The sequence below is a fragment of the Brachymonas moutaii (nom. illeg.) genome, from assembly GCF_049977365.1.
Taxonomy (GTDB): domain Bacteria; phylum Pseudomonadota; class Gammaproteobacteria; order Burkholderiales; family Burkholderiaceae_C; genus Brachymonas.
Map to the genome: position 1 here is coordinate 113,468 of NZ_JBNGEN010000004.1, position 55,901 is coordinate 169,368.

48 protein-coding genes, 1 pseudogene, 1 riboswitch and 1 other annotated feature are annotated in these 55,901 nt (G+C 66.2%); of the genes and pseudogenes, 25 read left to right on the top strand and 24 right to left on the bottom strand.

Annotated features, from left to right (window positions below):
• Positions 1-293: 293 nt before the first annotated feature.
• Positions 294-1,103 (top strand): annotated as a pseudogene (gene bla, locus ACP2WS_RS06600) (class A beta-lactamase); the annotation flags it as partial.
• A gap of 184 nt (positions 1,104-1,287) precedes the next feature.
• Positions 1,288-2,513, top strand: a protein-coding gene (locus ACP2WS_RS06605; protein WP_426460074.1) for an IS3 family transposase whose coding sequence is annotated in 2 segments (ribosomal slippage) — positions 1,288-1,576 and positions 1,576-2,513 — 1,227 coding nt in all. Because the reading frame shifts where the segments join, the coding sequence is not laid out codon by codon here.
• Positions 1,566-1,682: a sequence feature (AL1L pseudoknot), on the top strand. It overlaps the preceding gene by 117 nt.
• Before the next feature lie 865 nt (positions 2,514-3,378).
• Here the strand turns inward: ACP2WS_RS06605 and ACP2WS_RS06610 are convergent.
• Positions 3,379-3,933: an NADPH-dependent FMN reductase gene (locus ACP2WS_RS06610; RefSeq protein WP_426460076.1), complete on the bottom strand. Its 555-nt coding sequence runs from the start codon at positions 3,931-3,933 to the stop codon at positions 3,379-3,381.
• 508 nt (positions 3,934-4,441) lie between these two features.
• On the opposite strand from ACP2WS_RS06610, the gene uvrA reads away from it, so the two are divergent.
• Positions 4,442-10,498 carry an excinuclease ABC subunit UvrA gene (gene uvrA / locus ACP2WS_RS06615; RefSeq protein ID WP_426460078.1) on the top strand — a complete coding sequence of 2,019 codons (6,057 nt, stop codon included), beginning with the start codon at positions 4,442-4,444 and terminating at the stop codon, positions 10,496-10,498.
• A gap of 181 nt (positions 10,499-10,679) precedes the next feature.
• Here the strand turns inward: uvrA and ACP2WS_RS06620 are convergent, their stop codons facing one another.
• The gene (locus ACP2WS_RS06620) at positions 10,680-11,609 is read right to left on the bottom strand and encodes a polyprenyl synthetase family protein (protein WP_426460169.1); all 930 of its coding nucleotides are present in this window, start codon (positions 11,607-11,609) and stop codon (positions 10,680-10,682) included.
• Between the two features lie 303 nt (positions 11,610-11,912).
• Here ACP2WS_RS06620 and rplU point away from each other — a divergent pair, with 303 nt between their 5' ends.
• The 4 genes from rplU (at position 11,913) to proB (ending at position 15,093) form a co-directional block, all read left to right on the top strand.
• Positions 11,913-12,224, top strand: a complete 312-nt coding sequence (rplU, locus tag ACP2WS_RS06625; protein WP_374492956.1) for a 50S ribosomal protein L21 — start codon at positions 11,913-11,915, stop codon at positions 12,222-12,224.
• A gap of 19 nt (positions 12,225-12,243) precedes the next feature.
• Positions 12,244-12,504 carry a 50S ribosomal protein L27 gene (rpmA, locus tag ACP2WS_RS06630; protein ID WP_374492954.1) on the top strand — a complete coding sequence of 87 codons (261 nt, stop codon included), beginning with the start codon at positions 12,244-12,246 and terminating at the stop codon, positions 12,502-12,504.
• A gap of 174 nt (positions 12,505-12,678) precedes the next feature.
• The gene (gene cgtA / locus ACP2WS_RS06635) at positions 12,679-13,839 is read left to right on the top strand and encodes an Obg family GTPase CgtA (protein WP_374492952.1); all 1,161 of its coding nucleotides are present in this window, start codon (positions 12,679-12,681) and stop codon (positions 13,837-13,839) included.
• Between the two features lie 84 nt (positions 13,840-13,923).
• Positions 13,924-15,093 carry a glutamate 5-kinase gene (proB, locus tag ACP2WS_RS06640; RefSeq protein ID WP_426460081.1) on the top strand — a complete coding sequence of 390 codons (1,170 nt, stop codon included), beginning with the start codon at positions 13,924-13,926 and terminating at the stop codon, positions 15,091-15,093.
• 136 nt (positions 15,094-15,229) lie between these two features.
• Here proB and ACP2WS_RS06645 read toward each other — a convergent pair whose 3' ends face one another.
• Both ACP2WS_RS06645 and ACP2WS_RS06650 read right to left on the bottom strand, forming a co-directional pair.
• On the bottom strand, positions 15,230-15,775 hold the full coding sequence (locus ACP2WS_RS06645) for a CNP1-like family protein (protein WP_374492949.1): 546 nt from the start codon (positions 15,773-15,775) through the stop codon (positions 15,230-15,232).
• Positions 15,772-16,494 (bottom strand): RNA pyrophosphohydrolase, encoded by a 723-nt coding sequence (locus tag ACP2WS_RS06650; protein ID WP_374492947.1) that lies wholly within the window; start codon positions 16,492-16,494, stop codon positions 15,772-15,774. The genes ACP2WS_RS06645 and ACP2WS_RS06650 overlap by 4 nt, the downstream gene beginning before the upstream one ends.
• Before the next feature lie 256 nt (positions 16,495-16,750).
• On the opposite strand from ACP2WS_RS06650, the gene ACP2WS_RS06655 reads away from it, so the two are divergent.
• Positions 16,751-18,508, top strand: coding sequence for a proline--tRNA ligase (locus tag ACP2WS_RS06655; protein WP_426460084.1), 1,758 nt, complete (start codon positions 16,751-16,753; stop codon positions 18,506-18,508).
• 127 nt (positions 18,509-18,635) lie between these two features.
• Positions 18,636-19,316: a lytic transglycosylase domain-containing protein gene (locus tag ACP2WS_RS06660; RefSeq protein WP_426460086.1), complete on the top strand. Its 681-nt coding sequence runs from the start codon at positions 18,636-18,638 to the stop codon at positions 19,314-19,316.
• 119 nt (positions 19,317-19,435) lie between these two features.
• Here ACP2WS_RS06660 and ACP2WS_RS06665 read toward each other — a convergent pair whose 3' ends face one another.
• A complete protein-coding gene (locus tag ACP2WS_RS06665) occupies positions 19,436-21,130 on the bottom strand; it encodes an electron transfer flavoprotein-ubiquinone oxidoreductase (protein ID WP_426460088.1) in 1,695 nt (564 codons plus the stop codon).
• A gap of 311 nt (positions 21,131-21,441) precedes the next feature.
• On the opposite strand from ACP2WS_RS06665, the gene ACP2WS_RS06670 reads away from it, so the two are divergent.
• Positions 21,442-21,954: an acyl-CoA thioesterase gene (locus ACP2WS_RS06670; protein WP_426460089.1), complete on the top strand. Its 513-nt coding sequence runs from the start codon at positions 21,442-21,444 to the stop codon at positions 21,952-21,954.
• Between the two features lie 82 nt (positions 21,955-22,036).
• Here the strand turns inward: ACP2WS_RS06670 and ACP2WS_RS06675 are convergent, their stop codons facing one another.
• Positions 22,037-22,636, bottom strand: coding sequence for a LuxR C-terminal-related transcriptional regulator (locus tag ACP2WS_RS06675; RefSeq protein WP_426460091.1), 600 nt, complete (start codon positions 22,634-22,636; stop codon positions 22,037-22,039).
• Between the two features lie 129 nt (positions 22,637-22,765).
• Between ACP2WS_RS06675 and ACP2WS_RS06680 the strand changes: the two genes are divergently transcribed.
• From ACP2WS_RS06680 to ACP2WS_RS06690, 3 genes are all read left to right on the top strand, one after another.
• On the top strand, positions 22,766-23,467 hold the full coding sequence (locus ACP2WS_RS06680) for a CoA transferase subunit A (protein ID WP_426460093.1): 702 nt from the start codon (positions 22,766-22,768) through the stop codon (positions 23,465-23,467).
• Between the two features lie 11 nt (positions 23,468-23,478).
• Positions 23,479-24,126: a CoA transferase subunit B gene (locus ACP2WS_RS06685; RefSeq protein ID WP_426460095.1), complete on the top strand. Its 648-nt coding sequence runs from the start codon at positions 23,479-23,481 to the stop codon at positions 24,124-24,126.
• A gap of 227 nt (positions 24,127-24,353) precedes the next feature.
• A complete protein-coding gene (locus ACP2WS_RS06690; protein WP_426460097.1) occupies positions 24,354-24,512 on the top strand; it encodes a hypothetical protein in 159 nt (52 codons plus the stop codon).
• 97 nt (positions 24,513-24,609) lie between these two features.
• On the opposite strand, the gene panC is transcribed toward ACP2WS_RS06690, so the two are convergent.
• The 3 genes from panC to ACP2WS_RS06705 form a co-directional block, all read right to left on the bottom strand.
• A complete protein-coding gene (panC, locus tag ACP2WS_RS06695) occupies positions 24,610-25,461 on the bottom strand; it encodes a pantoate--beta-alanine ligase (protein ID WP_426460099.1) in 852 nt (283 codons plus the stop codon).
• A 165-nt stretch (positions 25,462-25,626) separates the two neighbouring features.
• Positions 25,627-26,418: a 3-methyl-2-oxobutanoate hydroxymethyltransferase gene (gene panB / locus ACP2WS_RS06700; RefSeq protein ID WP_426460101.1), complete on the bottom strand. Its 792-nt coding sequence runs from the start codon at positions 26,416-26,418 to the stop codon at positions 25,627-25,629.
• Between the two features lie 121 nt (positions 26,419-26,539).
• Complete coding sequence (locus tag ACP2WS_RS06705) at positions 26,540-27,223, bottom strand: TetR family transcriptional regulator (protein ID WP_426460103.1); 684 nt, start codon at positions 27,221-27,223, stop codon at positions 26,540-26,542.
• A gap of 420 nt (positions 27,224-27,643) precedes the next feature.
• On the opposite strand from ACP2WS_RS06705, the gene ACP2WS_RS06710 reads away from it, so the two are divergent.
• The 5 genes from ACP2WS_RS06710 to ACP2WS_RS06730 all read left to right on the top strand — a co-directional run bounded on the left by ACP2WS_RS06710 (position 27,644) and on the right by ACP2WS_RS06730 (position 35,701).
• On the top strand, positions 27,644-28,927 hold the full coding sequence (locus ACP2WS_RS06710; protein ID WP_426460105.1) for an efflux RND transporter periplasmic adaptor subunit: 1,284 nt from the start codon (positions 27,644-27,646) through the stop codon (positions 28,925-28,927).
• Between the two features lie 12 nt (positions 28,928-28,939).
• Positions 28,940-32,236, top strand: a complete 3,297-nt coding sequence (locus tag ACP2WS_RS06715) for an efflux RND transporter permease subunit (RefSeq protein ID WP_426460106.1) — start codon at positions 28,940-28,942, stop codon at positions 32,234-32,236.
• Complete coding sequence (locus ACP2WS_RS06720) at positions 32,229-33,680, top strand: efflux transporter outer membrane subunit (RefSeq protein WP_426460107.1); 1,452 nt, start codon at positions 32,229-32,231, stop codon at positions 33,678-33,680. The genes ACP2WS_RS06715 and ACP2WS_RS06720 overlap by 8 nt, the downstream gene beginning before the upstream one ends.
• A 255-nt stretch (positions 33,681-33,935) precedes the next feature.
• On the top strand, positions 33,936-34,700 hold the full coding sequence (gene fabI / locus ACP2WS_RS06725) for an enoyl-ACP reductase FabI (RefSeq protein WP_426460108.1): 765 nt from the start codon (positions 33,936-33,938) through the stop codon (positions 34,698-34,700).
• Positions 34,701-34,911: 211 nt separating this feature from the next.
• Positions 34,912-35,112, top strand: a riboswitch (yybP-ykoY riboswitch).
• A gap of 10 nt (positions 35,113-35,122) precedes the next feature.
• Positions 35,123-35,701, top strand: a complete 579-nt coding sequence (locus ACP2WS_RS06730; RefSeq protein ID WP_374492919.1) for a TMEM165/GDT1 family protein — start codon at positions 35,123-35,125, stop codon at positions 35,699-35,701.
• A gap of 85 nt (positions 35,702-35,786) precedes the next feature.
• Here ACP2WS_RS06730 and ACP2WS_RS06735 read toward each other — a convergent pair whose 3' ends face one another.
• From ACP2WS_RS06735 to ACP2WS_RS06775, 9 genes are all read right to left on the bottom strand, one after another.
• Positions 35,787-36,494 (bottom strand): glutamine amidotransferase, encoded by a 708-nt coding sequence (locus tag ACP2WS_RS06735; protein ID WP_426460110.1) that lies wholly within the window; start codon positions 36,492-36,494, stop codon positions 35,787-35,789.
• A gap of 44 nt (positions 36,495-36,538) precedes the next feature.
• Positions 36,539-37,027: a hypothetical protein gene (locus tag ACP2WS_RS06740; protein WP_426460111.1), complete on the bottom strand. Its 489-nt coding sequence runs from the start codon at positions 37,025-37,027 to the stop codon at positions 36,539-36,541.
• Between the two features lie 67 nt (positions 37,028-37,094).
• On the bottom strand, positions 37,095-38,126 hold the full coding sequence (locus ACP2WS_RS06745; protein WP_374492912.1) for a sulfate/molybdate ABC transporter ATP-binding protein: 1,032 nt from the start codon (positions 38,124-38,126) through the stop codon (positions 37,095-37,097).
• Between the two features lie 36 nt (positions 38,127-38,162).
• On the bottom strand, positions 38,163-39,026 hold the full coding sequence (gene cysW / locus ACP2WS_RS06750; RefSeq protein WP_426460112.1) for a sulfate ABC transporter permease subunit CysW: 864 nt from the start codon (positions 39,024-39,026) through the stop codon (positions 38,163-38,165).
• A 49-nt stretch (positions 39,027-39,075) separates the two neighbouring features.
• Positions 39,076-39,912: a sulfate ABC transporter permease subunit CysT gene (gene cysT, locus ACP2WS_RS06755; protein WP_426460113.1), complete on the bottom strand. Its 837-nt coding sequence runs from the start codon at positions 39,910-39,912 to the stop codon at positions 39,076-39,078.
• Between the two features lie 201 nt (positions 39,913-40,113).
• Positions 40,114-41,178, bottom strand: coding sequence for a sulfate ABC transporter substrate-binding protein (locus ACP2WS_RS06760; RefSeq protein WP_426460114.1), 1,065 nt, complete (start codon positions 41,176-41,178; stop codon positions 40,114-40,116).
• A 238-nt stretch (positions 41,179-41,416) separates the two neighbouring features.
• Positions 41,417-42,223, bottom strand: a complete 807-nt coding sequence (gene xth / locus ACP2WS_RS06765) for an exodeoxyribonuclease III (protein ID WP_426460115.1) — start codon at positions 42,221-42,223, stop codon at positions 41,417-41,419.
• A gap of 30 nt (positions 42,224-42,253) precedes the next feature.
• Positions 42,254-42,865 (bottom strand): DUF4337 domain-containing protein, encoded by a 612-nt coding sequence (locus ACP2WS_RS06770; protein ID WP_426460117.1) that lies wholly within the window; start codon positions 42,863-42,865, stop codon positions 42,254-42,256.
• Positions 42,866-42,978: 113 nt separating this feature from the next.
• A complete protein-coding gene (locus ACP2WS_RS06775) occupies positions 42,979-43,485 on the bottom strand; it encodes a dihydrofolate reductase (protein WP_426460118.1) in 507 nt (168 codons plus the stop codon).
• A 367-nt stretch (positions 43,486-43,852) separates the two neighbouring features.
• Between ACP2WS_RS06775 and ACP2WS_RS06780 the strand changes: the two genes are divergently transcribed.
• On the top strand, positions 43,853-44,332 hold the full coding sequence (locus ACP2WS_RS06780; protein ID WP_426460119.1) for a c-type cytochrome: 480 nt from the start codon (positions 43,853-43,855) through the stop codon (positions 44,330-44,332).
• Positions 44,333-44,507: 175 nt separating this feature from the next.
• Here ACP2WS_RS06780 and ACP2WS_RS06785 read toward each other — a convergent pair whose 3' ends face one another.
• Together ACP2WS_RS06785 and ACP2WS_RS06790 are read right to left on the bottom strand one after the other, a co-directional pair.
• Entirely contained in the window at positions 44,508-45,329 is an 822-nt protein-coding gene (locus tag ACP2WS_RS06785; RefSeq protein ID WP_426460120.1) for a thymidylate synthase, read from the bottom strand.
• A 163-nt stretch (positions 45,330-45,492) separates the two neighbouring features.
• A complete protein-coding gene (locus ACP2WS_RS06790; RefSeq protein WP_426460121.1) occupies positions 45,493-46,926 on the bottom strand; it encodes an FAD-binding oxidoreductase in 1,434 nt (477 codons plus the stop codon).
• 160 nt (positions 46,927-47,086) lie between these two features.
• Here ACP2WS_RS06790 and ACP2WS_RS06795 point away from each other — a divergent pair, with 160 nt between their 5' ends.
• The gene (locus tag ACP2WS_RS06795) at positions 47,087-48,862 is read left to right on the top strand and encodes a SulP family inorganic anion transporter (RefSeq protein WP_426460122.1); all 1,776 of its coding nucleotides are present in this window, start codon (positions 47,087-47,089) and stop codon (positions 48,860-48,862) included.
• Here ACP2WS_RS06795 and ACP2WS_RS06800 read toward each other — a convergent pair.
• The gene (locus ACP2WS_RS06800; RefSeq protein ID WP_426460124.1) at positions 48,856-49,392 is read right to left on the bottom strand and encodes a DUF2069 domain-containing protein; all 537 of its coding nucleotides are present in this window, start codon (positions 49,390-49,392) and stop codon (positions 48,856-48,858) included. The two genes, ACP2WS_RS06795 and ACP2WS_RS06800, sit on opposite strands and share 7 nt — an antisense overlap.
• Positions 49,393-49,506: 114 nt before the next feature.
• Here ACP2WS_RS06800 and ACP2WS_RS06805 point away from each other — a divergent pair, with 114 nt between their 5' ends.
• Complete coding sequence (locus ACP2WS_RS06805) at positions 49,507-50,829, top strand: YihY family inner membrane protein (protein WP_426460125.1); 1,323 nt, start codon at positions 49,507-49,509, stop codon at positions 50,827-50,829.
• Positions 50,826-51,344, top strand: coding sequence for a DUF2059 domain-containing protein (locus ACP2WS_RS06810; protein ID WP_426460126.1), 519 nt, complete (start codon positions 50,826-50,828; stop codon positions 51,342-51,344). Before ACP2WS_RS06805 ends, ACP2WS_RS06810 begins: the two co-directional genes overlap by 4 nt.
• A gap of 70 nt (positions 51,345-51,414) precedes the next feature.
• On the opposite strand, the gene ACP2WS_RS06815 is transcribed toward ACP2WS_RS06810, so the two are convergent.
• Positions 51,415-52,248 (bottom strand): alpha/beta fold hydrolase, encoded by an 834-nt coding sequence (locus ACP2WS_RS06815; protein ID WP_426460128.1) that lies wholly within the window; start codon positions 52,246-52,248, stop codon positions 51,415-51,417.
• Between the two features lie 148 nt (positions 52,249-52,396).
• On the opposite strand from ACP2WS_RS06815, the gene ACP2WS_RS06820 reads away from it, so the two are divergent.
• A complete protein-coding gene (locus ACP2WS_RS06820) occupies positions 52,397-52,864 on the top strand; it encodes a CBS domain-containing protein (RefSeq protein WP_374492885.1) in 468 nt (155 codons plus the stop codon).
• Positions 52,865-52,931: 67 nt separating this feature from the next.
• Here ACP2WS_RS06820 and mnmM read toward each other — a convergent pair whose 3' ends face one another.
• Both mnmM and radC read right to left on the bottom strand, forming a co-directional pair.
• Positions 52,932-53,516: a tRNA 5-(aminomethyl)-2-thiouridylate-methyltransferase MnmM gene (gene mnmM / locus ACP2WS_RS06825; RefSeq protein WP_426460130.1), complete on the bottom strand. Its 585-nt coding sequence runs from the start codon at positions 53,514-53,516 to the stop codon at positions 52,932-52,934.
• Positions 53,517-53,611: 95 nt separating this feature from the next.
• A complete protein-coding gene (gene radC, locus ACP2WS_RS06830; RefSeq protein ID WP_426460132.1) occupies positions 53,612-54,298 on the bottom strand; it encodes a RadC family protein in 687 nt (228 codons plus the stop codon).
• A gap of 117 nt (positions 54,299-54,415) precedes the next feature.
• Here radC and ACP2WS_RS06835 point away from each other — a divergent pair, with 117 nt between their 5' ends.
• Positions 54,416-54,898 carry an FKBP-type peptidyl-prolyl cis-trans isomerase gene (locus tag ACP2WS_RS06835; RefSeq protein WP_374492878.1) on the top strand — a complete coding sequence of 161 codons (483 nt, stop codon included), beginning with the start codon at positions 54,416-54,418 and terminating at the stop codon, positions 54,896-54,898.
• A complete protein-coding gene (gene ispH, locus ACP2WS_RS06840; protein WP_426460134.1) occupies positions 54,895-55,878 on the top strand; it encodes a 4-hydroxy-3-methylbut-2-enyl diphosphate reductase in 984 nt (327 codons plus the stop codon). Before ACP2WS_RS06835 ends, ispH begins: the two co-directional genes overlap by 4 nt.
• Positions 55,879-55,901: the final 23 nt, after the last annotated feature.

Below are 55,901 nucleotides of genomic sequence, written 5' to 3' on the forward strand. Positions count from 1 at the left end.
GAGCGCCACCCCTGCGAAGTCGTCGTTTTTGCCCCCGCCGACGCCTCTCTGTTCTCCGTTTTCTCTGGTGGCCACGCGAGCGTTCTCGAGGCCATTTCCTTTGCTGGCGCGGGTTTAGAGGCGGTCGGTTGTGGTTGGCAACTCCTGTAGCGGTGGCGACTCAGGGTGACAATATGCTTTGCTACGCATTATTCTGTCGCGAGAAAAAGCCCTACTAACATTCCCTGATGAACTTTTCCTACCTGCTCCGGACTGTGGCCATCGCCGTCGCCACCTTCACAACCTTTTCGCCATCTGCTAACGCCCTAGAGGTTGGCACTCTGTCAAAAGCTGTTCAGGCTGAAGAAGCGCGGTTGGGCGCGCGTATCGGCATGGCGGTATTCGATGCAAAGGACAGGACCCGTTGGGCCCACAGGGGCGATGAGCGGTTTCCTCTGAACAGCACGCATAAGTCGTTTTCGTGTGCCGCGCTTCTGAAGCAAGTTGATCGGCGCGTGCTGGCGCTGGAGAACGTCATTTCCATTGAACGCGCCTCTCTCGTCACCTACTCGCCGGTGATGGAAAAGACGGGTGGACAAGTGACTTTGCGCGAAGCTTGCGCAGCCTCCGTCAGTTGGAGTGACAACACGGCCGCCAACATCGTTACAGATGCGATCGGTGGGCCCCAGGCCTTCACGGTCTTTATGCGCGACATCGGTGACCCGCATACCCGGCTCGACCGCAAAGAACCGGAGATGAATGAAGCCACCCCAAACGACTTGCGCGATACGACCACACCGAACGCCATCGTTGAAAGCCTGCGCCGCATCATTCTTGGCGACGTGCTGCGGGAGGACTCGCGCGCGTTGCTGACAGACTGGATGATTAACGATAAGGTCGCTGACGCGCTGTTACGTGCGACCCTCCCGCGCACTTGGTCTATAGCTGACAAGTCTGGTGCTGGCGGCCATGGCTCACGATCAATCGTCGCTGTCATCTGGCCTAAAGACCGCGACCCCGTCGTTGTAGGCATATACATCACGCAGACATCTGCACCGATGGCAGACAGCAATGCCGCAATCGCGAGGTTGGGCAGTGTGTTAGCGGACGCTCTTGGCCGCTGACTGAGTGCGTCGTTCGCCCCGATGTCCTCTTCGGGTGCCGGTAGTTCAACCCTGGAAAGTACCGGGAAGTACCTGTGTCTGGGCATTCCAACTGCTGGGCCAGGGGCGGCGCATCACCTTCTCCAGCACGGCATCGTGAAGCGCCCCGGGTTTCGCGGAGGCTCCAACACTGGAGAATGGAGCCATGAAGAAGTCCGCAAAGTTTTCGCCTGAGGTCCGTGAGCGCGCCGTGCGCATGGTGCTGGAGCACCGCTCAGAGCACCCGTCGCAATGGGCGACCATCGAATCGATTGCCGAGAAGATTGGCTGCGTGCCGCAAACCCTGCACACCTGGGTGCGCCAGCACGAGGTGGATGCCGGTCAACGTGACGGCGTAACCACCGCAGATGCTCAACGCATCAAAGATCTGGAGCGAGAGAACCGTGAACTGCGCCGGGCCAACGAGATCCTGAAGCTGGCCAGCGCGTTTTTCGCCCAGGCGGAGCTCGACCGCCGCATCAAGTCCTGAAGGCCTTCGTCGACCAGCACCGCCAGCAGTTTGGGGTCGAGTCGATCTGCCGCGTCTTGCAGATTGCCCCATCCGCGTACTGGCTTCATGCCGCACGTCAGCGGCAGCCAGGCTTGCGCTCGCTGCGAGCCCAGCGCGATGCGGTGCTGGTGCCGCAGATTCAACGTGTGTGGTACGCCAACCTGCAGGTCTACGGCGCAGACAAGGTCTGGCTGCAACTCAATCGCGAGGGCGTTACTGTGGCGCGCTGCACCGTCGAGCGGCTGATGCGCCAGCAAGGCCTGCAGGGTGTGCGCCGAGGCAAGGCACAGCGCACCACCATGGCTGATCCGAAGGTGTCTTGCCCGCTTGATCGGGTCAATCGCCAATTCCGGGCTGATCGGCCCAATCAGCTGTGGGTCTCGGACTTCACCTACGTATCGACCTGGCAGGGCTGGGTCTATGTGGCCTTCGTCATTGATGTGTTCAGCCGTCGCATCGTGGGTTGGCGCCAGAGCAGCTCCATGCACACAGACTTCGTGCTCGACGCACTGGAGCAGGCCCTGTACGACCGTAAGCCGTCCGAGGAAGATGGTCTGATTCATCATTCCGACAGGGGTTCGCAATACCTCTGCATTCGCTACAGCGAGCGACTGGCCGAGGCCGGGATCGAACCGTCAGTCGGCTCGAAGGGCGACAGCTATGACAACGCCCTGGCCGAAACCATCAACGGCTTGTACAAGGCCGAGGTGATCCACCGCCGTGGCCCATGGAAGACCAAGCAGGCCGTCGAGCTGGCCACGCTGGAATGGGTCTTTTGGTTCAACCACCATCGGTTGATGGGGCCACTTGGTAATGTCCCGCCCGCAGAGTTCGAGGCAAACTACCATCAACAACGCGCTGGTCAGACCGCGACTGTCTGACTTAAACCAACTGGCCTCTGCGAAACCCGGGGCGCTTCACTCTGCTATCGAGGCGGACACATTGGATGCATTGGTGTCGAATCTGAAAAGTCAGGCATCCCCCTTGATCTCCTCAAATTTGTGCGAAGCGCTTTCAGCGATGCACGACGAGGTAGTAGACAACTCTCTGGACGTTGGATTTGATTGGTCTGCTTTACATGCTGTTCCCCAGAGCGTTAGTTCACGAGTCATCAGAATTCAGAAGGACTATTTCTCTCGGATTGAAGAGGTCCGAAGGGAATTGAGAACGCAGGAGCAGCATCTCGAAGAGTCCTTTATTGGTACAGTCGAGCGGCTAGATGGTGCGATGGATGAAAGCGGTCGTAGATCCGGTGATGTCATCTTGGCGCTTTTGCTCCCCGATGAAGGGGAGACGGTAAGGGCTAAGGTATCTTTGTCTGCCGATGACTACGGTAAAGCAGATACTGCACACATGACGAACGGGGCCTACGTTAGAGTGACTGGCCGCCTTCGTCCTGGACGTCAGCCACGCCAACTTACGGACGTTTCCTACTTCGAACTCATTGCACGAGATCTTCGGGCTGGGCTGTTGCCGGTTTCAAAGACACCTTGTTAAGGTGGAAGATGAAAACCACCATGAGCGGCTTGGGTCAAAAGCCCCGGTCGTGAGCGTCATGGAAAAGGTGCCGGTCAGGCATCAGGTGTGGGTCAACGAAGGCGAACAACAGCCCAGTGGTCGTGTTTTTCCATCGCACTGCCTTTGTTGGTGCGGGATGGACTTGATTGTGGATTCGACTTCCACCAACAAAAGAGAACCCCGCCATTCCGGCGGGGTTCTCTTTTTATGCGCTTCTGATGCCGGGGTTCAGGCGGTTTGTTTCTTGACCCAGGCGGTGTAGGCGTCCATCCAGGTTTGGATGAAGGCGCGGGTGCGGTCGGTGGTGAAGCCGCCTTCGGGGGAGAAGGTGGAGTCGTCCACGTGGAGGAAGACTTCGGGCTGGGCCAGGGTGGGCATGTTGAGGAAGGCGAGCACGTTGCGCAGGTGTTGCTGAGCCAGGGCGGTGCCGATGGCTCCGGGGGAGGCGCCGAGGACGCCGGCGGGCTTGCCGCCCCACACGCTCTGGCCGTAGGGGCGTGAGCCGTGGTCGAGGGCATTCTTGAGGACGCCGGGGATGGAGCGGTTGTACTCGGGGGTGACGAAGATGACGCCCTGTGCGGCGGCGATTTCGGCCTTCATGCGCAGGACGCTGGCGGCCTGCTGGGCGTCGTCGTCCTGGCTGTAGAGGGGGAGGTCACCGATTTCGACGATCTTGAGGGTGAAGTCGGCGGGGGCCAGCGTGGCGAGGGCCTGGGCAAGCTTGCGGTTGATGGAATCCTTGCGCAGGCTGCCGACGATGACGGCGATCTGGGTTTGACTCATGGAAAAGGTTCCTTTTTTTCCGGTTCCCGTGGGGGAGGTGGCGATAACGGCGGTGGCCGGGAACCCGCGCATGACGACCTGCATGTCCTGCGCAGGCGCTGCCATGGTCGGGAACCATGACGGGGCCTGCATCCGTTGCAGCCCATTGTAGGCAGCAGGGTGGCTTGGGGCATGGGGTGTGGCCATGGGGGGCCGGGATGTGGGGGATTGGGGCTGACGGCTTGCAGGCGGGGTGGGGATGTGCCAGCTGCCGGATGAGGGGCGGGCGGGTGAGTGGCGGGGTATGCTGCGCGTGGGGTGTGGATTGCAAAGCGGCAGGCATGGCCCCATCTGCCAGGGCCCGGTGGAAGGTTTCGATGGTGCCTGGGATGCATCGAGGGGCCTGCGCCGGGACAGGAGTGGATGCGGGCTGTCTGCCGGATATGCTGTCGCATGGATGGATGCAGGGGGTGCGGCGCTGCCTTTTTTGGGGGGGCCGCACCTGTGTTGTTTTATTCGGGCCGTGGTCATGAGTGATGTGGTGAATGTGTCGTTGGGTGTTTCTGCGGAGGGGCCGGAGGAGCCTGTGCATGGGGCAGCAGTGCCCGGGGGTGCGCCGTCCGGGGAGGCGGGGTATCTGGGGCGGCTGATCCGCATTCGCGGGGCGCGGCAGCACAACCTGCGCCATCTCGATGTGGATATCCGCACGGGTGAGCTGACGGTGGTGACGGGGCCGAGCGGTTCGGGCAAGTCGAGTCTGGTGTTCGACACGCTGTTTGCCGAGGGGCAGCGTCGCTATGTGGAGACGTTCAGTGCCTATGCCCGGCAGTTTCTGGACCGCATGGACAAGCCTGCTGTGGACCGGGTGGACGGGGTGCCGCCAGCGATTGCGATTGACCAGACCAACCCGGTGCGCACCAGCCGGTCGACGGTGGGCACGATGACGGAGCTCAACGACCATCTCAAGCTGTTTTTTGCCCGTTTTGCCCACCTGTTCGACCGCGAGACGGCGCTGCCGGTGCGGGCTGACGATGCGGATTCGATCTATGCCGATCTGCAGCGGCGGGCAGCCGCGGCGGGCGATCCCAGGCTGGTGGTGACGTTTGCCGTGGAGCTGCCGGAGCAGACTTCGCCAGAGGAAGTGCAGCAGTGGCTGAGCGCCAGCGGGTTCGTGCGGGTGCAGGCCGAGCGCACGGAGGCGGGCCGCAAGGTGCTCGACGTGGTGGCAGACCGTTTCCGGATGGGGGCCACCGAACGGGCCCGCGTGGTGGAGGCGATCGAGGTGGCCCTGCGCCACGGAGGAGGGCGCCTGACGGTGTATGCCCTGGGTGTTGCTGGCGGGGAGGTGTCCGAAGCCGGTGGTGAGGACCAGCGCTGGCCGTATTCGGATGGTCTGCAGTGCCCGGAGAGCGGGGTGGCCTACCACGCACCGATTCCGTCCATGTTCTCCTTCAATTCGGCGGTGGGCGCCTGCGAGGCCTGCCGGGGCTTTGGACGGGTGATCGGGGTGGACTGGGGGCTGGTGGTGCCCGACGAGCGGCTCACCCTGCGCAAGGGGGCCATACGGCCCATCCAGACGCCGGCCTGGGCGGAGGTGCAGCGGGATCTGCTGCGCTATGCGGGGGCGGCGGGGATTCCGAGGGACACGCCCTGGAACCGCCTCACGCCGGAGCAGCGGCACTGGGTGATCGGGGGGGCGCCGGATTTTAGGGAAGGAAACTGGGAGCACCAGTGGTATGGCATTCAGCGGTTCTTCGACTATCTGGAGAGCAAGGCCTACAAGATGCACATTCGGGTGCTGCTGTCCAAGTACCGCAGCTACACCGAGTGTCCGACCTGCCACGGTGCCCGGCTGCGCACGGAGAGCCTGCTGTGGCGCATCGGGAGCAAGGACGATGCCGACGCTGTGCTGGCACCGGGCGAGCGCTTCATGCCGCAGGGGGTGGCATGGACGCGGGCGCAGCTCGAAGCCCTGCCCGGGCTGTGCCTGCATGACCTGATGCTGCTGCCAATCACGCGGCTGCGGGCTTTTTTTGCCCGGCTGGCGGAAACACCTTGCAGCGCGCCTGAAGAGCAAGTGGATAGCGTGTGTGCCGGAACGGAGGAAGCAGCCGACGCAGGGGCCGATGCCCAGGCGCGCCGGCTGCTGTTCGAGGAGATGCAGACCCGCCTGCGGTATCTGGACGAGGTCGGCATCGGCTACCTCACGCTCGACCGCCAGAGCCGCACCCTGTCCGGCGGTGAGGTGCAGCGCATCAATCTGACCACGGCGCTGGGCACGTCGCTGGTCAATACGCTCTTTGTGCTCGACGAGCCGAGCATCGGCCTGCACCCGCGCGACATGCACCGTATCACCGAGGCGATGCTGCGCCTGCGCGATGCGGGCAACACGCTGGTGGTGGTGGAACACGATCCGGCCGTCATGTGGGCGGCCGACCGGCTGATCGACATGGGCCCGGGGCCGGGCGAGCAGGGCGGGCGCATCGTGTTCGATGGCCCCTTCGAGGCACTCCGTCATGCCGATACCCTGACAGGGCAGTACCTGGGCGGACGCCTACAGGTGATCGACCCCGCGCGCTGGCATCCGCGTGCGGTGCTGCCCGGCACGCCGCGCCTGATTCTGGAAGGGGTGAGCGCCCACAACCTCAAGCACCTCTCGCTGGAGCTGCCGCTCGAACGGCTGGTGTGCATCACCGGGGTGTCGGGATCGGGCAAGTCCACGCTGGTGCAGGATGTGCTCGCGCCGGCGCTGCTGCGCCAGTTCGGCAAGGCCACCGAGGCTCCCGGCGCGTTTGAGCGTCTGCTGGGAGCCGACCACCTGGCCGATGTGGTGTTCGTCGACCAGTCGCCCATAGGCAAGACGGCACGCTCCACGCCCGTCAGCTACGTGGGAGCGTGGGACTCCATCCGGCAGCTCTTTGCCACAGCGCCCCTGTCGCGCGAGCGGGGCTACACCGGCAGCAAATTCAGCTTCAACAGCGGCGATGGGCGCTGTCCGACCTGCGGCGGCAGCGGATTCGAGCACGTGGAGATGCAGTTCCTGAGCGACGTGTATCTGCGCTGCCCGGACTGCAACGGCCGGCGCTATCGTCCCGAGGTGCTGGAGGTGACCATCGAGCGCGCAGGGCGCACCTGGAACGTGGCGGATGTGCTGGAGCTCACGGTGGGCGAGGCGCTGGGACTCTTCGACAGGGGGGACGTGCTCGACCGGGCCGTGCAGCGCGCCCTGCGTCCGCTGCAGGACGTGGGGCTGGACTACGTGCGGCTTGGCCAGCCTGTTCCCACCCTCAGCGGCGGCGAGGCGCAGCGGCTCAAGCTGGCGGGCTTTCTGGCCGAGGCGGCCGAGCGGCGCACGGCCACCCGGCAGCGGGTGGCGCACAAGGGCACCCTGTTCCTGTTCGACGAGCCCACCACGGGCCTGCACTTCGACGACATCGCCAAGCTGATGCGGGCCTTTGCCCAGCTGCTCGATGCAGGGCATTCGCTCGTCGTGATCGAACACAACCTCGACGTGATCCGCGCCAGCGACTGGGTGATCGACCTGGGCCCCGAAGGGGGCGACGCAGGGGGCGAGCTGGTGGCGCAGGGCACGCCCGATGCCATCCGTGCCCACCCCACCAGCCACACCGGCGAGGCGCTGCGCGAGTACGACCTGGCCATGGGCTTTCCCCGGGCCGGCACATCGTCCGGGCGGCCGGGAGTGTCCGAGGCGCGGCTGCCTTGGGGCACGTCGCCCCATGGAGCGGGCAAGGCGATGCCTGCCGGCCACGCACCGGCGCAGACGTCTGCTTCCGGAGGACTGCGGGCCCTATGTCCACCCGATGCCATCGAGGTGGTCAATGCGCAGGAGCACAACCTGCGGCACCTCTCGGTCGACATTCCGCGCGGACGCTTCAACGTCATCACCGGCGTGAGCGGTTCGGGCAAGTCCACCCTGGCCTTCGACATCGTGTTCAACGAGGGGCAGCGCCGGTATCTGGAGAGCCTCAATGCCTATGCGCGCAGCATGGTGCAGCCGGCCGGCAGGCCCGAGGTGGATGCGGTGTTCGGCATTCCCCCCACCGTGGCCATCGAGCAGCGCCTGAGCCGTGGCGGGCGCAAGTCCACCGTCGGCACCACCACCGAGGTCTGGCATTTCCTGCGCCTCCTGTACGTCAAGCTCGGGGTGCAGCACTGCATCCACGACGGCACCCCTGTGGAGCCGCAGACACCCGAACGCATCGTGGCGCGCATCCTTGCGCGGCATCGCGGACAGCACATCGGCCTGCTGGCCCCCCTGGTCAGTGGGCGCAAGGGAATCTATACCGAAGTGGCGGAATGGGCGCGCACCCATGGCTACACCCATCTGCGGGTCGATGGCGAGTTCTTGCCCACCCAGGGCTTTCCGCGCCTCGACCGCTACCGCGAGCACACCATCGAGCTGCCCGTGCTCAGTCTGCACGTCACCCCCGCACAGGAGCGTCTGCTGCGCGACGGCGTGGCGGCAGCCCTTCGGCATGGCAAGGGCGTGCTCCATGTGCTGGCCCCCCTCGATGGGCTCGCAGAGGCCATGGCTGCCGGCAGTTCCACGGCGGCCCTTGGCACGCTGGAAGTCTTTTCCACCCTGCGGGCCTGTCCCACCTGCGGCACCAGCTATGCGGAGCTCGATCCGCGCCTGTTCAGCTACAACAGCAAGCATGGCTGGTGTCCCGAATGCGTGGGCACCGGCGTACGCCTCACGGCCGACCAGCGCCGCGCGCTCGACGATTCCGTGCAGGAGCGCGATGCCAAGGGCCGCGAGCAGAGCTTTGCCGAACCGGAGGTCGACGGCGTGGGCGAACAGCCCTGTCCGGCCTGCGGCGGCACCCGTCTCAATCCCGTGGCCCGCGCCGTGCGGCTGCCCGTGCCCGAGGAGCTGGCCGCAGCCGTTCCCGGCACGGCGCCCGGCCAGGGCGGTGTCGCCATCACTGCGCTGGCGCGCATGAGCGTGCAGGCACTGGCCCACTGGTTCGACCGGCTGCAGCCCGAAGGCCGCGCCGCCGAAATTGCCCGCGACATCCTGCCCGAGATACGCTCCCGCCTCGCGTTTCTGCAGCAGGTCGGACTCGGCTACCTCACACTCGACCGTGGCGCACCCACCCTCAGTGGCGGCGAGGCACAGCGCATCCGTCTGGCAGCCCAGCTTGGCAGCAACCTGCAGGGCGTGTGCTATGTGCTCGACGAACCCACCATCGGCCTGCACCCGCGCGACAACCACATCCTGCTCGATGCCCTGCAGGACCTCAGCGGCAAGGGCAACACCCTGCTCGTGGTGGAGCACGACGAGGACACCATTCGCCGTGCCGACCACGTCATCGACATCGGTCCGGGAGCCGGCGTGCGGGGCGGCAGCGTGGTGGCCCAGGGCACCGTGGCCGATGTCGAGGCCGCACCCGACTCCGTCACCGGCCGCTACCTGCTCCATGCCATGCGCCACCCCATGCAGCCGCGCCGCGCGGTGCAGACCGGCCCTGGCGAGGACGCCACGCCGATGCTCCATGTGCGCGACGCCACCCTGCACAATCTGCAGCACCTCGATGCTGACGTGCCCCTGGGCCGTCTGGTGGTCGTCACCGGCGTGAGCGGATCGGGCAAGTCCACCCTGGCGCGCGACGTGCTGCTCGCCAATGTCGAGGCCATCGTGCTCCAGCGCTCCACCCGCGCCGGACGCGAGGCCGACGCCCAGGGCGAGCGCCCGGCCTGGACGGGCTGCGCGTCTGTCACCGGCTACGAGGGCATCGCCCGCGTACTGGAGGTGGACCAGACCCCCATCGGCAAAACCCCCCGTTCCTGCCCGGCGACCTATGTCGGCTTCTGGGATGCCATCCGCAAGCTCTACGCCTCCACCCTGGAAGCGCAGGCACGCGGCTTCGGCCCCGGCCGCTTCAGCTTCAACACCGGCGAGGGACGCTGCCCCGCCTGCGAGGGGCAGGGCATGCGCACCATCGAGATGAGCTTCCTGCCCGACGTCAAGGTCGCGTGCGAAACCTGCCATGGGGCCCGCTTCAATCCCCAGACCCTCGCCGTCACCTGGCGCGGCCGCAGCATCGGCGATGTGCTGCGCATGGAGGTGGACGAAGCCGTCGACTTCTTCGCCAGCATGCCGGCCATTGCGCATCCGCTGCGCCTGCTGCAGGACGTGGGGCTGGGCTACCTCACCCTCGGACAGGCCTCACCGACCCTGAGCGGCGGCGAAGCCCAGCGCATCAAGCTCGTCACCGAGCTCACCAAGGTCCGGGACGACGTAGGCCGCCGGGGACAAAAGGTGCCCCATACCCTGTACGTGCTCGACGAACCCACCGTGGGCCTGCACATGGCCGACGTGGAAAAACTCATCCGGGTGCTCCATCGCCTGGCCGATGCAGGCCACAGCGTCATCGTCATCGAGCATGACCTTGATGTCATGGCCGAAGCCGACTGGATGCTCGATCTGGGACCCGAAGGCGGCAGCGGCGGCGGGCGTCTGGTGGTCGCCGGCACGCCGGAAGCCGTCGTCGCCAGCGGCAGCCACACCGGTCAGGCACTGGCCCCCGTGCTGGCCCGCAGCGGGGACGTGCTGCCCCACTGACTCGGCCCGAAAGAGCAGGGCAGAAGCGGATGGGATGTGCATGCATCCCACGTCTCTGCTGCTCTGCCTCTGCTGCTTCAGAGGGACGCCTTCCCCATGGAGTGGGCAGAAGGCAAGGGCCATGCGACCGCCATGCACCCGCTGTGCAGGCGCAGCGACAGATGCCGGAACGCCCGGAAGATCAGCTCCGGCGTTCCTGCAGACCCAGTGCCAGTGCGCGCAGTGCCTGGGCATGGGCGTTGTCGGACAGGTCGGCAATCGCCGCAATGGCACGGTCGGCCTCGGCCGCTGCCACCCCCCGTGCGTCGGCCAGCGAGCCAGTGCTGCGCACGATGGCCACTACCTCGTCGAGCGCCTCCACCGAGCCGTGCTCGATCGCGTGACGGATCACGGCGGCCTGTTCCGCCGGGGCCTTCTGCATGGCAATGATCAGCGGCAGCGTGGTCTTGCCCTCGCGCAGATCGTCGCCCAGATTCTTGCCCATCTCCTCGGCCTGCCCCTCGTAATCGAGCACATCGTCGATGATCTGGAAGGCCGTGCCCAGCGCCTGTCCATAGGTTGCGCAGCACTCCTCGCGCTCGGCGCTGCAGCCCTGCAGCACCGCAGCGATGCGCGTGCAGGCCTCGAACAGCTTGGCCGTCTTGGAGCGGATCACATGCAGATAGTCCTCGGTCGTGAGCGAGGCGTCGTGCATGTTCATGAGCTGCAGCACCTCGCCCTCCGAAATGGTGTTGGTCGCCCCGGCCAGGATCTCCATGACGCGCATGTTCTGCACTTCCACCATCATCTGGAACGAGCGCGAATACAGAAAGTCGCCCACCAGCACGCTCGCCGGATTGCCGAAGGACACATTGGCCGTCGGCCGACCCCGACGCAGGGTCGACTCATCGACCACGTCGTCATGCAGCAGCGTGGCCGTGTGGATGAACTCCACCACCGCCGCCAGCAGGTAGTGCTGCTCGCCCTGATAGCCGAGCGCCTTTGCCATCATGAGCAGCAGCGCCGGGCGCAGCCGCTTGCCCCCCGCGCCGATGATGTACTGCGACACCTGGCTCACCAGCGGCACCCCCGTGTTCAGCCGCGCGTGGATCACGCGATCCATCGCCTGCATGTCGGGGGCGATCAGGGCGAGGGCAGACTGTACGTTGGAGGCAGGCAAGGTGGAATCCCGTGGTGCGGAAGCGGCCCCGCAGGGCCATGAGGAACAAGGAGACGGAACCCGCCCCCTGCGAAGACCTCAAATTATAGAAGCCATGCCCCGCAAAGGTGCCGGGCCCCCGAGCTTGCCCTGTCCCTGATCAGGCCAAAATCCTTTTGTGACAGAAGGACTTGCGTCTCCGCCAGGGCTCAGGGTAAAATCCCGCTCTTGCCGGAAATTCGTCTGGCAAATTTCATTCATTTGAAGGTTTCAACAATGTACGCAGTCATAAAAACCGGCGGCAAGCAGTATCGCGTAGCAGCCGGCGACAAGATCAAGGTAGAACAGATTGCTGCGGACGAAGGACAAGAGATCACCATCGATCAGGTGCTGGCCGTCGGCGACGGCGACAGCCTGAAGGTGGGTACTCCCCTGGTTTCCGGCGCAACCGTGGTAGCCAAGGTGCTCGCCCATGGCAAGCACGACAAGGTCCGCATCTTCAAGATGCGCCGCCGCAAGCACTACCAGAAGCGCCAGGGCCATCGCCAGCAGTTCACCGAGCTGGAAATCGCTTCCATCAACGCTTGAAGCCCAAGGAGAGTAACTCATGGCACATAAGAAAGGCGGCGGCTCTACGCACAACGGGCGCGATTCCAAGCCCAAGATGCTGGGCGTGAAAGCGTTCGGCGGTGAACATATCAGCGCAGGTTCCATCATCGTGCGCCAGCGTGGTACCCGTTTCCACGCCGGCAACAACGTGGGCATCGGCAAGGACCACACCCTGTTTGCGCTCGTCGACGGTCACGTGTCCTTCGTGACGCGCGGCGCGCTCAACAAGCATGTGGTGGACGTGACCCCCGCCGAATAATCCGGCGCGGCAGGTTCGTTCCTCCCTTTGCCGGCCAGTGCCTTCGGGCGCGGGCCGGCTCGCACAAGCCCCGACTGGTTCGGGGCTTGTGCTTTTTGCGGGCCCGCACCCGGGCCTGCCCTACAATCGCACCCATCACCGGGCGGCCCGCAGGCCGATCCACAGGACCCAGGCATGAAATTCGTAGACGAAGCGTTCATCGACATCGCAGCGGGCGACGGCGGCAATGGCTGCGCTTCGTTCCGCCATGAAAAATACAAGGAATTCGGCGGCCCCGACGGCGGGGACGGCGGACGCGGCGGCCACGTCTGGGCCGTGGCGGATCCCAACCTCAACACGCTGGTCGACTACCGCTATGCCCGGCGCTTCGAGGCACGACGCGGCCAGCATGGCATGGGGTCCGACATGTTCGGCGCGGCCGGCGAGGACATCACCCTCAAGATGCCGGTCGGCACCATCGTGAGCGACGCCGAGACGGGCGAAGTGCTGCACGAGCTGCTCGTGCCCAACGAGCCGGTGCTCATGGCCAAGGGCGGCGATGGCGGCTTTGGCAACCTGCGCTTCAAGAGCGCCATCAACCGAGCCCCCCGGCAGAAGACGCTGGGGCATCCGGGCGAGCGCAGAAGCCTCAAGCTCGAACTCAAGGTGCTGGCCGATGTGGGGCTGCTCGGCATGCCCAATGCCGGCAAGTCCACCTTCATTGCGGCCGTGAGCAATGCACGGCCCAAGATTGCGGACTACCCCTTCACCACCCTGCATCCCAATCTGGGCGTGGTGCGCGTGGGGCCCGAACAGAGCTTTGTCGTGGCCGATGTTCCCGGCCTGATCGAGGGGGCCGCCGAAGGGGCCGGCCTGGGGCACCAGTTCCTGCGCCATCTCCAGCGCACGCGCCTGCTGCTGCACGTCATCGACATGGCCCCGTTCGACGAGGGCATCGATCCGGTCGCGCAGGCCCGTGCCATCGTGGGCGAGCTGCGCAAGTACGATGCCGGCCTGTACGCCAAGCCCCGTTGGCTGGTGCTCAACAAGCTCGACATGGTGCCTGCCGAGGAGCGCGAGGCCCGCATCGCCGATCTGGTGCGTCGCCTGCGCTGGAAAGGTCCGGTGCATGCCATCTCTGCGCTCACGCGTGAAGGGTGCGAACCGCTCATTCGTGCCATCTACGAGCACATCCATCACGAACAGGTGGCCGAACAGCCGCCGCAGGAGATCGACCCCCGTTTCGTCGATCTGGAGGGCGAGGCTCCCGTGGCAGCGCCGGCCAAGTCCCGGGTCAAGCATTCTGCATCTCCCCGGCGGCGCACGGCGGGACGCGGCAAGCCTTCCGCATCCTGACCCAGCCGCAGATACCGGGCACGTTCGTGACGTGCCCGCCTGCATTCGTGCCGTCCGTTTTTCCCCTTCCATTTCCTGTCCGACATGTCTGAACTGCTCACCCCCGATCCCCTGCTGGCACGTGACATCCTGCGCCATGCGCGGCGCATCGTGGTCAAGGTGGGCTCCAGCCTGGTCACCAACGAAGGGCGTGGTCTCGACGAGCAGGCCATTGGCGAATGGTGCCGTCAGCTCGCCGAGCTGCGCCACCAGGGCTTCGAGGTCATCATGGTGTCGAGCGGTGCCGTGGCCGAGGGCATGAAGCGTCTCGGCTGGGCCAGCCGACCCAAGGAGATCCATGAGCTGCAGGCCGCTGCAGCCGTGGGGCAGATGGGGCTGGCACAGATGTACGAAACCAAGCTCCGGGCCAATGGACTCAATTCCGCCCAGGTGCTGCTTACGCACGCCGATCTGGCCGACCGCGAGCGCTATCTCAACGCCCGTTCCACGCTGCTGACCCTCCTGCATCTGGGAGTGCTGCCCGTCATCAACGAGAACGACACCGTCGTCAACGACGAAATCAAGGTGGGCGACAACGACACCCTGGGAGCACTGGTCGCCAATCTGGTCGAAGCCGACCTGCTGGTGATTCTGACGGACCAGCGCGGCATGTTCGATGCCGATCCGCGCAAGCATCCCGATGCCCACCTCATCGCCGTGGGCGAGGCCGGCGATCCGGTGCTCGAGACCATGGCCGGCGGCAGCGGCAGCAGCATCGGCAAGGGCGGCATGCTCACCAAGATTCTGGCTGCCCGCCGTGCGGCGCGTTCCGGCGCCAGCACGGTCATTGCCTGGGGGCGCGAGCCCGAGGCACTGCTGCGGCTGCTGAAGGGTGAGGTGGTTGGCACCGTGCTCGTGGCGGCCACCCAGAAGCTCCAGGCCCGCAAGCAGTGGATCGCCGATCACCTGCAGGTGCATGGCTCGGTGCGGATCGATGCAGGGGCCGTGAGCAAGCTTGTGCATGACGGCAAGAGTCTGCTGCCCATCGGCATGATCGGCGTGGATGGAGAGTTCCGGCGCGGCGAGGTCATCACGATCTGCGATCCCTCAGGCACCGAGATTGCCCGTGGACTGGCCAACTACTCCAGCGAGGAAGCACGCCAGCTCTGCCGCCAGCCGTCCAGCCAGATCGAGTCGCTGCTCGGCTACGTGGCCGAGGCGGAGATGATCCACCGCGACAACCTTGTGCTCTCCGACTGGCACGTGCAGGGCTGACCGCCGGCTGTTGTGGGCTGTGGGTGGACCACGACGCATCCAGCCACAGAGCCCTGCAGCGCCTGGAACGGCATCCGGGACTGCAGGCCCTTACTTCCCCAGGGCTGGCGATGGGGAAAAGAAGGAACCGCCCCCTTCACCAGGACGTGTTGGACCAATAGCGGTTGTGGCCGAAGCGGCGCCGGGCATCGTCGGTGGAGATGGGCGGAGTGGCATCGTCACAGAGGCCATCTTGTGCAATGGCAATGGCATAGCGGCTGCGCTCCAGGGCCAAGTCGCTCCAGGCGTCATCGGCTGCTTCCCAGCGCGCAGGGGTGAGGTCGAAGCGATAGCGCTCATAGGTCCGCACCTGCCACAGGCGGCAGTTGATGCCCTGATAGAAGGCTGACCGCGCGCCCTCCTTGCTGCTGAGCAGCACCACATAGCGCACCACGCCATCCTGCCCCAGGGTGAGCGAATCCACATCGACCTGCACGGTGATGGCCGAATAGCCGGGCATGGGGACCTTTTCGAGATGCCGTGTCGACAGGGCGGGTGCCGGTGGCACCGGGCCTTCCTGCCAGTTGCGCTGTGCGGCTTCGGCATCGTAGGCCGGTGCAGCCTGGGCCACGGGAGACAGCAGAACAGTGACCAGGGTGCCGACCAGAAGGCAGGCACCGGCGAGCGGAGCAATGGGTTTCATGGGTGGGCAGTGGGATCGGCCGGGGACGGAGGCATGGCATCGGGGCCCTTGCCGGCGTGGGAAGGGCGGGCCTGCAGGCTTCCGGTGGGAATGGGGTCGTAGCTTGCGTCAGGTGGCAGGCTGAAGTCGGCCATGTCCACCCCGCGAGCGCCGGGCATGCCACGGTTGCGGGCAGACGCCGGAATCTGGATCTCCTGATCCAGACGGGGCTTGTGGTTTGCACGCAGGTAGCGGTTGCGATGGTCGGTGCGCGGCAGAAAGCGAGCGAGTTCCGTCAGGGCCATCTCGTAGACGCCGCGCTTGAATTCCACCACCACATCGAGCGGCACCCAGTAGTCGTTCCAGCGCCAGGCATCGAACTCGGGATGGTCGGTGGCGCGCAGGTCGAGCTCCCAGTCCTGTCCGAGGAGTTGGAGCAGGAACCAGATCTGCTTCTGGCCCTTGTAGTGGCCGCGGGCTTCGCGGCGGATGTAGCGGTCTGGCACTTCATAGCGCAACCAGTCTCGGGTGCGTGCCACGATCCGCACGTGGTGGGGATGCAGTCCCACCTCCTCGTGCAGTTCGCGGTACATGGCCTGCTCCGGCGACTCGCCACGGTCGATGCCGCCTTGGGGAAACTGCCAGCTGTGGGTGCGGATACGCTTGCCCCAGAACACCTGATTCTTGCGGTTGAGCAGAATAATGCCGACATTGGGACGAAAACCTTCCCGGTCGAGCATGATCAACTCCAAATTTTGTCATTGAATCCATTATGCACGGCAACGGCCTCCTTATCTACGAAAATAGGGGGATGGGACCGAGCCGCCCGCCTGCCCGCCCGAGGTTCGGCCGCTGCAGGGTGCGCCGCCTCCGCTACGGGCGCTGCCGCGGCTTCTTCCCTTGCTGCACAAGGGGCCTGGCGACATGCGCGTCCGTGTGCGAAGCGAGGCCGGTTCCCGATTCTGATTCTCATTCCACAAGGCATCACAGATTTCCATGAAAGCTTCCCAGTTTCTGATCACCACCCTTCGAGACGCCCCGGCCGATGCCGAGGTTGTCAGCCACAAGCTCATGATGCGGGCCGGCTTCATCAAGCGGATGGGGGCGGGCATCTATACCTACATGCCCATGGGGCTGCGGGTGATTCGCAAGGTCGAGGCCATCGTGCGCGAGGAAATGAACCGCGCCGGCGCCATCGAGATCACCATGCCTGTCGTCCAGCCGGCCGAGCTGTGGCAGGAGACCGGACGCTTCGACAAGATGGGCCCCGAGCTGCTGCGCATTCAGGATCGCCATGACAACCGCTTCGTGATCCAGCCCACGAGCGAGGAAGTGGTGACCGACATTGCGCGACAGGATCTGCGCAGCTACAAGCAGCTGCCCAAGAACCTCTACCAGATCCAGACCAAGTTCCGCGACGAGCGCCGTCCGCGCTTCGGCCTGATGCGGGGGCGCGAATTCATCATGAAGGACGCCTACAGCTTCGACAAGGATGTCGAAGGCGCCAAGGCCAGCTACCAGAACATGGCGCAGGCCTACCGCCGTGCATTCGACCGCTTTGGTCTGGACTACCGTGCGGTGGCAGCCGACAGCGGTGCCATCGGGGGCGATCTGAGCGAGGAATTCCAGGTCATCGCCGCCACCGGCGAGGATGCCATCGTCTACTGCCCGACCAGCGCCTACGCGGCCAACATCGAGAAGGCCGAGGCCCTGGCGCCCACGCAGTCCCGTGCGGCCGCCACCGAACCTCTGGTCGAGGCGCCCACACCCGGCAAGAGTACCTGCGCCGATGTGGCGGCCCTGCTGGGAGTGCCCCTGCAGCGCACGGTCAAGTCGCTCGTGCTGGCCACCGATACGCTCGATGACGCCGGCGACATCGTCGGAGTGGAGGTTTGGCTGCTGCTGCTGCGCGGCGACCATGACATGAATGAGGTCAAGGTCGGCAAGATCCCGGGTCTCGACAAGGGCTTCCGCTTTGCCACCGAGACCGAGATCGTCGAGCACTTCGGCTGCCGCCCCGGCTATCTGGGGCCGCTGCGTCTGCAGAAGCCGGTGCATCTCGTGGCAGACCGCGAGGTGGCCGTGATGGCAGACTGGATCTGTGGGGCCAACCAGCCCGATGTCCACCTGACCGGGGTGAACTGGGGCCGCGATCTGCCCGAGCCCGAGCTGGTGGCCGATCTGCGCAATGTGGTCGAGGGGGACCTTGCGCCGGACGGCAAGGGCGTGCTGGCCATCGAGCGCGGCATCGAGATCGGCCACATCTTCTACCTCGGCACCAAGTACAGCAAGGCCATGAATGCCACCTTCCTCGACGAGAACGGCAAGGCCCGATGCTTCGAGATGGGGTGCTACGGCATCGGAATCACGCGCCTGCCGGCAGCGGCCATCGAGCAGAACCATGACGAGCGCGGCATGATCTGGCCCGATGCGATTGCCCCCTTCACGGTGGTGATTTGCCCCATCGGCATGGATCGCAGCGAGGCCGTGCGCACCGAGGCGCTGCGCCTGCACGATGCGCTCCAGGCCGCAGGGGTCGATGTCATGCTCGATGACCGTGGCGAGCGTCCCGGTGTCATGTTCGCCGACTGGGAGCTCATCGGGGTGCCGCACCGCGTGGTGCTGTCCGACCGGGGCATTTCCGCGGGCGAGTGCGAGTACCAGCATCGCCGCGATACGGCCGCCACCAAGGTGCCCCTGCAGGACATCGATGCCTTCCTGAGTGCCCGTGTGGCTGCCGCTGCACAGGCCTGATGGTGCACACCCCGGGGTGCTGCGCCATCGGCCCGCGCGGCATTCCGGAGTGACTGCAGTACAGCAGTATCATGGCGGGCCCGAGAATATGCACGGCATGCTCCCGTCAGGGGGCAGCCCAGACAAGATGGTGACACATTCAGCACAGGCAACGGAGTGGAACAAGGAAGAAGGGCTGCTGCCCCGCCGGGCATGGCTCGCGCAGCAGCTGCGCCGCAGCGCAGGCGTGGTGGCCGGTCTGGCTGGCGCGGGCACGTGGCAGCAGGCCCAGGCCGGTGCCCAGAAGGAGGAGTATCTGGCCGATTCCGTGCGCACGGCCCTGAGCTCGGCCATTGCCTACAGCGCACCGCCGGTGCCGGTGTTCTTCGATCGCAAAAGCGAAATGGAATACCGCTACTGGCTCACCAGCATGAGCCAGCGCCTCGGCAACCGCATGATCAACGATTTCACGCGGCAGGAATTTCTGCAGACGGTATGGTATGAGGCCACCCGTGCCGCGCTTGAGGTGTCCCTGGTGCTGGGGCTCATCCAGGTCGAGAGCAATTTTCGCAAGTTCGCCATTTCCAATGTGGGCGCTCGCGGGCTCATGCAGGTCATGCCGTTCTGGGTGCGTCAGATCGGCGATGGCGACGCCGGCAAGCTCTTTCACATGCAGACCAATCTGCGCTTTGGCTGTGTCATCTTGCGCCACTACCTCTACCGCGAGAGCGGCAACATGTACATGGCGCTCGGTCGCTACAACGGATCGCGTGGCCAACCCCAGTATCCGAATGCCGTCTTCGGAGCCCAGCGACGCTGGGTGTTGTGATTGCGGGGTAGAAGGGGAGCTGTCTGTGTCCCCTTCTGCGTCCTCGTCTTTCGGGGCACGAAAACAGCCAAGCCCCTGAAAAGGGGCCTGGATCGTGCACGAGAGGTGCGGCAGCGGGCTTACATGCTGCCGTAGTTGGGGCCGCCGCCGCCTTCGGGAGCTACCCAGACGATGTTCTGCGTGGGATCCTTGATGTCGCAGGTCTTGCAGTGCACGCAGTTGGCGGCATTGATCTGCAGGCGGTCGGAACCGTCCTCGTTCTTCACGAACTCATAGACGGCAGCCGGACAGTAACGGCTTTCGGGGCCGGCGTACTTGGCCAGGTTCACCTTGACCGGCACGGTGGGATCCTTGAGCGTCAGGTGCGAAGGCTGGTTTTCCTCGTGGCTGACGTTGGCGATGAATACACTGCTCAGGCGGTCGAAGGTCAGCTTGCCGTCGGGCTTGGGGTACTCGATGCGCGCGCACTCTGCCGCTGGCTTGAGCTTGGCGTAGTCAGGGGTCTTGCGGTGCATGGTCCAGGGCATGTTGCCGCCGAGCAGCTTCTGCTCGATGCCGGTCATGATGGTGCCCATGTCGCGGCCCTTGTGGAACCAGTACTTGAAGTTGCGGGCCTTGTTGAGCTCGTCGTAGAGCCAGCTGGCCTGGAAGGCATCGGGGTAGGCGGTCAGCTCGTCGGAATGGCGACCGGCCACGATGGCATCGTAGGCGGCGTCGGCGGCCAGCATGCCGGTCTTGATGGCGGCATGGCTGCCCTTGATGCGGCTGGCGTTGAGGTAGCCGGCATCGTCACCCACCAGCACCCCACCCGGGAACACGGTCTTGGGCAGGCTCAGCAGACCACCGGCGGTGAGGGCACGTGCGCCGTAGCCGATGCGCTTGGCGTTGACATTGCCGTCCTTGTCGGTGAAGTACCACTTGATGTTGGGATGGGTCTTGAAACGCTGGAATTCCTCGAACGGGCTCAGCCACGGGTTCTGGTAGTCCAGCCCCACGACGAAGCCGATGCTCACCATGTTTTCGCCCCAGTGGTACATGAAGGAGCCGCCATAGGTGTCTGCATCCAGCGGCCAGCCGGCACTGTGCAGCACCAGGCCCGGCTCGTGGCGGGAGGGGTCGATCTGCCACAGCTCCTTGATGCCGATGCCGTAGGCCTGCGGATCCTTGCCTTCGTCAAGCTTGAAGTGGGAGATGAGCTGCTTGCCCAGCTGGCCGCGGCAGCCTTCGGCGAAGACGGTGTATTTGGCATGCAGTTCCATGCCGAGCTGGAAGTGGTCGGTCGGTTCGCCGTTCTTGCCGATGCCCATGTTGCCGGTGGCCACGCCCTTGACGGAGCCATCGTCATTGAACAGCACCTCGGTGGCAGGGAAGCCGGGGAAGATTTCCACTCCCAGGGCCTCGGCCTGCTGGGCCAGCCAGCGGGTGAGGTCGGCCAGGCTGATGATGTAGTTGCCGTGGTTCTGGAAGCACTTGGGCAGCATGAAGTGCGGCACGGACGTGGCCTTGCCGTTTTCCTTGAGCATGAGGAACACGTCGCGGGTCACATGCTGCTGAACGGGGGCACCACGTTCTTCCCAGTCGGGGAAGAGCTCATGCAGCGCCTGGGGATCGAAGGTGGCACCGGAAAGGATGTGGGCGCCGGGCTCGGAACCCTTTTCGAGCACGACGACCGATACGTCCTGGCCATGTTCGGCTGCGCGCTGCTTGAGGCGGATGGCGGTCGACAGACCGGCAGGGCCGCCGCCCACGATGACCACGTCATAGTCCATGGATTCACGCGGGCCGAACTGTTCGAGAATTTCCTGAGGGGTCATGTTGTCTCCAGCAGATTGATCAGATTGATGGTGCGCAGGATTCCGTATTCAGAAAGCGGCACATCGAGTGTGTCACAAAAAAGAACGGTCGTGCGATTTCTGTGCGTTTGCCGAGAGCGGATAGGCAGTCTCTGGGGCAAAATCGAATGGCATGCAGATCCCGGGCGTCTGTTTACGCGAGGTTACAGCCAGTTTCCTTCGTAATTGTAGGGACAAATACCATCCTGATGCCCATTCCGGCCTCGTCGCGATCCAGAAAATCCGGGCCTGCCGCAGTTTGCGCCCCTCATTCCCGCAGAAGGAGAACCCCCATGAAATTGCCGCTGCCCACCGAAAAGTACGAAATCCACCGCATGCGCATGCCAGTGCGCTGGGGAGACATGGATGCCTTTGGCCACGTCAACAACACCGTGTATTTCCGGTATTTCGAGCAGGCCCGCGTCGAGTGGCTCACCCAGGGGGGGCGCACGATGGTGGCCGACGGCAAGGGGCCCGTGGTGGTCAATGCCTTCTGCAATTTCTACCGACAGCTCGAATATCCCGCCAATCTGGTCATTACCCAGTATCTCAGCCATCCGGGACGCAGTTCCTGTGATGTGTGGATGACGATTGAGCGTGCAGACCAGCCGGGCCAGATCGTGGCCGATGGGGGCGCCACGATCGTGTGGGTCGACTTTGCCGCGTCGCGTGCCGTGCCTCTGCCGCCGTGGGTGCGTGCGCTCATGGACGAGGGCATCGCCCGGGCACGCGAGCGCATGGCCATGCAGCAGCAGATCCAGCAGCAGGTTCAGGGCAGCGATCCGCGGCCCTCGCAGCCAGACTGAGGCGTCGAGTCGTGCGGAACGGGGCATGGCATGGGCGGCAATCAAGGCCGTAACCACGCATCCGCAGCGCAGGGGCAGGAGTTCAGGGAGCCCCTGCAAGCAGCTTCTGTACCAGGGCGGCGGTGGTCGTGGTGTCGTATTTGCGCATGAGGTGGGCGCGGTGTACTTCGACCGTGCGGGGGCTCAGTCCCAGATGGCGGGCAATTTCCTTCGATGTGCGCCCGACCAGGAGCTGGCTGGCCACCTCGCGTTCGCGCGGAGTGAGCTCCACTCCGATGGGACGGTGGGTGTCGAGCTCCTCGAAGCTCCACACCCCCGCTGCATGAGGGTGTGCGCGGTCGAGTGCGCGGCCCGAGACGCGGCACCAGAACACCTGGCCGGCAAAGCGGCCGCCCACCCGCCGCATGACGCGCTCGTCCTGGTAGCTGCCGCGCTGCACCAGGGGCTGGAAGATGCGTTCTCCCATGCGGTGGAACTCGTCCACACTGGGGTAGAGCAGGGCAAAGCTCTGCCCGTGCAGCACGTCCGGCGTGGTGCCGAACAGGGAACAGACCTGCTGATTGCAGGCCACGATGATGCGGTGCCGTGACACGATGAGGCCTATGGGGGCGAGGTCGAAGGCCCACTGGTAGTCATCGGGCAGCGGAGCCGGCACGGCGGAGATGGGATCGGGAATGTCCATTACGCAATCCTACGTAGTCGGATACGTAGTATCGTCATTCCTGCATGATGCGCGGAGCAGGACGGAGAGAGTCCCGTCCCGGGAGTGCGGATGCTCCAGGATTTTTCCGGGTTTTTCCAGGAGGTGACAGTGAACAAGGTATATCCCAATGCGGCTGCCGCGCTGGAAGGCGTGGTGCAGGATGGTCAGCTCATCGCGGTGGGTGGGTTTGGCCTGTGCGGCATTCCAGAGGCGCTCATCGATGCGCTGCGCGACAGCGGCGTGCGCGATCTGACCGTGGCCTCGAACAATGCAGGCATTGACGGCGTGGGGCTGGGCAAGCTGCTCGAGACACGCCAGATCCGGAAGATGATCTCCAGCTATGTGGGAGAGAACAAGGAATTCGAGCGCCAGTACCTTGCCGGCGAGCTGGAGCTCGAATTCACTCCCCAGGGCACGCTGGCCGAAAAGCTGCGGGCTGGCGGGGCGGGCATTCCAGCCTTCTTCACCAAGACCGGCGTGGGCACCATCGTGGCAGAGGGCAAGGAGCTGCGCGAATTCCGGGGGGAAACCTATGTGATGGAGGAATCGCTCTTTCCGGATGTGTCGCTTGTGAAGGCCGATGTGGCCGACATGGCGGGCAACCTGCGCTTTCACCTGACCGCGCGCAACTTCAACCCTGCGGCTGCCACGGCGGGTCGCATCTGCATCGTGGAGGTCGAGCGGCTGGTGGCCACGGGCGAACTGGCGCCGGACGACATTCACCTGCCGGGCATTTATGTGCACCGCATCGTGGTCAACGCCCAACCCCAGAAGCTCATCGAAAAACGCACCATCCGCGACCGCAAGTAAGGAGACGCATCATGGCATGGACCCAGGATCAGATGGCCGCGCGTGCGGCCCAGGAACTGCAGGACGGTTTCTATGTGAATCTCGGCATCGGCATTCCCACGCTGGTCGCCAATCATGTGCCCGATCATGTCGAGGTGTGGCTGCAAAGCGAGAACGGCATGCTGGGCATAGGCCCCTTCCCGTATGACGACGAAGTCGATGCCGACCTCATCAATGCCGGCAAGCAGACGGTGACCACGCTCAAGGGCAGCAGCATCTTCGGCAGCGACCAGAGCTTTGCCATGATCCGGGGCGGCAAGATCAATCTCAGCATTCTGGGCGCCATGCAGGTGTCGGCCGAGGGCGATCTGGCCAACTGGATGATTCCGGGCAAGATGATCAAGGGCATGGGCGGCGCCATGGATCTGGTGGCCGGCGTTCCGCGCGTGATCGTGCTCATGGAGCATGTGGCCCGCAAGAAGGACGGCACCACCGACCTCAAGATCCTGCCGCAGTGCACCCTGCCGCTCACAGGGGTGAAGGTGGTCGACCGCATCATCACCGACCTGGGGGTGTTCGACGTCACTCCCGAAGGCCTGCGGGTGGCCGAGCTGGCCGATGGCGTGAGCTTTGACGAGGTGCAGGCCAAGACGGGCGTGACGCTGCTGCCGCAGGCCTGATACTGCCCCTCGACTGCCTTGCAGGGTGGCGACCGAAGATCGCGCCGGAGTCGCGGTCTTCTGGTCTGGCGCCGTGCGGATGCCACACTCCGTGTGCTGGAGAGGGCTTTCGGACGGTGTTTGTCTCCTTGAGTGGGCAATCGGCGAGACGCGAGGGCCCTGCATGCGCTAACATTGCAGGTTTTCCCATAATCCATCCTCTTTCACCCAACACAGGAGTCCCCACCATGGGCAACAAGATCGTTACCGAAGCCGACCGCAAAGCCACCAAGCCCCTGCCCGGCGCCCCCCGCATCAAGGCCAGCGGCGGCCAGCGTCTGAGCAAGGAGCGTGGCTCCCACATCCGCAGCAAGAAGAACCCCGGCAAGCGTGCCCATCAGGGCTGATGCACGGTTCTGCGCAATTGCTGCCCATAAAAAAACCGGCTCTGAGGCCGGTTTTTTTATGGGGATGGGGATCTGACAGGGCTGTGCGTGCAGGGGGTCAGGCGGCGAGGGTGATCTCTATGTTGTCGATCAGCCGGGTGGTGCCGAGCCAGGAGGCCACCAGCACCGCGAGCGCACGGTCTGCGGGGGTGGCCGGGCGCAGGTCGCGCTGGTTGGCGACCAGCAGGTAGTCGGTGCGCCAGCCATGCGCTGCCAGGCGATCGCGGGCCTGGGTGCACAGGGCTTCGTAGTCGCGGACGCCGGACGCTATGGCGGAGCGAATGGTCTGGAGCTCCTGCTGCAGGCGCGGTGCCTCGGCCCGCTCGGCGGCACCGAGATAGCCGTTGCGCGAGGAGAGTGCCAGCCCATCGGGAGCACGGGCGATTTCCTGTCCGAGGATGGTGATGGGCATGTTGAGCTGCTGCACCATGCCTTCGAGCACCTTGAGCTGCTGGTAGTCCTTCTTGCCGAAGACGGCAGTGTCGGGCTGCACAAGGTTGAAGAGCTTGGTCACCACTGTGGCTACGCCGCGAAAGTGCCCAGGCCTGAATTCGCCACAGAGGCGGTTCTGCAGCTCGGGCGGCTCGACGAAATACGTCTGTTCGCCATACGGGTACATGGTGTCCACCGAGGGGTGGAAAACGGCATGGACGCCGGCAGCCTGCAGCTTTTCACAATCGGCTTCGAAGGTGCGCGGGTATTTGTCGAGGTCTTCGTTGGGGCCGAACTGGATCGGGTTGACGAAGATGGAGGCGATGGTCTGGCCACCGAGCGGGGCTGTGTGGGCCAGGGCCGTGCGGCACAGGGTGATGTGGCCTTCGTGCAGGTTGCCCATGGTGGGGACCAGGGCCACATGCCCGGCAGTCTTGCGCCAGGCGCGCAGTTCGGCAATGGAAGTAAGGATCTGCATGGTGTTCAGGGGAAAGAGGGTGCAGGGAGCGCTGTGCCATCGCACAGCCTCTCTGGCGGGAATGGAAGGGATCCGGAGCGTTGCAGTGCGCCTGTGGCAGTTGCATGTGGCGCACGCACTGCCCCGCAGCTGCGCGGGCAGGGTGCAGACGCGGCAGCGCCGTGTTCAGTAGCTGTGCTCGGGGCCCGGGAAGGTGCCTGCACGGACCTGCTGGACGTAGTCGCCCACGGCCTGCTGGATGGTGCCTGCATCCTGCATGAAGTTCTTGACGAAGCGTGCCTTGCGACCCGGGTACACGTTGAGCATGTCGTGCAGCACCAGCACCTGGCCGTCGGTGGCGACTCCAGCGCCGATGCCGATGGTGGGGATGCCGATGCGGCGGGTGACTTCGGCCGCCAGGGTGGCCGGAACCATTTCGAGCACGAGCATCTGGGCACCGGCGTCGGCAATGGCCATGGCGTCCTGCATGAGCTGGGCTGCCTGCAGGTCTGTCTTGCCCTGCACCTTGTAGCCGCCGAGCGTGTGCACGGCCTGTGGGGTGAGGCCCAGATGGCCGCACACGGGGATGCCCCGCTCGACGAGAAAGCGCACGGTATCGGCCATGAAGCTGCCGCCTTCGAGCTTGACCATTTCGGCTCCGGCCTGCATGAGCTGGGCGGCGCTGGCAAAGGCCTGTTCGCGGCTTTGCTGATAGGAGCCGAAGGAGAGGTCGGTGAGCACCAGCGCATCTCCGGCTCCGCGTGCCACGCAGCGGGTGTGGTAGGCCATGTCTTCCAGGGTGACCGGCAGGGTCGAGGTCTGACCCTGCATGACCATGCCCAGTGAATCTCCCACCAGCAGGACGTCGACCTGGGCCTGTGCGAGCAGTGCGGCAAAGCTGCTGTCGTAGCAGGTGAGCATGGCAATCTTCTGCTGCTCGGCCTTCATCTTCTGCAGGGTGGATACCGTGACTTTCATCCGTTTCTCTCCTGTGCGTGCCTCTGGAAAGGGCGCTGCGTAACGACACGGGTCGCGCAGGCGTCCGTCGGTTCGTGAATCGATGGGCGGATTGTAGGCCAGAGGCGTCGCAGGGCGCGGTTCAGGGGGCTGTGGCGGGCGGCGGAGCGGATTCGGGGATCGGTGCCGGCAGGGGCGCGCGCATCAGCCAGGGGCTGTGGCTGAGCATGTGGATGCAGGAGTGCACGTAGCGGGGAGCACATTCGGCCATGTCGAAACTGCCGGGGTCGGCCAGCCACTGGTTGGCGATGCCGAAAAGCGTGCACATGAACAGGGTGCAGGCGGCATCGATGTCGAGCTCGGCCGGCAGGTAGTGGTGGCGCTGGCCGATGGCGAGGGCCGAGAGCAGCTGCTGGTGCCACAGGGACTTGTGGTGGCGCAGGATGCGGGTGATGGCCGCGTTGTCCGGGGTTTCCTCGCACTGCAGGTGCAGCACGGTGTAGAAGCGGCGGGCATCCGGATCCTGCGCCAGACGCAGCTGGAAGTTGATGCACAGCTGGAGGAATTCAGGCCAGGCCTGCGGGTTGCCGTGGTCCATGGCGCGGCTCATGTCTTCCTGCATCACGGCAAAGTGCCGCTGGCAGAGCGCCTCGAAAAGGTCTTCCTTGTTGCGGAAGTGCCAGTAGACGGCGCCTCGGCTCAGTCCGGCCGTGCGGGCGATTTCTTCGAGCGAGGCCCGGGCCACCCCGCGCTGATGGAACACCACTGTGGCAGCGTCGAGCAGGGCATGGCGGGTCTGGAGGGCTTCTTCTCGGGTGCGTTTCACGGGTTGGGCTGTGAAGGAAAGAAAGGAGAACGGGAGGACAAGCGCTGCGAAGGGGGCAACCGGAGCATGGGGGGCGATGGGAGCGAGGCGGCTGCGGCAGCGTGCCGACGAACACAATACCCTTGCAGTCCACAAGGGTGATGCATTTTATACATACAATCACGAATGTATATAGCGCAGTCATGCAGCGCAGCATTCGCTGTGCAGGGGAAGCGGCATCGTCTGTCGGCAGGGGCACACGGAGCTTGCGATTGGTAACAACTGGCCCTGCAACCTCTTGTGTGCATCTGCAAACCAGCCTTCAAGATGTATGCCTGTGCATGTGACATAGCCTCGTGCAGCGGCAGGGGGTGGTGGTGCAATGGGGTGTGGCGTGTCGTGTGGCTGCGCTTTTTCAGACATTCCGATGGGAGAGATTTCATGACCAGGTTTTCTTCGGCGGCGCGCCCGGTGCGCACGCTTGCGCTGCTCGCGGCAGCGTCCATGGCGCTCACGCTGGCTGCCTGCGGCAACAAGGGCGATGCGGCGGGAGCAGGGGGGGCCCAGGGGGCCAAGGCCATGGCTCCTGTGGTGGGGGTGCTGACCGTGCAGCCCGGGACGGTGGTCATCACCACCGAGCTGCCCGGCCGGCTGGAAGCCAACAAGGTGGCGCAGGTGCGTGCCCGTACGGCCGGGGTGGTGCTGCGTCGGCTGTACCGCGAAGGCAGCGATGTGAAGGAGGGGGTCTCCCTCTTCCAGATCGACAACGCACCCCAGCAGGCGGCGCTGCAGAGCGCGCGGGCCTCGCTGGCCAAGGCGCAGGCCAGTCTGGCACAGGCCAGCGACACGGCACGCCGCTACAAGCCGCTGGTGGAGGCCAATGCCATCAGCAAGCAGGAATACGTGACGGCCCAGGCCAACGAACGTGCGGCCCGGGCCGACGTGCTGTCGGGGCAGGCGGCCGTGCGCACGGCACAGATCAATCTGGGGTACAGCTATGTGCGGGCGCCCATCAGCGGCCGCATCGGCAAGGCCCAGGTGACCGAGGGCGCGCTGGTGGGGCAGACCGATTCGACGCTGCTGGCCACCATCCAGCAGCTGGACCCCATGGTGGTCAACTTCACCCAGAGCGCCAGCGACCTGATGAAGCTGCGCAAGTCGCTTGCTTCCGGATCGGCCGAGTCGGCCGGAGGCAATCCGCCCGTGAAGGTGGTGCTCGACGATGGCAGCATCTACGGCACGCCTGGGCGGCTGCTGTTCACCGATGCCACGGTGGACCCCACCACCGGACAGGTCAATCTCAAGGCCGAGATTCCCAATCCGCAGCACGTGCTGCTGCCGGGACTGTACGTGCGCGTGCAGGTGGAGCTGGCACGCATCGAGCATGCCGTGCTGATTCCGCAGCAGGCTGTCACGCGCGGGACCACGGGCGATACCGTCATGGTGGTGAATGCCGACGGCAGCTTTGCGCCGCGTCCGGTGACCGTTGCACAGGCCCAGGGCAACAGCTGGGTCGTGACGGGCGGGCTCAAGGCGGGTGACAAGGTCATTGTCGACGGCATGTCGGTGGTGCAGATGATGCGCGCCAAGAAGGTCACGCCCCAGCCCTGGCAGCCGCCCAAGCAGGCCGCCAGTGCGCCCGTGGCCGCTCCGGCTCCTGCTGCCGCAGCGTCTGCCGGCGGCGTGAAGGGGGCGGCCTCCACGGTGCCCGCTGCCTCGAAGTAACGGAGCCTGTCCATGTCCAGATTCTTCATTGACCGCCCCATCTTTGCCTGGGTGGTGGCGCTGTTCATCATCATTGCGGGGCTGGTGTCCATCACCAAGCTGCCCATCAGCCAGTATCCGCAGGTGGCGCCGCCCACCATCAACGTGCAGGCCACCTATGCAGGGGCCGATGCACAGACCATCGACGACAGTGTGCTGTCGGTCATCGAACGCGAGATGAACGGCATCGACGGGCTCGACTACATGCAGTCCACCTCGCTGTCGAACGGCACCGGCACGCTCACGCTGACCTTCACGCCCGAAACCAACAAGGACATCGCGCAGGTGATGGTGCAGAACCGGCTGGCGCGGGTGGAATCCCGTCTGCCGAGTGCGGTGCGCCAGGTGGGGGTGCAGGTGTCGCAGGCCCGCTCCAACTTCCTGATGTTCGTCATGCTGTATTCGGACGATCCGAACACCGACGTGGCCGACATCAACGACTACGTGGCACGCAACGTGCTGCCCGAGCTGCAGCGGCTCGATGGCGTGGGCGGTGCGACGCAGTTCGGTGCCGAACGGGCCATGCGCATCTGGCTCGATGCCTCCAAGCTGCAGAGCTACAACCTGACGCCGGCCGACGTGAGCGCGGCCATCACGGCGCAGAACGTGCAGGTGTCTTCGGGCAGTCTGGGCGATCTGCCCAATCAGTCCGGACAGACCATGACGGCCACCATTGTGGTGCCCGGCCAGCTCAAGACGGTGGAGCAGTTCGGCAACATCGTGCTGCGTGCCGACACGAGCGGGGCCACCGTGCGCCTGCACGATGTGGCGCGGGTGGAGCTGGGGTCGCAGACCTACGCCACTTCCGCACGGCTCAACGGCAAGCCTGCGGTCGGTATCGGGGTGCAGCTCTCCACTGCCGGCAACGCCCTGGCGGTGGCCAAGGCCGTCAAGGCCAAGATGGCACAGCTGCAGCCGTACTTCCCGGCCCATGTGAGCTGGAAGGTGCCGTATGACAGCTCGACCTTCGTCAGCATTTCCATCGAGAAGGTGGTGCACACCCTCATCGAGGCGGTGGTGCTGGTGTTCCTGGTGATGTTCCTGTTCCTGCAGAACATCCGCTATACGCTGATTCCTACCATCGTGGTGCCTATTGCCCTGCTGGGAGCCTTTGCGGTCATGCTGCCGCTGGGCATGTCGATCAACGTGCTGTCCATGTTCGCCATGGTGCTGGTGATCGGCATTGTGGTCGATGACGCCATCGTGGTGGTGGAGAACGTCGAGCGCATCATGGCCGAGGAAAAGCTCCCGCCCCTGCAGGCGGCCCGCAAGGCCATGGGGCAGATTTCGGGCGCGGTGGTCGGCATCACCGTGGTGCTGATCTCGGTGTTCATCCCCATGGCCTTCTTCTCGGGGTCTACGGGCAACATCTATCGCCAGTTCTCGGTGGTGATGGCCGTGTCGATCTTCTTCTCGGCTTTCCTGGCGCTGTCGCTCACGCCGGCGCTGTGCGGCACGCTGCTCAAGCCCATCGAGGGCGACCCGCATGACAAGAAGGGATTCCTGGGGGGCTTCTTCAACGGTTTCAACCGCCGGTTCACCAGTGCCACCCACACCTACGAGGGCTGGGTGGGCCGCCTGCTGCGCCGTGGAGGACGCATGGCCGTGATCTACGTCGCGCTGGCGGCGGTGGCCGTGTTCGTGATGCTGCGGCTGCAGAGCTCCTTCCTGCCCAGCGAGGACCAGGGCAACCTGCTCGTGACCGTGCAGCTGCCTCCCGAGGCGACCAAGGAGCGCACCATCCATACGCTGGAGCAGATCGAGCAGTTCACGCTGCATCAGCGCGAGGTGCAGGATATGGTGACCGTGTCGGGCTTCAGCTTCTCCGGGCAGGGGCAGAACATGGGGCTGGGCTTCATCACGCTCAAGCCCTGGGCAGACCGCGAGGCCAAGGGCTCGGATGCCAACTCCCTGGCCGGGCGCATCACCGGCGCGATGATGCAGCAGGTGCGCGACGGCTTCGTCTTTGCGCTCTCGCCGCCATCCATCCCTGAACTGGGTACCAGCTCCGGCTTCAGCTTCCGGCTGCAGGACCGTGCAGGCAAGGGTCATGCGGCACTGCTCGCGGCCCGCAATCAGCTGCTGGGCATGGCCTCGCAGAACAAGGCCATCACCGGTGTGCGTCCCGACGGCATGGAAGATGCCCCCCAGCTCAAGCTGGACATCGACCGCGACGCCGCCAGCGCCCAGGGGGTGAGCTTCGGCAGCATCGCCGCTGTGCTGTCCACCGCACTCGGCTCGACCTACGTCAACGACTTCCCCAATCAGGGCCGTCTGCAGCGCGTGATCGTGCAGGCCGACGCCAAGGACCGCATGCAGCCCGAAGACCTGATGCGCCTCACGGTCAACAACACCCAGGGCGTGGCCATTCCGCTGTCCACGTTCATGAAGGCCAGCTGGGTCACCGGCCCGATGCAGACCGTGCGCTACAACGGCTATCCCGCCATGTCCATCACTGGCAATGCCGCCCCGGGCTACAGCACGGGCGACGCCATGAAGGCCATGGAACAGATGGCAGCCAAGCTGCCCGACGGCTTCGGCTTCGAGTGGACCGGCCTGTCCAAGGAAGAAAAGCAGGCGGGCAACCAGTCCGGCATCCTGTATTCGTTCTCGATTCTGGCTGTGTTCCTGTGTCTGGCTGCGCTGTACGAGAGCTGGTCCATTCCCGTGGCCGTGATGCTGGTCGTGCCGCTGGGCTTCCTGGGGGTGGTGCTCGGCACCTGGGGACGCGGCATGGCCAACGACGTGTACTTCCAGGTCGGTCTCATCACCGTGATCGGGCTGTCGGCCAAGAACGCCATTCTGATCGTGGAATTCGCCAAGGACTTGCAGGCTTCGGGCAAGAGCGCACTCGAATCGGCGCTGGCTGCTGCGCATCTGCGCTTCCGCCCGATTCTCATGACCTCGCTGGCCTTCATTCTGGGCGTGGTGCCGCTGTACTTCGCCTTCGGTGCCAGCTCGGCGAGCCAGCGTGCCATCGGGACCAGCGTGCTCTGGGGCATGCTGATCGGCACCTCGTTTGCCGTGTTCTTCGTGCCGCTGTTCTATGCGGCGGTGCGCACGCTCTTCCCGCCCACTGCGCATGAATCCAACATGTACGCCGAGCATGCCGCCCATGCCGGGGTCAATGCCGCCAGTGCGGACCGCTATCTTGCCGAGGCCGAATCCGGACTTTCCGAGGAGGACCGCAGCGCCCTGCATCGTGGTGCAGGCACCTCCCCCAGTCCAGACCAGGGCTCTGCTCCAAAGGGAGACACCCATCATGACTGACATTCGATTCCCCGCGCGCACGCTGTTCGCTCTGGCTGCAGCCAGCACGGCGCTGGCCGGCTGCTCGCTCGCTCCCACCTATGAGCGCCCGGCCAGCCCGGTGCCGGCGAGCTGGCAGCACGCTCCTGCCAACGACACCCGCCTGCCTGCTGCCGCCGACATCGGCTGGCAGCAGTACTTTGCCGATCCGCGCCTGCGCGAGCTCATTCGCCTCGCACTCGACAACAACCGCGATCTGAGCGTGGCCGCGCTCAACATCGAGGCCGCCCGTGCCCAGTACGGCGTGCAGCGTGCCGACCTGCTGCCCTCGGTCAATGCCGGCGGCAGCGCCACGCGCTCGCGCACGTCGGCTGCGGCCACCAGCACCGGACAGCCTGTCACGGGCGATGTCTACACGGCCAACGTGGGCTTCTCGGCCTTCGAGCTGGACTTCTTCGGCCGCGTGCGCAGCCTCACCGCAGCTGCGCTGCAGACCTACCTGGGCACCCGCGAGGCCCGCGACAGTGCCCAGATCAGCCTCATCGCCTCTGTGGCCACCGCCTACGTCACGCAGCTGGCGGCGCAGGAGTCCATGGACATTGCCCGCAAGACCCTGACCTCGCGCGAGAAGGACTACCGCCTCACCAAGCTGCGCTTCAATGCCGGAGTCATCTCGGCCGTGGACCTCCGGCAGGACGAGACCCAGATCGAGGCTGCCCAGTCCGACTACGCCGCCCAGACCCGCCTGCGCGAGCAGGCCCACAACGCGCTGGTTCTGCTCGTCGGCCAGCCTCTGCCGGCCCATCTGCCCGCTGGACTGCCGCTGGGCAAGCAGGTGGCCATCAGTCGGCTGCCTGCGGGGCTCTCGTCGGACGTGCTGCTGCGCCGCCCCGACATCCGCGAGGCCGAAGCCACCCTCAAGGCCGCCAACGCCAACATCGGTGCTGCGCGGGCCGCCTTCTTCCCGAGCATCAGCCTCACCGGCAGCTATGGCAGCCTGAGCTCGTCGTTCCACAACCTCTTCAGTGGCCCCGACATGGCCTGGAGCTTCGGCCCCAGCATCAGCCTGCCCCTGTTCAACTTCGGACGCAATCAGGCCAACCTCGATCTGGCCAAGGCCCGCAAGAACATCGCCGTGGCCAGCTACGAGAAATCCATCCAGTCCGCCTTCCGTGAAGTGGCCGATGACCTCATCGCGCAGCAGACTCTGGCCGACCAGCTCGCCTCGCAGCAGCGCAGCTTCGACGCCCAGTCGGAACGCCTGCGGCTGGTGCAGATGCGCTACGACAACGGCATTGCCAGCTCCCTCGACCTGCTCGATGCCCAGCGTTCGAGCTATTCCAGCGAGCTCAGCCTCGTCCAGACTCGCCAGCTCCTGCTCAACAACCAGATCGACCTCTACAAGGTGCTGGGAGGCGGGCTCGTGGATGTCACACCGGCCGCAGCCACCCAGCCGCGCGGCTGAGGGAGGTAAAGGCGCAAGCCCCCTTGAGCGGGAATGCCCGCTCGGGCAGTGCGGAAGCTGCATCCAGCTCTCGTCTGCCCCGGCGGGCATTCTTTTGTCCCCTGCTGGGAAATGCACGCAGTTTCCCGGCGCGCGAAGGCTGCCCCATGGCCCCGCAAAGGCACACACCATCGCCACCACGGTCACCACCGCTTTCACTGCCTTGACACATCTCCCATGCAACATTAGGCTTGAATCACACTGAAAGGGGTGGGCATGTTTTCTCTGAGCGGACAGAAGGCGCTGGTTGTCGGCGTGGCAAACGAACATTCGATCGCCTGGGGCTGTGCCCAGGCCCTGCGTGCGCAGGGAGCCGAGGTGGCCATCACCTGGCTCAACGACAAGGCCCGTCCCTATGTCGAACCGCTGGCCACCCAGCTGCAGGCCCCGATCGTCGGCCCGCTCGATGTGACCCAGCCCGGCCAGATGGAAGCCTTCTTCGACCGCATCACCCACACCTGGGGACGGCTCGATACCCTCGTGCACTCCATCGCCTTCGCTCCCCGGCAGGACCTGCACGGCCGCATCGTCGACTGCTCGTCCGAAGGCTTTGCACAGGCCATGGACATCTCCGTGCACTCCTTCCTGCGCATGATCCGGCTGGCCGAGCCGCTGATGCCCGAGGGCGGGACCTGTCTGTCCGTCTCGTTTTTCGGCTCTTCGCGCGTGGTGCGGCACTACAACATCATGGGGCCCGTCAAGGCGGCGCTCGAAAGCTCCGTGCGCTACGCTGCCGCCGAGCTGGGCGAAAAGGGCATCCGTGTCCACGCCCTCTCGCCCGGACCGCTCTCCACCCGTGCAGCCAGCGGCATCGACCACTTCGATGAACTCCTTGCCGCCGCCACCGAGCGCGCTCCCACCCACCAGCTCGCCACCATTCAGGACGTAGGTGCCGTCGCCGCATTCCTCGCCAGCAACGCCGCCCGCAACCTCACCGGCGGCGTGCACGACATCGATGGTGGGTTCTCCATCACGGCGTGACTCGGGGCAGAAGGCTGCTGCGTCCCACCTGGGGTAAGGCAAGGCGCTCTTCGCACAACATGCTCCTCTCTCGATTCTTCGTGCCATGGAAGTTTCCAACTTTCTGCAGCACGTGAAATCGGGGCAGGGGCGATCGGCTGTGGCTGCGCAGTGGAGTGGGCGGACGGACGGGCAGGGGAGGGGAGGGGAGGGGAGGGGAGGCTCGGTATAATCGGGCCCGTCATGGGGGAGTAGCCTCTCCGGGCACTGCGTGTGCAGCGCGGTGCCGTGTGGTCTGTGTCAACATGCTTGTCCCGCAGGACATGGCACAGACGGTGCATTCCTGGCAAGACCTTTGACCATTCCGCTTCCGTCCGGCCGGGCAGAGGCGGACATGGTCATGCGTCCTTGTCATGCCCGGCCGTCATTTTTCCCCTGTACACATGGAAGCATTTCTCGTCTCGACCGGTGTGGTCGCTCTCGCGGAGATGGGCGACAAGACCCAGCTTCTGGCCTTCATTCTGGCCGCACGCTTCAAGAAACCCCTCCCCATCATTGCCGGCATTCTGGCGGCGACCCTGGTCAATCATGGTCTGGCCGGGGCGCTGGGCGCCTGGATCACGTCGACTCTGCAGCCGGGCGTGCTGCGCTGGGTGCTGGGGGTGTCGTTCATCGCCATGGCGGTGTGGACGCTGATTCCCGACAAGATCGAGGAAGAGGAGGGGCAGGTGGCCCGTCGCCTAGGGGTGTTCGGGGCCACGGCAGTGAGCTTCTTTCTGGCCGAGATGGGCGACAAGACCCAGATTGCCACGGTGGCGATGGCGGCGCATTACGCCCATCCGCTGTGGGTGGTGGCGGGGACGACCTGCGGCATGCTGATTGCCGATGTGCCTGCTGTGTTCGTGGGCGACCGGCTGGCCAAGCGCATTCCGATGCGGCTGGTGCACGGGGTGGCTGCGGCGATCTTTGCTGTGCTGGGGGTGGCGACGCTGCTGGGTGCCGGGGCTTCGCTGGGGCTGTGAGGCGCCAGCTGGCGCAGGGCCCTGCCGTGATGCGGCGGGGCGTTCTGCACCCGGGCAGGGAAGGGGCTCGCTGCGAGCCCGTCCGTCAGGGTGTGGGCAGCTGGTCGAGCCAGGCGCCCAGGGCCTGTGCGGCCTGGCGGGCCAGTGTCGGGCCGTGCGTGGCGCTGTCGGCGCGCAGGGTCGGGAGGTCGATGCCAGCCTGGGAGAGCTCACAGGCGTGCCCGATGAACCAGCGTTCCAGCCGTGCGGGATCGGCCTCGGGGTGGCACTGGAAGGCCAGGGCATGGCGGCCCCACTGGAAGGCCTGGTTGCTGCACAGGTCGGTGGAGGCCAGGCACTGGGCGCCTTCGGGCAGATCGAAGGTGTCGCCGTGCCAGTGCAGCATGGAGGTAAGGGTGCCATCGAGCGGGGCCAGCACGGAGGCTGCGCCTTCGGTGGTGAGCTGCAGGGGCTTCCAGCCGATTTCCTTGGCGGGGCCGGGGTAGACGCGCGCGCCGAGCGCACGGGCCATGAGCTGTGCACCGAGGCAGATGCCCAGCGTGGGGCGATCGGCCTGCAGGCGGGTGCGCAGCAGGTGCAGTTCGTCGTCGAGGAAGGGGTAGAGGGCTTCCTCGTAGGCGCCGATGGGCCCGCCGAGCACGATGAGTAGATCGGGCGCGAGAGCATCCAGACGAGAGAGGGCGTCGACGCCTGCATCGAGATACTGCACGGTGTAGCCGCGGGCGTGCAGCAGGGGGGCGAGGGTTCCCAGATCCTCGAAGGCAACGTGGCGGATGGCGATGGCGTGTTTCATGGCAGGGCAGCAGGACGGCAGAACAGGAGACGAGGGCCGTTCCGTCAGGCGCAGACCCTCAACGAGACAAAGCCTGCATGATGCATCAGTTCGCGCAGCACGATGAGATAGGCGATGAATTCGGGCCGCTCCGGAATGCCCAGACGGGCGGCAGGCATGCCGCCGAGCACATCGGCCAGGCGGTTGAAGACCTCTTCCACGGCGTCGATGGAGAGGGTGAGGGGCAGGGGCTGCGCGGGCTGTCCGGCCGCAGCGGCTGCTTCGGCCAGGTGGCGGGCTTCGGCATCGTGTGTGCGGAGCAGCCCGGTGCGGGGCCAGCCCGCGATGCGCGGCATGAGGATGTCCTCGACTTCGGCAATGCAGGCCTCGACTTCACCTGCCGTGGGCAGGGGGGCATGGCGCATCTGCTGCTGCAGGGCGGTGAGGCCCAGAGGCAGGCGTGCCACCACGGACGGGGTGGTGGCATCAGCGGCAGAGGCGTTGGTGAAATCGAGGGTGGTGCTGTCGGGGCCGATGTGCAGGAGAGCGGACATGGGACGGGCGGGGCGCGAGAAGAAAGGATTTCGACTGTAGCACCGCCGTCTGCGGCACGGGGGCGGCTCAGATGCCGGCGCCGGCGTCCACGAATTCGGTCACGCGCGTGGGACGCAGCCAGACCCGGGTGCCGCTGGACAGGGGCAGCTGGTGCTCCAGGGCCTGATGCTCGCTGCGGGTGAGCTGCACGTCGATGAGGCTGTGGTCGTCGTCGCGGATGAACTCCATGTAGGTATAGGGGCCGACGATCTGGGTCTGCTTCCACTGGGCCGGAATGGCGTCCATGGGCACGGGGGCTCCGGCAGGGATGGGCAGCACCTGGATCTGGTGCGGGCGCACATAGGTGGGGGTGGCGCTGCCCTGCGGATGGAGGCGGTTGACGTCGCCCAGAAACTCGATGACGAAAGGCGTGGCCGGGTGCTCGTACACCTCGTTGGGCGTGCCGACCTGTTCGACATGGCCGGCACTCATGACGACGACGCGGTCGGCCACTTCCAGTGCCTCTTCCTGATCGTGGGTGACGAACACGGTGGTGACGCCCATGTCGTGGTGGATCTGGCGCAGCCAGCGGCGCAGGTCCTTGCGCACCTTGGCGTCGAGGGCGCCGAAGGGCTCGTCGAGCAGCAGCACCTTGGGACGCGTGGCCAGGGCCCGTGCGAGGGCCACGCGCTGGCGCTGGCCGCCCGAGAGCTGGGCCGGGTAGCGCTTGCCCAGGCCGGGCAGCTGCACCTTGTCGAGCAGATGGGCCACGCGCGCATCGATCTCGGCCCGCGAGGGGCGACGCGATGCCGGCAGCACCGAGAGGCCGAAGGCGATGTTTTCCGCCACCGTCATGTGGCCGAACAGGGCGTAGTGCTGGAACACGAAGCCGATGTTGCGGTCGCGCACGTCGGTGCGGGTGATGTCGGTGTCGTCGAACAGGATGGCACCTGCATCGGGCTGCTCCAGTCCGGCGATCATGCGCAGCAGCGAGGTCTTGCCCGAGCCGGAGGGGCCGAGCAGGGCGACGAGCTCGCCGTCGCCGATGCGCAGGTTGATGTGGTCGCACACGACGGTGGGGCCGAAGGATTTCTGAAGGTCCTGGAGGGTGATCTGCATGGCAAGACTTGGAAGAAAGTGCGGGCGTGGAAGAGGTCAGGCGGCCGTGCGGGCTGCGATGCGGCGTTCGGCGAGGTACTTGAGCACCAGGGTCACCAGGGCGAGCAGGGCCAGCAGCGAGGACATGGCAAAGGCGGCGGCGAACTGGTATTCGTTGTAGCTCACCTCGATGTGCAGCGGCATGGTGTTGGTCTGTCCCCGGATGTGTCCCGAGACCACCGACACCGCGCCGAACTCGCCCATGGCGCGGGCGTTGCTGAGCACGAGCCCGTAGAACAGCGCCCACTGGATGTTGGGCAGGGTGACGCGGCGGAAAATCTGCCAGCCGCTGGCTCCCAGCACGCGGGCGGCTTCCTCCTCCTGGCTGCCCTGTGCTTCCATGAGCGGAATCAGCTCCCGCGCCACGAACGGGAAGGTGATGAACACCGTGGCGATGACGATGCCCGGCACCGCGAAGATGACCTGCACCCCGTGCGCCTCCAGCCAGCTGCCGAGCCAGCCGTTGGCTCCGTACACCAGCACGAGCGCCAGGCCGGCGATCACCGGCGACACCGAAAACGGCAGATCGATGAGCGTGACGAGCAGGCTCTTGCCCCGGAAGTCGAACTTGGTGACGGCCCAGGCTGCCGCCAGCCCGAAGGCGGCATTGAGCGGCAGCGAGATGACTGCCGCAAGCAGCGTGAGGCGAATGGCCGAGAGCGCATCGGGGTCGGTGATGGCGGCCCAGTAGGCGCGCAGCCCTTCGCGGAAGGCTTCGACAAAGATGCTGATGAGCGGCACCAGCAGGAACAGCGACAGGAACACCAGCACAAAGCCGATGAGCGTGGCGCGCAGCCAGACCGGTTCAGTGGTCACGGGAGCTGCGGCCGGTGGGGAGGGGGAGACGGATGCGTGGGACATGGAGAACTCGCAAGGGGGCAAAACGCAGAAGGCGCGCGACGGATGCCGGTCAGGCAGAGCGCCGCTTGCGCTGCCACGCCTGCAGCAGGTTGATGGCGAGCAGCATGATGAAGGCGGCGAGCAGCATCACCACGGCAATGGCCGAGGCGCCTGCGGCGTCCTGCTGCTCGACCTTGGCGATGATGAGCAGGGAGGTGATTTCCGTCTTGAAGGGGATGTTGCCTGCAATGAAGATCACCGAGCCGTATTCCCCCAGCGCACGTGCAAAGGCAAGGGCAAATCCCGTGAGCAGGGCCGGGGTGAGCGTGGGCAGCAGCACACGGCGGAAGGTCTGCCAGCGCGAGGCACCCAGCATGGCAGCCGCCTCTTCCTGCTCGCGGTGCAGGTCCTGCAGCACCGGCTGCACTGTGCGCACGACAAAGGGCAGACCGATGAAGGTCAGTGCCAGCATCACGCCCAGCGGGGTGTAGGCGACCTGGAACGGCAGCCAGCGGCCGATCCAGCCGTTGGGCGCGTACAGCCCCGTGAGGGCAACACCTGCCACGGCCGTGGGCAGGGCAAAGGGCAGATCGACCATGGCGTCGACGAAACGGCGGCCCGGAAAGCGGTAGCGTTCCACCACCCATGCCACCAGCAGGCCCATGGCGGTATTGAGCAGCGCCGCCACCAGCGAGGCGCCAAACGTGAGCCGGTAGGAGGCCACCACCTGCGCGCCCGTGGCGATGGAGACGAAACGCTCCCAGCCCAGCTGCGACGAGGTGGCGAACACGGCGGCCAACGGCAGCAGCACGATCAGGCCCATGTACAGCAGGGCCACACCGAGCGACAGATGGAAGCCGGGCAGCACGCTGCGGTGGCGCAGCAGAAGAGGGGGGCGGCTGGACATGATCGGCAATCGGGGTGGAAGGGAAAAGAGGCGGAACAGCACGGCGACCGGAACCCCGGTCACCTGGCAGCAGGCGGAATGGGAAAAAGGCCCCTGTGCGTCGGCTCTGCAGAACGGCAGCGAGCAGGGCGGGCCATGGAAGAAGGCGGGCGGCAGCCGGAAATCAGTCAGGGTTCCCGGCTGCCGGCGCCAGTACCTGGCTTACTTGCCGGCGCGCTTGGCCATGGCCTGGTCGTAGGTGCCGCCGTCCTTGAAGTGCTCGGCCTGGGCCTTGCTCCAGCCGCCGAACAGCTCGTCGACGGTGAAGGTCTGCTGGGCCGGGAAGTCCTGCGCATGGCGGGCCAGCACCTGCGGGTCACGTGGGCGCATGTGGAACTTGGCGGCAATTTCCTGTCCCTCGGGCGACCACAGGAAGTTGAGGTAATCGGTGGCGGCCTTGCGGGTGCCCTTCTTGTCGACCACGGTGTTGACGATGGCCACGGGGTTCTCGGCCAGGATGGTCCACTTGGGGTAGACGATCTGGAACTTGTCGCCGAATTCCTTGCGGATGAGCGGCACCTCGCTCTCGAAGGTCACGAGCGCGTCGCCCATGTTGCGCTGGGCAAAGGAGGTGGTGGCAGCACGGCCGCCCCCGTCGAGCACCGGCACCTGGGTGAACACGCGGGTGCTCAGGTCGCGGGCCTGGTCGGGCGTCTGGCCGGACTTGAGGGCCGAGCCCCAGATGGCCAGCCAGGTGTAGCGGCCATTGCCCGAGGTCTTGGGGTTGGGGATGATGGCCTGCACGTCGGGACGTGCCAGATCGGCCCAGTCGTGGATGGACTTGGGGTTGCCCTTGCGCACCAGGATCACGGAGATCGAGGTGGTGGGGGAGGCGTGGTTGGGGAACTTGCTGGCCCAGTCCTTGTCCACCAGACCCTTGCCGGCGAGGAAGTCGATGTCGCTCGCCTGGTTCATGGTGACCACATCGGCCTGCAGGCCTTCTGCCACGCTGCGCACCTGCTTGCTGCTGCCGCCATGCGACTGCTGGATCGACACCTTGTCGCCGTTGCGGGCAGCGGCGGCGACATAGGCCGTGTCGATGTCCTTGTAGAACTCGCGCGAGACGTCGTAGCTCACGTTGAGGAGCTTGGCCTCGGGCTTGGAGGAGGAGCAGCCCTGCAGCACCAGTCCGCCGCCCAGGGGGATCAGCACGGCGGCCCCGGTGGCCAGCAGCAGGCTGCGGCGGGACGTGGGGGAGGAGGCGGAGAAGGAGGTGCGGCGGGTCATGGTTTTTCCTGTTCTGGCTGCGCCGGGGAGAGGCCCCTCGGCGTCATGGATCGGGGCATGATAAGTCGCCGCACAAAGCAGGAAAACGAATATATTGTTGTTTGTTTATATGGTCGAATGCATATAGTGGCGACAGGCCGGTGCTCCGGCTGCTGCTGTGCCTCTGCACGAAGGGTGGCGCCCGGTGGTACGGCCCGGGAGGACGCCGGGTCCCGGGCCAGTTCATGCGCACCTGTGCCTATGGCTGCGTCTGTGCCTGTGTCTGGCCGAGCGTCAGCACCACGGGGGTGTGGTCGCTTGGGCGCTCGTTGGAGCGGGGCTGGCGGTCGATGGCACAGGCGGTGGCCTGCGCCACGAGCGGCTGGCTGATGAGGATGTGGTCGATGCGCATGCCGCGGTTGCGCCGGAAGGCCATGTTGCGGTAATCCCACCACGAGTAGGCCTTGGGCGGCTGCGGGAACAGGCGCAGGCTGTCCACCAGCCCCAGGTCGATGAGGCCCTGCAGGTGGGTGCGCTCCTCGGTGGTGCAGTGGATGGTCTCGCGCAGGCCCTCCGGGTCCCACACGTCGAGGTCGTCGAACGTGATGTTGAAGTCGCCCATGAGCACCAGCCGCGGAGTCTTGACCAGCTCCTCGCGCAGCCAGGTCCGCAGGGCGTCGAGCCAGCGCATCTTGTAGGCGAACTTGTCGCTGCCCGGCACCTGCCCGTTCGGAAAGTAGGCGCCCACCACGCGCATGGGTTCGCCGTCGGGCGCGGCATAGGTGGCGCTCAGCACCCGGGCCATGTCACAGTCCATGCCCGGAATGTTGCGCACCACGTCCTGCCCCGGCTGGCGCGAGATGAGCGCCACGCCGTTGTAGGTGCGCTGCCCGAACCACGCCGCCTGCCAGCCCGCCTCGGCAAAGGCGTCGACCGGAAACTTGTCGTCCGTGAGCTTGGTTTCCTGCAGGGCGAGCACGTGCACGTCCGGATGGGCGGCGAGCCAGTCGAGCACCTGCGGCAGGCGCACGGACAGGGAGTTGACATTCCAGGTGGCGAGTTGCATGGGGATCTCCGAAGGAGCAACAAATGCGGGTCAGACGTGCAGCATGGCGAGGGCACCCAGGCACAGCCCGGCAGCCCCCATGGCGAACATGGCGTATTCGAGCCACCTGCGGCGGGTCAGCAGCGCGATGGCGGCCAGTGCAATGGCCACCTGCAGCACGGTGGTGGCCTGGGCCCAGCGATGGTGCAGGTGCATCTGCTCCTCGCTGCGGGCTTCCCAGGTGGCGGATTCCTTTTCCAGCGCCTCGGCCTGATGCTGGATGGCGGTCTTTTCGGCCGCGTAGCGGTCGATGCGGGACTGGAAGCCCGCCTTGCGGTCGTTGGGCGAGAGGTCCCGCGTCATTTCGACCAGCGCCTGCTTGGTGCTCTTGGACTGGTAGTAGCCCCACTGGTCGGCCGCCTCGGTCTTGCGGATGGCTGCGTTGTTCTTGTAGATGCCGGCCTTGGCCTGGGTGTCGCCGCCCATGTAGGAGAACAGGGCGCCCACGGTGGCGATTACGGCCGTGAACAACGCGATCTGGTTGGTCAGGCGGGCGCCTCCGTGCCCGTCGGACGGAGCACCATGGGCGGCACTGCCGTGCTCGATGGCATGTTCGAGTTCGTGGTCATGGGGACCGTGGACGTGAAAGGAGTCGCTGGACATGGGAAAGAGCTCGGGTGTAAGGGAAGAACGGATGGATGCCGGCACAGGGCAGGAATGGAACGGGCAGCGGAAGTGCTCCCCCGTATCTGCGGCCCTGCACCGGCACAGCGCCGTCAGGGCTGGCGGCGGTAGGTGACAAAGGCAAAGGGCAGCCCGGTGGTGCTCACGTGGGAGACGCGGGAGACTTCATGCCATTCGGGGCCCCAGGTCGGGGCGTGGGCATCGCCCTCGAAGTCGGCGTCGATCTCGGTCACCACGGCCTCCTGGGCCAGCGGGGTGGCCTGCCGGTAGATGTCTGCGCCGCCGATGATCCAGACCACCGGGGCCGGAGCGCAGGCCGCAAGGGCGGATGGGAGATCATGCGCCACGAGAGCGCCGGGCGCCTGCCAGTCGGTCTGCCGGGTGACGACCACGTTGGTGCGACCGGGCAGGGGGCGGAAGCGGGGCGGCAGGCTGTCCCAGGTCTTGCGGCCCATCAGGACCGGCGCGCCCAGCGTGGTCTGGCGGAAGTGGGCCAGATCCTCCGGCAGGTGCCAGGGCATGGTGCCCTCGCGGCCGATGATGCCGTTGCGGGCGCGGGCGAGGATCAGGTGGACGCGGGGAAGGGGAGAGCAGGCCATGGGCGCAGATTGTAGGCGCAGTGCGTGCGGGCAGCAGGCGCGTCAGGCAAGGTTCGGCGCCTCGCGAGCAGCGTAGCCGTGCACCACGGCAGCACTGCAGAAAATGATGCACCGGTAACGACTGGATACGAACCCGGGCCCTGCGGATGCAGGCCCTGCCGGCAAATGCGCATAATGCCGGGAGGTTCCCGGTGTCTGTGCCGGGAGCAGCGGGCGGGGGGCGATCTGTCTTTCCGCCGGCTGGCTTTCCGATGGCGACGGCATTCTCGATCAGGGTGACGGGACGCATGCAGGGACCTGCACCCAGCCGTGGTGCCCTCCCGTGGGACGGGCACGCGGCTGATCTCCGAATTTTTTGCATTTTCCGATGATGAACACTGTTGAACGTGCAGGCCGTGCCCTGCTGATGGCTGCCCTGGGAGTGGCCAGCGTGGCGGCTTCGGCCCAGGCTGTGACCTTCTCCAAGCCCGAGGAAGCGGTGAACTACCGCAAGGGCGCCTTCGAGGTCATGGAACGCCACTTCTCCCACCTGAGCAACATGGCGCTGGGCCGCATTCCCTTCAACAAGCAGCAGGCCGTGTTCGATGCCTCCACGGTGCGCCTGCTCTCGCTCCTGCCGTATCAGGCCTTCGTGCCCGGTACCGAGCATGTGGCCAACACCCATGCCAACGATCTGGTGTGGTCGGCCACCCCCCGTTTCCAGGGCGAGGCCCGGGACTTCCAGGCCAAGGCGGCACGCCTGCCTGCCCTTGCCCGTTCGGGTGACATCGCTGCCCTCAAGAAGGCCGTGGCCGATACCGGCGCCAGCTGCCGCAAGTGCCACGACAGCTTCCGCGAACGCGGCTGAGGCCATTCCGCCAGGATGCTGCCGCGCGCTGCGGCGGCGATCCACCGCCGTCCGACGCTCCACTCACAGGCCTGTGCCTGGCGGGGCGTTTTTCTTTGGCTGGCGCATGGGGTGACGGGCAGGGCGGGCCGGAGTCTGCCTGCCGTGTGCCGCTCCACCGGGGACGGTCACATGGTCACACGGCCACGGGGGCCTTGATGGCCGGATGGTGCCGGTAGTCGCGCACCTCGAAGTCCTCGTAGGCGTAGCTGAACAGGTCGGCCGGCCGGCGGCGGAGGTGTAGGGTCGGGTAGGGATAGGGCTCCCGGGCAAGCTGCAGCTCCACCTGCTCGCGGTGGTTGTCATAGATGTGGCAGTCGCCCCCTGTCCAGATGAAGTCGCCCGGTTCCAGATCGCACTGCTGCGCCACCATGTGGGTCAGCAGGGCATAGCTTGCGATGTTGAAGGGCACGCCGAGGAACAGGTCGGCACTGCGCTGGTAGAGCTGGCAGGACAGGCGCCCCTCGGCCACGTAGAACTGGAAGAAGGCGTGGCAGGGCATGAGTGCCATGCGGTCGAGCTCGGCCACGTTCCAGGCGCTTACGAGAATGCGGCGCGAATCCGGGTTGCTGCGCAGGGTGCGCACCACATCCGCGATCTGGTCGATGTGCCCGCCGTCCGGCGTGGGCCAGCTCCGCCACTGCACGCCGTAGACGGGGCCCAGGTCGCCGGTCTTGGGATCGGCCCATTCGTCCCAGATGGTGACGCCATGCTCCTGCAGCCAGTGCACATTGCCGTCGCCGCGCAGGAACCACAGCAGTTCGTAGATGATGCTCTTGAGGTGGACTTTCTTGGTCGTGACGAGCGGGAACCCCTGCTGCAAGTCGAACCGCATCTGGTAGCCGAAGACGCTGCGCGTGCCGGTGCCGGTGCGATCCGACTTGGCTACACCGTGGTCACGCACGTGGCGCAGCAGGGTTTCGTACTGGTTGGAGCAGGGGGTGGTGGGGATGGACATGGTGCGCGGAATGGGCGGCGGCCAGCGTGCACAGGGTGCAGCACCGGCCGGAGGGACAGGGCTCGATTATTGCTGTGGCCGCATATCCGGGCCCGGGGAGCGGATATGCGGTCGTCCCGTGGCGGAAGGACGGTGTCGGTGGGCAGGGGAGAGACTGCGGCGCTCAGTGGCCCAGCACGCGGCCGGGATTCATGAGGTTGCGAGGGTCGAGCGCCTGCTTGAGGCTGCGCATCAGCGCCAGGGCCACGGGCGACTTGTAGTGCGGCAGGGTGTCGCGCTTGAGCAGGCCGATGCCGTGCTCGGCGCTGATGCTGCCGCCATGCCGTGCCACGGCATCGAACACGAGGGTGTTGATGCCGGGCTCCTGCTCGCGCAGGAAGATCGCCGGGTCCTGCCCTTCAGGGGCCTGGATGTTGTAGTGCAGGTTGCCGTCGCCCAGGTGGCCGAAGTTGACGATGCGCACGCCGGGCACGGCCTGGCCGAGTGCGGCATCGGTCTCGGCTACAAAGGCCGGAATGGCCGATACCGGCAGCGAGATGTCGTGCTTGATGTTGAGCCCCTCCTCGGACTGCGCGAGCGAGATGCTCTCGCGCATGTGCCACAGCGCCTGTGCCTGGGAGAGGCTCTCGGCCACGATGGCATCGGTGACGCAGCCCGAGGCGAGGGCTGCTTCCAGCAGCGCCTCGAAGCGGGCACGGGCAGATTCCTCTCCGTCGAAGTCGGAGTTCTCCAGCAGCACGCAGTAGGGAGTGTCGTGGTACAGCGGGACGTGGAGCTGCGGAAAGTGCCGGTCCACCAGCGTGAGCGCAAAGCGGCTCATCATCTCGAAGCCGGTCAGCCCCGCATGCAGGTGCTGGCGTGCCAGTCCGAGCAGGTCCACGGCAGCCTGTACGCTCGGCACGGCCGCCCAGGCGGTGAGCTGCACGCGCGGCATGGGAAAGAGCTTCATGGTGGCCGCGGTGATGATGCCCAGCGTGCCCTCGCTGCCGATGTACAGATCGCGCAGGTCATAGCCCGTGTTGTCCTTGCGCAGGCCCTGCAGGCCGTCCCAGATGTCGCCCTGGGGGGTGACCACTTCCAGGCCCAGGCACAGCTCGCGCGTGTTGCCGTAGCGCAGCACCTGGGTGCCACCTGCGTTGGTGCCCAGATTGCCGCCCAGGGTGCAGCTGCCTTCGCTGGCCATGCTCAGGGGAAAGAGGTGTCCTGCGGCGGCAGCGGCTTCCTGCACCTGCTGGAGCACGCAGCCGCTTTCGGCCGTGAGGGTGAGGTTGGCGGCGTCGATGCGGCGGATGGCATGCATGCGGCCCAGGCTGAGCACCACGCTGCGGCCATCGGCGTCCGGGGTGGCACCGCCCACGAGGCTGGTATTGCCCCCCTGGGGCACGATGGGCGTGCCGGAGTCGGCGCAGGCGCGCACCACGGCAGCGACCTCGGCGGTGCTGCCAGGGCGCACCACGCACAGCGCCTGGCCGTGGTAGCGCTTGCGCCAGTCGTTGCAGTAGGGGGCGGCATCGGTACCGGTGAGGACATGGTCGGCACCGACCAGCGTGGCGAGCCGGGATGCCAGGCCAGCCGTGGAAAGAGCGGAATCTTGCATGGGCTTCATTATCATGGGTGCGTTTCGTTTTTCGTTTCCCTTCGCCCCTCTCGTTCTGTCTGGAGATGTTGCCGATGCGTGTGATGCGCCTGTGTTTGTCGATCTTCTGCTCCGGCGCCCGGTGCGGTGCAGGCGCGTCCGGGAGAGGGCCATGCGGGCCATGCCGCTGAAGCCGATGCGGATCGGGCGGTGGCCGACTTTCTCCGGCGACGTGCTCGCCGGGCTGGCGCTGGCGGGGATGCTGCTGCCGGAAGCGGTGGCCTACGCCGCCATTGCCGGCGTGCCGACCGTGCATGCGCTGGTGGCGGCCCTGGCGGGCCTGTTTCTGTATCCGCTGCTGGGCAGCAGCCGGTTTGCCACGGTGTCGTCGACCTCGTCGGCAGCGGCCATCTTTGCCTCCATGGTGGCGGCCAACGGCACCGCGAGCGGCTATGCCCTGGTGGGCATGACGGGGGGCCTGTTTGTGCTGGCCGGGCTGCTGCGGGCGGATTTTCTGGCCTCCTTCATCTCGCGGCCCGTGCTGCGGGGGTTCACGTGGGCGCTGGCCTTCACCATCATCGTGCGGCAGATTCCGCATCTGCTGGGGCTTCCGGTGCAGGGCGGACGCGTGTTCGAGGTGCTGGGGCAGCTGGGCATGCACCTCACCGCGGCCCACGGCCCCAGCGTGGCACTGGGCGGCGCGACGCTGGCCTGCTGGCTCGGCCTGCACGGGCTGCGGCGGCGCTGGAGCTGGCTTCAGCCTTCGCTGTGGGTGCTGCTGCTGGGCGTGGCCGCCGGGGTGGCGCTGCCGCTCGGTGCGCAGGGGGTGGCCCTGGTGGGCATGATCGATCTGGAAGGCGTGCATCTGGCCTGGCCCGACCTGGACTGGGCCGCCTGGGTGCGCACGGCGCAGCTGGCACCCGCGCTGCTGATGATTCTGTTTGCCGAATCCTGGGGGGCCGTGCGCTCGCTGGCCCTGCAGAATGGGGACGAGGTGCATTCGCGCCGGGAGATGCTGGCGCTCGGGGTGTCGAACATGGCAAGCAGTCTGGTGCAGGGGCTGCCCATCGGGGCGGGATTCTCCGCCTCGGCGGCCAACTACGCGGCGGGCGGGCGCAGCAAGCTCGCCGGCGTGTGTGCCGGAGTGGCCATCGCCGTCATGCTGCTGTGGCTGCGCCCGTGGCTGGCACTTCTGCCCATTCCGGTGCTGGCGGCAGTGGTCATCGGCATCCTGCTGCACAAGCTGGCGCTCCGGCCGGTGCTCACGCCGCTGCGCATGGGCGGGGACGCCTGGCTGGCGCTGGTGGCGGTGGCGGGGGTGCTGTTCTTCGGGGTGCTGTTCGGCATGCTGCTGGCGGTGGGCCTGTCGGTGCTGCTGGCCCTGCGCCGTTTTGCCCAGCCGCTGTGCAGCGAACTCGGGCAGTGGCCTGGTTCGCACGACTATGTGGATCTGGCGAGCCATCCGGATCTGCGCCGGGTGCCGCATGTGCTGATTCTGCGGCCCGAGGAGCCGGTCTTCTTTGCCAATGCAGAGGCCATCTTCGGGCACTTTCGCGCCCTGGCCCACCGGCCCGGCGTGCAGGCGGTGGTGCTGAGCCTGGAGGCCTGCGACGATCTCGATACCACCTCGGTGGAGGCGCTATCCGAGCTGCAGAACCATCTGCACCGGCATGGGCAGCGCCTGCTGCTGGCGCGGGTCAAGGACAGGCCCCGCGCAGCCCTGCAGCGGGCCTTTCGGGCGCTGGCGGCGCCGGGCCAGGCCGTTTCGGCCCTCACGGGAGATTCCGCTCCGCCCCTCACCCCCTTGCCGTGGCAGATGTACTGGAGCGTGGACGATGCCGTCCAGGAGGCCGAGGCTGCGACTGCGCCCCCGGGGCATTGGCCGGTGGCTGCTCCCCCGGCGGAGCAGGGTGCGCCGCCTGCGGCTGTGGCGCGGGGTGTGGCTCCGTCTCAGTGAGGGGTGGGAGCGGAAGATGCCGGCTCGGCCGCGCGCCCTTGCGCAGCTGGCGAGTCGTCGTCTTCTTCTTCCTCCTCCGCGTCGTCGTCCATTATCTCGGTGTCGGCAAATGGCGGAGGTGCTTCGCTCGGGTGGGCTGCTGCGGCCTTCTGGCGCAGCCGGATGTGGATCACGCAGGCCACGAACAGGGCCAGGCACAGCAGCACTTCGGCCAGGGCGTAGTAGCGGCTCGGAACCCGGTCGCTCGTGGCGCGCACCACGCCTTCGCAGAAATACAGCCACACCATCAGACTCAGCCAGCGGTAGGTGTACATGCGGTGCTTGAGCAGGCCGGCAAGCGGAATGCACAGCGGCAGCGCCTTGAGTGCCAGCCACGAGCCTCCGGGCCGAACGGGAGCCAGCCAGAGCTCCCAGGCCACGCACAGGGCGACCAGGGCCAGCAGCAGGGCCACGGCCGCTGCACGCGACGCGCGGACGGCGGCAGAAGGAGCGACCGGAACAGGGGGGAGAAAAGCGGAAGGCGAGGTCATGGCAGGAGAAAAAGAGCGCTCGGAGGCCGGCAGACTGCGTGCAGTCGTGCGTGCCACGGGGCACAGTGCCATGGTGCCCCCTGACAGCAGGCCGGGAGGTGGCATCATAGCGTCATGCATGTGCTTCACCGACTGCTGCGCTGGCATTTTCAGCTCCCGCGGCGTTTTCTGGAACTGCCCTGGCGCGAAACCCTGACCATGTTCCGTCAGCGTTTCCGCGAGGATCACCTGGCGCTCACCGCCAGCAGCCTGACGCTGACCACCCTCACCGCCATGGTGCCCTTCTTTGCCGTGATGCTCTCGGTGTTCACGGCCTTTCCGGTGTTTGCGCGGCTGCAGCTTGCGCTGGAACAGTGGATGGTGCAGAACCTGATTCCGGACGCCATTGCCAGTCAGGTCTCCAACAGCATCACCACCTTTGCAGGACATGCCCGCGAGCTGGGCACGGCGGGGACCTTCTTTTTCATCCTGACGGCGTTTTTCCTGATGTCGAACATCGACACGCAGTTCAACGCCATCTGGCGCGTGCGCAAGCGCCGGCCGCTGGCGCAGAGCGTGCTGGTGTACTGGGCAGTCATCACCATCGGGCCCGTGGTGCTCGGGGCCAGCATCGCCACTACCTCGTACATTCTCTCGCTGTCGCAGGGCTGGGTCACCGGAGTGCCCGAGATTCCTTCCGGCAGCGTCAAGGCGCTGATCGATCTGGTGGAATTCGCGCTCATGTCCATCGGTTTCGGCTCGCTCTATTACTTCGTGCCCAATACGCGGGTCCGCACGGCCCATGCGTGCGCTGGGGGGGTGTTCACGGCGGCGGGGCTGGCGCTGGCCCAGCGGCTTCTTGGCCTGTATCTGGCGCGCGTGCCCTCGTATTCCGTCATCTATGGCACCTTTGCCACGCTGCCCATCCTGCTGCTGTGGATGTACATGGCGTGGCTGATCGTGCTGCTCGGGGCGGTGATTGCGGCCTATCTGCCGAGCCTGCTGCGCGGACCGCGCCGGCACGGGCAGGGCATGGCGTGGCAGATGCAGCTGGCCGTGGAGGCGCTGCGCGAGCTTGTGGTGGCCCATGCCACGCCCCAGCGCGGCCTGTCGGTCGAGAAACTTGCGGCCGCCCTGGAAGTCGAGGCACCCCAGCTCGAACCTGTGCTGGAGGAGCTCGCGGCACTGCGCTGGGTAGGCCGCCTCGATGAAAAGGTCGGCACCTGGGTGCTGCTCGTGCCTCCCGATTCGACTCCCGTCGCGCCGCTCGTCGCGCGCTGGCTCCTGCCCCCGACGCCCGAGCTGCAGCCCCTGTGGCAGCAGGCACCGGCAGGGTTGACCCTTTCCGACGCGCTGGGGCTGGTGCCCATGGCAGCGGCTTCCGGGCCCGAGCCTGTCACCCCGCCCGGCCTGTCTTCCCCCGCTCCGTCTGCGAGCTCTCTTCAGGACCTCTCATGATCCGTCTGTCCCGTCTTGCCGCCACCTGTGCCCTAGCCGTTCTCGGCACCTCTGCCTGGGCGGCCGTGCCCACCGATCCCTCCCTGCGGGAGCTCATGGATGTCTCCGGGGTCGAACAGACCTATCGGCAGATGCCCGCCATGATGCGCGACGGCGTGCTGCGGGCCATGAAATTCAACCCTGACCTTTCCCGGCTCAACGCGCGCCAGCAGCAGATCGTGGCCGATGCCCAGGACCAGCTCGGCAAAATCGTGGTCGAGGAGATGACTTCTGCCCAGATGCAGGGGTTCATCGTGCAGACCTACCAGCACGTGTTCACGCAGGAGGAAGTGGATGGACTCATCGCCTTCTACCGCTCGCCCGTCGGGCGGGCCTGGGTTGCGAAAATGCCGCAGGCCAACCAGCGCCTCATGGAGCTCGTGCAGCAGCAGGTCATGCCGCGCGTGCTGCAGCGTGTCGGAGAGGTCTTCCAGCAGATGAAGACCGACCTGCGTGCTGCCCAGACCGCCGACTGACCGGCTGACCGGCTGACCGGCTGACCGGCTGACCTGTGCGGCCCGGGCCTTCTGCCTGCGTCCAGCCGCGTCAGTGCGCAGGCGTGGCGGCCTCGGGCAGTGCCTCCTGGAGCACCTGCAGGAGCGCGTCGGTGGCTTCGGCCATGAGGTCATGTCCGCCCGGCAGCACATGCGTCTGCCCCAGTGGACCTGCGGCTTCGATGAGGGAGCGTGCCGCCTTGGCGGGAGTCATGCGGTCGGCCTCCCCGAGCACGAAAGTCACCGGACAGCGCACCCGTGCCATGTCCGTGAGCCCGTCGGCATAGCGGTCGCAGGCCAGAAACCCGGTGCGCAGCAGGTGCCCCTGCGGGTTGCTGTCCAGCACCCGGTGCATCAGGGCACGTGACACCTCGATGGGGGCTGAGGCAGGGTCTGCCGCCGTCTCTGCAGACGGTGCTGCAGGGGCCGTGTGCGAATAGCGCGCAATCAGGTCGATGGCCTGGTCGGGATCGGATTCGGCCATGTCCAGCAGGGCAGGCGATACCTTCATCGGAAAGGCCGTGCCCACCAACACCAGCCGCTGCACCCGGGCAGGCTCCATCGCCGCCAGATGCAGGGCGATCAGGCTGCCCCAGCTGTGCCCCACCACGGCCACCCGGTAGATGTCCAGGGCATCGAGCATGGCCAGCAGCCGCGAGGCGGCGTCTGCCACGCTGGCAGGGGGCGTTCCGGCGCTGCGGCCGTGGCCGGGCAGGTCCACGGCCAGCACATTCCAGCCGCGCTGGGCGAGCGGCGCCAGAAAGGGCGTCCACACCGAGTGGTCGTTGAGCACGCCATGGATGCACAGCACAGTGGGCTGTCCGGGCTGCAGGGGCAGGGGCCCCGTGTCCGCATACAGGCGTTGGTCGGCAAAGGTGATGTCCATGGGGTGCAGCTCCTTTCGTGATGCGGCGGCGGGGCAGGGCCCCCAGGGGCATGCCGATTCGGGTTCCAAGGGCATCCACGGGGGTCACAGCCCCGATTGTGGGATATATTTGCCCCCATTTCCTCCCATTTTCCTGCAAGGTGCCCGCATGAAGGTCAGCGACATTCTCCGCGTCAAAGGCAATACCCTCTTCACCATCTCCCCCGACGACACGCTGCTTGCCGCCGTCCAGCTGGTCGCCGACAAGGACATCGGCTCCCTGGTGGTCATGGCGCACGGGGATGTCGTGGGCATGCTCACCTTCCGCGAGATCAACCTGCAGCTCGCACGCAACGGCGGCGAGCTCGGCGGCACCCTGGTGCGCACCGCCATGGACGACTACCCCATCACCTGCACGCTCAACACCGACCTCGACGAGGTGCGCCGCATCATGCTCGATCACCATGCGCGCTACATCCCCGTCATGGACGGCCGCACCCTCCATGGGGTGATCAGCTTCTACGACGTGGCCAAGACCGTGGTGGAAAGCCAGAACTTCGAGAACAAGATGCTCAAGGCCTACATCCGCGACTGGCCCGAGCACGACGAGGAAAAGGCCGGCAACAACGCCAGCTGATGCCCCGATCCCGTTCTGCCCGCTGGCTGCGGCCGGCCGGGCAGGGGATCATGGTGCCTGCCGCCTCTCAGGCCACGCGCTCGCAGGCCAGCACGTAGGGCGGGTCGTGGGGCACATTAACCAGCGCATAGCGCGCCACCCGCCACTGGCCGGGATCGCGCTGGCTTGCCCATGCCTCCACGGCCTCCCGCTCCTCCACGGCGCCCGGATGGCCCTGATACACCACCAGCACCAGTACGCCATGCACCTGCAGCAGGTCTGCGGCTGCCTGCAGGGCTGCACAGGTGGGCTCGGGGCGTGTCACCACCTGCTTGTCGCTGCCGGGCAGCCAGCCCAGATTGAACACGGCGGCCTGCAGCGGGGCATCGACATGTGCGGCCAGCGTCTCGTGGCCCGCATGCACCAGAGTCACCCGGTCGAGCACGCCGGCGTCGGACAGACGCTGCCGGGTGTGCGCCAGGGCCTGCGCCTGCACATCAAAGCCCCACACACGCCCTGTGGGCCCTACGCACTCGGCCAGCAGCAGCGTGTCGTGCCCGTTGCCCGCCGTGGCATCGAGCGCGCAGTTCCCGGGCTGCAGGGCCTCGCGCAGGATGCGATGGGCCATGGGCACGATGGCAGGCAGATGCAGGGTCAGGCTGGAAGGGCGCATGGCAATACAGGGGAACAGCAGAAACAGTCGGAATCAGCGGGCGCAGGAACCGGAAATGCGGGAGGGAGTAGGGCACAAAGCCGCAGAACGCTGGCTCAGCCCGCCGGCATCAGCCCCTGTTCGGCCATGGACAGTGCCTGCCCCCGGCCCACGATGATGTGGTCGAGCACCCGGATGTCCAGCAGCCCCAGCGCCTGCGACAGATGCCGCGTCAGGGCGATGTCGGCCTCCGAGGGCGTCAGCGTTCCGCTGGGGTGATTGTGCGCCAGCACCACGCTCGCGGCGTGATGGTGCAGCGCGCGCAGGGCCACCTCGCGGGGGTATACGCTGGTCTGGTCGATCGTGCCCCTGAACAGGGTCTCGCACTCGATCATGCGGTGCTGCGCATCGAGAAACAGCACCGCAAAGCATTCATGCGGCAGATGGCCGATCTGCATCTGCAGATAGTCGCGTGCCAGCGACGACTCGTTCATCACCTCGCGCTGCGCCAGCCGCTGGGCCAGCGCGCGCCGAGCGAGCTCCATCACCGCCAGCAGCTCGGCGCGCTTGGCCGTGCCTCCCAGTCCCTTGATGCGCGCCAGCGATCCGGCCGATGCCTGCAGCAGGCCTCCTACGCCCCCGCAGGCATCCAGCACTTCCTGCGCCATCACCAGCACGTTCCGGCCGGCCGTGCCGGTGCGCAGCAGCAGAGCCAGCAGCTCGGCATCGCTCAGGGCGGCAGGGCCCCGGGCGAGCAGCTTCTCGCGCGGCAGGGAGTCGGCAGGGAGATGGTCGAGGGCCATGGAGAGGAAGATCGAGGCAGCAGACAGTCACCCCCCGCATGGCCGTAGGCCCTGTGGGGAGTATGGCAATTGGGGGTGGGCTCTTACAATAGGCCGCATTCCCTTTTGGTGCCGATTATGTCTGAACCTGTGACCCCCACCATCTCCGCCACCCAGGACGTGCCTGTGGTGCAGCCCACCTCTTTCCTGACCCTGCACTACCGCCTCTCCGGCCCGCAGGGCGACATCATCAACACCTTCGACCAGCTCCCCGCCACGCTCTCGCTGGGCACCGGGGTGCTGTCTCCCGCGCTGGAGCAGCGCCTGCTCGGTCTGGCCGAGGGAGCCCACGCCCGCTTCGATGTGCCGGCCGGCGAGGCCTTTGGCGAGCGCAATCCGCAGATGCTGCAGTGGCTCAAGCGCAGCGTGCTCGCCGAGATGGGCGACCCCGACGAGCAGTACACCGTCGGCGAGGTGGTGCAGTTCCCCACTCCCGATGCCCAGGGGCAGTTTGCGGGCCGTGTGGCCGAGCTGTCCGACGAGGCGGTGCTGTTCGACTTCAACCACCCGCTCGCAGGCCAGCCGGTCGCGTTCGAGGTGCACATTCTGGGCGTGCTATGAGCGACCTGTCCCCCCGCATGGCCGGGGATGCCGCCATTGTGCTGGCGGCGCCGCGCGGCTTCTGCGCCGGTGTCGATCGTGCCATCGACATCGTCGAGCGGGCGCTGCAGAAGTTCGGCCGGCCCATCTATGTCCGGCACGAGATCGTGCACAACACCCACGTGGTCAACGACCTGCGCAGCCGCGGCGCCATCTTCATCGAGGAGCTCTCTGAAGTGCCGCCCGGTGCCACGCTGGTCTTCAGCGCCCATGGCGTGAGCCGTGCCGTGGAGGAAGAAGCCCGCGAGCGCGGGTTCCGCATCTTCGACGCCACCTGCCCGCTCGTCACCAAGGTGCACATCGAGGTCGCCAAGCTCGCCCGCGAGGGCTACGAGTTCATCATGATCGGCCACAAGGGCCACCCCGAGGTCGAAGGCACCATGGGGCAGCTCGATGGCGGCATCCATCTGGTCGAAGACGTGGACGACGTGGCCCATGTCCAGCCCGCGCAGACCGAGCGCCTGGCCATCGTCACCCAGACCACCCTGAGCGTGGACGACGCCGCCGCCATCACGGCCGCCGTGCGTGCGCGCTTTCCCAGCATCCGCGAACCCAAGCAGCAGGACATCTGCTACGCTACCCAGAACCGGCAGGACGCCGTCAAGCTCCTCAGCCGCGAAGCCGATGTGGTCATCGTGGTGGGCAGCCCCACCAGCAGCAACAGCAACCGTCTGGCCGAGCTGGCCGGCCGGCTCGGCGTCGTCAGCCACATGGTCGACCATGCCGACGAGCTGCAGCCCGGCTGGTTCGCAGCAGCGCACACCGTGGGCATCACGGCGGGCGCTTCGGCCCCCGAGAGCCTGGTGCAGGAAGTCGTCCGCCGCGTGCGCGAGCTTGGCGCCGTGTCGGTGCGCACCATGGACGGTGTCGAGGAAAAACTCAAGTTCCCGCTGCCCAAGGGCCTGCGCCTCGATAGCGAGGAGGGGGCTGACATCTCCTGATCACCCCGCCTGCCTGTACTCTG

Excerpts from the sequence above, each read along its gene's own strand:
- ACP2WS_RS06820 (WP_374492885.1), top strand. The coding sequence starts at position 52,397 with ATGAAGGTCAGCGACATTCTCCGCGTCAAAGGCAATACCCTCTTCACC.
- ACP2WS_RS06805 (WP_426460125.1), top strand. The coding sequence starts at position 49,507 with ATGCATGTGCTTCACCGACTGCTGCGCTGGCATTTTCAGCTCCCGCGG.
- ACP2WS_RS06790 (WP_426460121.1), bottom strand. The coding sequence starts at position 46,926 with ATGCAAGATTCCGCTCTTTCCACGGCTGGCCTGGCATCCCGGCTCGCC.
- ACP2WS_RS06650 (WP_374492947.1), bottom strand. The coding sequence starts at position 16,494 with ATGCTCGACCGGGAAGGTTTTCGTCCCAATGTCGGCATTATTCTGCTC.
- panC (WP_426460099.1), bottom strand. The coding sequence starts at position 25,461 with ATGCAGATCCTTACTTCCATTGCCGAACTGCGCGCCTGGCGCAAGACT.
- xth (WP_426460115.1), bottom strand. The coding sequence starts at position 42,223 with ATGCAACTCGCCACCTGGAATGTCAACTCCCTGTCCGTGCGCCTGCCG.
- ACP2WS_RS06770 (WP_426460117.1), bottom strand. The coding sequence starts at position 42,865 with ATGTCCAGCGACTCCTTTCACGTCCACGGTCCCCATGACCACGAACTC.
- cgtA (WP_374492952.1), top strand. The coding sequence starts at position 12,679 with ATGAAATTCGTAGACGAAGCGTTCATCGACATCGCAGCGGGCGACGGC.
- ACP2WS_RS06780 (WP_426460119.1), top strand. The coding sequence starts at position 43,853 with ATGATGAACACTGTTGAACGTGCAGGCCGTGCCCTGCTGATGGCTGCC.
- ACP2WS_RS06800 (WP_426460124.1), bottom strand. The coding sequence starts at position 49,392 with ATGACCTCGCCTTCCGCTTTTCTCCCCCCTGTTCCGGTCGCTCCTTCT.
- ACP2WS_RS06810 (WP_426460126.1), top strand. The coding sequence starts at position 50,826 with ATGATCCGTCTGTCCCGTCTTGCCGCCACCTGTGCCCTAGCCGTTCTC.
- uvrA (WP_426460078.1), top strand. The coding sequence starts at position 4,442 with ATGAGTGATGTGGTGAATGTGTCGTTGGGTGTTTCTGCGGAGGGGCCG.
- rplU (WP_374492956.1), top strand. The coding sequence starts at position 11,913 with ATGTACGCAGTCATAAAAACCGGCGGCAAGCAGTATCGCGTAGCAGCC.
- ACP2WS_RS06710 (WP_426460105.1), top strand. The coding sequence starts at position 27,644 with ATGACCAGGTTTTCTTCGGCGGCGCGCCCGGTGCGCACGCTTGCGCTG.
- ACP2WS_RS06660 (WP_426460086.1), top strand. The coding sequence starts at position 18,636 with ATGGTGACACATTCAGCACAGGCAACGGAGTGGAACAAGGAAGAAGGG.
- proB (WP_426460081.1), top strand. The coding sequence starts at position 13,924 with ATGTCTGAACTGCTCACCCCCGATCCCCTGCTGGCACGTGACATCCTG.
- ACP2WS_RS06670 (WP_426460089.1), top strand. The coding sequence starts at position 21,442 with ATGAAATTGCCGCTGCCCACCGAAAAGTACGAAATCCACCGCATGCGC.
- ACP2WS_RS06665 (WP_426460088.1), bottom strand. The coding sequence starts at position 21,130 with ATGACCCCTCAGGAAATTCTCGAACAGTTCGGCCCGCGTGAATCCATG.
- ACP2WS_RS06795 (WP_426460122.1), top strand. The coding sequence starts at position 47,087 with ATGCCGCTGAAGCCGATGCGGATCGGGCGGTGGCCGACTTTCTCCGGC.
- rpmA (WP_374492954.1), top strand. The coding sequence starts at position 12,244 with ATGGCACATAAGAAAGGCGGCGGCTCTACGCACAACGGGCGCGATTCC.
- ACP2WS_RS06775 (WP_426460118.1), bottom strand. The coding sequence starts at position 43,485 with ATGGCCTGCTCTCCCCTTCCCCGCGTCCACCTGATCCTCGCCCGCGCC.
- ACP2WS_RS06620 (WP_426460169.1), bottom strand. The coding sequence starts at position 11,609 with ATGCAGGCGATGGATCGCGTGATCCACGCGCGGCTGAACACGGGGGTG.
- ACP2WS_RS06715 (WP_426460106.1), top strand. The coding sequence starts at position 28,940 with ATGTCCAGATTCTTCATTGACCGCCCCATCTTTGCCTGGGTGGTGGCG.
- ACP2WS_RS06645 (WP_374492949.1), bottom strand. The coding sequence starts at position 15,775 with ATGAAACCCATTGCTCCGCTCGCCGGTGCCTGCCTTCTGGTCGGCACC.
- cysT (WP_426460113.1), bottom strand. The coding sequence starts at position 39,912 with ATGTCCAGCCGCCCCCCTCTTCTGCTGCGCCACCGCAGCGTGCTGCCC.
- ACP2WS_RS06690 (WP_426460097.1), top strand. The coding sequence starts at position 24,354 with ATGGGCAACAAGATCGTTACCGAAGCCGACCGCAAAGCCACCAAGCCC.
- ACP2WS_RS06815 (WP_426460128.1), bottom strand. The coding sequence starts at position 52,248 with ATGGACATCACCTTTGCCGACCAACGCCTGTATGCGGACACGGGGCCC.
- fabI (WP_426460108.1), top strand. The coding sequence starts at position 33,936 with ATGTTTTCTCTGAGCGGACAGAAGGCGCTGGTTGTCGGCGTGGCAAAC.
- ACP2WS_RS06730 (WP_374492919.1), top strand. The coding sequence starts at position 35,123 with ATGGAAGCATTTCTCGTCTCGACCGGTGTGGTCGCTCTCGCGGAGATG.
- ACP2WS_RS06720 (WP_426460107.1), top strand. The coding sequence starts at position 32,229 with ATGACTGACATTCGATTCCCCGCGCGCACGCTGTTCGCTCTGGCTGCA.
- ACP2WS_RS06760 (WP_426460114.1), bottom strand. The coding sequence starts at position 41,178 with ATGACCCGCCGCACCTCCTTCTCCGCCTCCTCCCCCACGTCCCGCCGC.
- radC (WP_426460132.1), bottom strand. The coding sequence starts at position 54,298 with ATGGCCCTCGACCATCTCCCTGCCGACTCCCTGCCGCGCGAGAAGCTG.
- ACP2WS_RS06835 (WP_374492878.1), top strand. The coding sequence starts at position 54,416 with ATGTCTGAACCTGTGACCCCCACCATCTCCGCCACCCAGGACGTGCCT.
- ACP2WS_RS06685 (WP_426460095.1), top strand. The coding sequence starts at position 23,479 with ATGGCATGGACCCAGGATCAGATGGCCGCGCGTGCGGCCCAGGAACTG.
- cysW (WP_426460112.1), bottom strand. The coding sequence starts at position 39,026 with ATGTCCCACGCATCCGTCTCCCCCTCCCCACCGGCCGCAGCTCCCGTG.
- ACP2WS_RS06785 (WP_426460120.1), bottom strand. The coding sequence starts at position 45,329 with ATGTCCATCCCCACCACCCCCTGCTCCAACCAGTACGAAACCCTGCTG.
- ispH (WP_426460134.1), top strand. The coding sequence starts at position 54,895 with ATGAGCGACCTGTCCCCCCGCATGGCCGGGGATGCCGCCATTGTGCTG.
- ACP2WS_RS06675 (WP_426460091.1), bottom strand. The coding sequence starts at position 22,636 with ATGGACATTCCCGATCCCATCTCCGCCGTGCCGGCTCCGCTGCCCGAT.
- ACP2WS_RS06655 (WP_426460084.1), top strand. The coding sequence starts at position 16,751 with ATGAAAGCTTCCCAGTTTCTGATCACCACCCTTCGAGACGCCCCGGCC.
- mnmM (WP_426460130.1), bottom strand. The coding sequence starts at position 53,516 with ATGCGCCCTTCCAGCCTGACCCTGCATCTGCCTGCCATCGTGCCCATG.
- ACP2WS_RS06610 (WP_426460076.1), bottom strand. The coding sequence starts at position 3,933 with ATGAGTCAAACCCAGATCGCCGTCATCGTCGGCAGCCTGCGCAAGGAT.
- ACP2WS_RS06735 (WP_426460110.1), bottom strand. The coding sequence starts at position 36,494 with ATGAAACACGCCATCGCCATCCGCCACGTTGCCTTCGAGGATCTGGGA.
- panB (WP_426460101.1), bottom strand. The coding sequence starts at position 26,418 with ATGAAAGTCACGGTATCCACCCTGCAGAAGATGAAGGCCGAGCAGCAG.
- ACP2WS_RS06745 (WP_374492912.1), bottom strand. The coding sequence starts at position 38,126 with ATGCAGATCACCCTCCAGGACCTTCAGAAATCCTTCGGCCCCACCGTC.
- ACP2WS_RS06740 (WP_426460111.1), bottom strand. The coding sequence starts at position 37,027 with ATGTCCGCTCTCCTGCACATCGGCCCCGACAGCACCACCCTCGATTTC.